This is a genomic window from Mesorhizobium sp. M6A.T.Ce.TU.016.01.1.1 (assembly GCF_003997065.1).
Classification (GTDB): domain Bacteria; phylum Pseudomonadota; class Alphaproteobacteria; order Rhizobiales; family Rhizobiaceae; genus Mesorhizobium; species Mesorhizobium mediterraneum.
In genome coordinates this window covers 166482-215838 of sequence record NZ_RZTJ01000010.1, presented here as the reverse complement: position 1 = coordinate 215838, position 49357 = coordinate 166482, and the positions used below count along the sequence as shown (strand labels likewise).

At 62.1% G+C, this 49357-nt stretch carries 40 protein-coding genes, 3 tRNA genes and 3 rRNA genes (1 of these 46 running past the window's edge); 27 read left to right on the top strand and 19 right to left on the bottom strand.

Annotated features, from left to right (window positions below):
* Positions 1 to 373: 373 nt before the first annotated feature.
* The 6 genes from EOC94_RS19925 (at position 374) to EOC94_RS19900 (ending at position 6208) form a co-directional block, all read left to right on the top strand.
* Positions 374 to 1859, top strand: a 16S ribosomal RNA gene (locus tag EOC94_RS19925).
* Positions 1860 to 2156: 297 nt separating this feature from the next.
* Positions 2157 to 2233, top strand: a tRNA-Ile gene (locus tag EOC94_RS19920).
* Between the two features lie 83 nt (positions 2234 to 2316).
* Positions 2317 to 2392: transfer RNA gene (locus EOC94_RS19915), tRNA-Ala, on the top strand.
* A gap of 417 nt (positions 2393 to 2809) precedes the next feature.
* Positions 2810 to 5618: ribosomal RNA gene (locus EOC94_RS19910) — 23S ribosomal RNA — on the top strand.
* Positions 5619 to 5789: 171 nt separating this feature from the next.
* Positions 5790 to 5904: ribosomal RNA gene (gene rrf, locus EOC94_RS19905) — 5S ribosomal RNA — on the top strand.
* The 16S, 23S and 5S rRNA genes sit together here with 3 tRNA genes alongside, the layout of an rRNA operon.
* Positions 5905 to 6131: 227 nt before the next feature.
* Positions 6132 to 6208: transfer RNA gene (locus EOC94_RS19900), tRNA-Met, on the top strand.
* A 266-nt stretch (positions 6209 to 6474) separates the two neighbouring features.
* Here EOC94_RS19900 and ftsZ read toward each other — a convergent pair.
* Together ftsZ and EOC94_RS19890 are read right to left on the bottom strand one after the other, a co-directional pair.
* The gene (gene ftsZ / locus EOC94_RS19895) at positions 6475 to 7482 is read right to left on the bottom strand and encodes a cell division protein FtsZ (RefSeq protein ID WP_095488178.1); all 1008 of its coding nucleotides are present in this window, start codon (positions 7480 to 7482) and stop codon (positions 6475 to 6477) included.
* Between the two features lie 247 nt (positions 7483 to 7729).
* Positions 7730 to 8515: an SDR family oxidoreductase gene (locus tag EOC94_RS19890; RefSeq protein ID WP_127292870.1), complete on the bottom strand. Its 786-nt coding sequence runs from the start codon at positions 8513 to 8515 to the stop codon at positions 7730 to 7732.
* 106 nt (positions 8516 to 8621) lie between these two features.
* On the opposite strand from EOC94_RS19890, the gene uxuA reads away from it, so the two are divergent.
* The 12 genes from uxuA (at position 8622) to EOC94_RS19830 (ending at position 22096) form a co-directional block, all read left to right on the top strand.
* Positions 8622 to 9806, top strand: coding sequence for a mannonate dehydratase (gene uxuA, locus EOC94_RS19885; protein WP_127292868.1), 1185 nt, complete (start codon positions 8622 to 8624; stop codon positions 9804 to 9806).
* 119 nt (positions 9807 to 9925) lie between these two features.
* Positions 9926 to 11074 (top strand): extracellular solute-binding protein, encoded by a 1149-nt coding sequence (locus tag EOC94_RS19880; RefSeq protein WP_127292865.1) that lies wholly within the window; start codon positions 9926 to 9928, stop codon positions 11072 to 11074.
* Positions 11074 to 11925: an IclR family transcriptional regulator gene (locus EOC94_RS19875; RefSeq protein WP_126104795.1), complete on the top strand. Its 852-nt coding sequence runs from the start codon at positions 11074 to 11076 to the stop codon at positions 11923 to 11925. Before EOC94_RS19880 ends, EOC94_RS19875 begins: the two co-directional genes overlap by 1 nt.
* 25 nt (positions 11926 to 11950) lie before the next feature.
* Positions 11951 to 12982 (top strand): sugar ABC transporter substrate-binding protein, encoded by a 1032-nt coding sequence (locus EOC94_RS19870; RefSeq protein ID WP_126104796.1) that lies wholly within the window; start codon positions 11951 to 11953, stop codon positions 12980 to 12982.
* Positions 12983 to 13121: 139 nt separating this feature from the next.
* Positions 13122 to 14105 (top strand): ABC transporter permease, encoded by a 984-nt coding sequence (locus EOC94_RS19865; RefSeq protein ID WP_127292863.1) that lies wholly within the window; start codon positions 13122 to 13124, stop codon positions 14103 to 14105.
* Positions 14095 to 15627, top strand: a complete 1533-nt coding sequence (locus tag EOC94_RS19860) for a sugar ABC transporter ATP-binding protein (RefSeq protein ID WP_127292860.1) — start codon at positions 14095 to 14097, stop codon at positions 15625 to 15627. Before EOC94_RS19865 ends, EOC94_RS19860 begins: the two co-directional genes overlap by 11 nt.
* Before the next feature lie 63 nt (positions 15628 to 15690).
* Positions 15691 to 16686, top strand: coding sequence for an ABC transporter permease (locus tag EOC94_RS19855; RefSeq protein ID WP_127292857.1), 996 nt, complete (start codon positions 15691 to 15693; stop codon positions 16684 to 16686).
* Between the two features lies 1 nt (position 16687).
* Positions 16688 to 17473, top strand: a complete 786-nt coding sequence (locus EOC94_RS19850; protein ID WP_127292855.1) for an SDR family oxidoreductase — start codon at positions 16688 to 16690, stop codon at positions 17471 to 17473.
* A gap of 22 nt (positions 17474 to 17495) precedes the next feature.
* Positions 17496 to 18701, top strand: a complete 1206-nt coding sequence (locus EOC94_RS19845) for a CaiB/BaiF CoA-transferase family protein (protein WP_095488193.1) — start codon at positions 17496 to 17498, stop codon at positions 18699 to 18701.
* A gap of 2 nt (positions 18702 to 18703) precedes the next feature.
* Positions 18704 to 19489: an enoyl-CoA hydratase/isomerase family protein gene (locus EOC94_RS19840; protein WP_127292852.1), complete on the top strand. Its 786-nt coding sequence runs from the start codon at positions 18704 to 18706 to the stop codon at positions 19487 to 19489.
* On the top strand, positions 19486 to 21252 hold the full coding sequence (locus tag EOC94_RS19835; protein ID WP_245465602.1) for a CoA-transferase: 1767 nt from the start codon (positions 19486 to 19488) through the stop codon (positions 21250 to 21252). Before EOC94_RS19840 ends, EOC94_RS19835 begins: the two co-directional genes overlap by 4 nt.
* A gap of 7 nt (positions 21253 to 21259) precedes the next feature.
* A complete protein-coding gene (locus EOC94_RS19830) occupies positions 21260 to 22096 on the top strand; it encodes an SMP-30/gluconolactonase/LRE family protein (RefSeq protein ID WP_127292849.1) in 837 nt (278 codons plus the stop codon).
* An 89-nt stretch (positions 22097 to 22185) separates the two neighbouring features.
* Here EOC94_RS19830 and EOC94_RS19825 read toward each other — a convergent pair whose 3' ends face one another.
* From EOC94_RS19825 to EOC94_RS19800, 6 genes are all read right to left on the bottom strand, one after another.
* Positions 22186 to 23079, bottom strand: coding sequence for a sugar phosphate isomerase/epimerase (locus tag EOC94_RS19825; RefSeq protein WP_127292846.1), 894 nt, complete (start codon positions 23077 to 23079; stop codon positions 22186 to 22188).
* A gap of 119 nt (positions 23080 to 23198) precedes the next feature.
* A complete protein-coding gene (locus EOC94_RS19820; RefSeq protein WP_127292843.1) occupies positions 23199 to 24137 on the bottom strand; it encodes an ABC transporter substrate-binding protein in 939 nt (312 codons plus the stop codon).
* Between the two features lie 77 nt (positions 24138 to 24214).
* Complete coding sequence (locus EOC94_RS19815; RefSeq protein WP_127292840.1) at positions 24215 to 25213, bottom strand: ribose ABC transporter permease; 999 nt, start codon at positions 25211 to 25213, stop codon at positions 24215 to 24217.
* A complete protein-coding gene (locus tag EOC94_RS19810; protein WP_127292838.1) occupies positions 25210 to 26754 on the bottom strand; it encodes a sugar ABC transporter ATP-binding protein in 1545 nt (514 codons plus the stop codon). Before EOC94_RS19810 ends, EOC94_RS19815 begins: the two co-directional genes overlap by 4 nt.
* Positions 26751 to 28130: a carbohydrate kinase gene (locus EOC94_RS19805; RefSeq protein ID WP_127292835.1), complete on the bottom strand. Its 1380-nt coding sequence runs from the start codon at positions 28128 to 28130 to the stop codon at positions 26751 to 26753. Before EOC94_RS19805 ends, EOC94_RS19810 begins: the two co-directional genes overlap by 4 nt.
* Positions 28127 to 28909 (bottom strand): DeoR/GlpR family DNA-binding transcription regulator, encoded by a 783-nt coding sequence (locus tag EOC94_RS19800; RefSeq protein ID WP_127292832.1) that lies wholly within the window; start codon positions 28907 to 28909, stop codon positions 28127 to 28129. The genes EOC94_RS19805 and EOC94_RS19800 overlap by 4 nt, the downstream gene beginning before the upstream one ends.
* 179 nt (positions 28910 to 29088) lie before the next feature.
* Here EOC94_RS19800 and EOC94_RS19795 point away from each other — a divergent pair, with 179 nt between their 5' ends.
* The 4 genes from EOC94_RS19795 to ggt all read left to right on the top strand — a co-directional run bounded on the left by EOC94_RS19795 (position 29089) and on the right by ggt (position 33957).
* Positions 29089 to 30132, top strand: coding sequence for a class II aldolase/adducin family protein (locus tag EOC94_RS19795; protein WP_127292829.1), 1044 nt, complete (start codon positions 29089 to 29091; stop codon positions 30130 to 30132).
* A 1-nt stretch (position 30133) separates the two neighbouring features.
* Entirely contained in the window at positions 30134 to 31420 is a 1287-nt protein-coding gene (locus EOC94_RS19790) for an FGGY-family carbohydrate kinase (protein WP_127292826.1), read from the top strand.
* Positions 31417 to 32271: a TIGR01459 family HAD-type hydrolase gene (locus EOC94_RS19785; protein WP_127292823.1), complete on the top strand. Its 855-nt coding sequence runs from the start codon at positions 31417 to 31419 to the stop codon at positions 32269 to 32271. The genes EOC94_RS19790 and EOC94_RS19785 overlap by 4 nt, the downstream gene beginning before the upstream one ends.
* Before the next feature lie 99 nt (positions 32272 to 32370).
* On the top strand, positions 32371 to 33957 hold the full coding sequence (gene ggt / locus EOC94_RS19780) for a gamma-glutamyltransferase (RefSeq protein WP_127292819.1): 1587 nt from the start codon (positions 32371 to 32373) through the stop codon (positions 33955 to 33957).
* Here the strand turns inward: ggt and EOC94_RS19775 are convergent.
* The 5 genes from EOC94_RS19775 to EOC94_RS19750 form a co-directional block, all read right to left on the bottom strand.
* Entirely contained in the window at positions 33951 to 34757 is an 807-nt protein-coding gene (locus EOC94_RS19775) for an ATP-binding cassette domain-containing protein (protein ID WP_127292817.1), read from the bottom strand. The genes ggt and EOC94_RS19775 overlap by 7 nt on opposite strands.
* Positions 34754 to 35773 carry an ABC transporter ATP-binding protein gene (locus tag EOC94_RS19770; RefSeq protein WP_185928281.1) on the bottom strand — a complete coding sequence of 340 codons (1020 nt, stop codon included), beginning with the start codon at positions 35771 to 35773 and terminating at the stop codon, positions 34754 to 34756. Before EOC94_RS19770 ends, EOC94_RS19775 begins: the two co-directional genes overlap by 4 nt.
* On the bottom strand, positions 35770 to 36600 hold the full coding sequence (locus EOC94_RS19765; protein ID WP_127292814.1) for an ABC transporter permease: 831 nt from the start codon (positions 36598 to 36600) through the stop codon (positions 35770 to 35772). Before EOC94_RS19765 ends, EOC94_RS19770 begins: the two co-directional genes overlap by 4 nt.
* Positions 36597 to 37583 (bottom strand): ABC transporter permease, encoded by a 987-nt coding sequence (locus tag EOC94_RS19760; RefSeq protein ID WP_127292812.1) that lies wholly within the window; start codon positions 37581 to 37583, stop codon positions 36597 to 36599. Before EOC94_RS19760 ends, EOC94_RS19765 begins: the two co-directional genes overlap by 4 nt.
* 276 nt (positions 37584 to 37859) lie before the next feature.
* A complete protein-coding gene (locus EOC94_RS19750; protein ID WP_127292809.1) occupies positions 37860 to 39470 on the bottom strand; it encodes an ABC transporter substrate-binding protein in 1611 nt (536 codons plus the stop codon).
* Between the two features lie 375 nt (positions 39471 to 39845).
* Here EOC94_RS19750 and EOC94_RS19745 point away from each other — a divergent pair, with 375 nt between their 5' ends.
* Positions 39846 to 41036: a Xaa-Pro peptidase family protein gene (locus tag EOC94_RS19745; RefSeq protein ID WP_127292806.1), complete on the top strand. Its 1191-nt coding sequence runs from the start codon at positions 39846 to 39848 to the stop codon at positions 41034 to 41036.
* A gap of 115 nt (positions 41037 to 41151) precedes the next feature.
* Here the strand turns inward: EOC94_RS19745 and EOC94_RS19740 are convergent, their stop codons facing one another.
* The 6 genes from EOC94_RS19740 to EOC94_RS19715 form a co-directional block, all read right to left on the bottom strand.
* Positions 41152 to 41379, bottom strand: a complete 228-nt coding sequence (locus EOC94_RS19740) for a hypothetical protein (protein ID WP_127292803.1) — start codon at positions 41377 to 41379, stop codon at positions 41152 to 41154.
* A gap of 8 nt (positions 41380 to 41387) precedes the next feature.
* Positions 41388 to 41633 carry a hypothetical protein gene (locus EOC94_RS19735; protein ID WP_127292800.1) on the bottom strand — a complete coding sequence of 82 codons (246 nt, stop codon included), beginning with the start codon at positions 41631 to 41633 and terminating at the stop codon, positions 41388 to 41390.
* Between the two features lie 85 nt (positions 41634 to 41718).
* Positions 41719 to 42447, bottom strand: a complete 729-nt coding sequence (locus EOC94_RS19730; RefSeq protein WP_245465601.1) for a Crp/Fnr family transcriptional regulator — start codon at positions 42445 to 42447, stop codon at positions 41719 to 41721.
* Positions 42448 to 42613: 166 nt separating this feature from the next.
* Entirely contained in the window at positions 42614 to 43036 is a 423-nt protein-coding gene (locus EOC94_RS19725) for a cupin domain-containing protein (protein ID WP_127292797.1), read from the bottom strand.
* 4 nt (positions 43037 to 43040) lie between these two features.
* Positions 43041 to 43904, bottom strand: coding sequence for a phosphoenolpyruvate hydrolase family protein (locus EOC94_RS19720; RefSeq protein WP_127292794.1), 864 nt, complete (start codon positions 43902 to 43904; stop codon positions 43041 to 43043).
* 11 nt (positions 43905 to 43915) lie between these two features.
* Positions 43916 to 45112: a Tm-1-like ATP-binding domain-containing protein gene (locus tag EOC94_RS19715; RefSeq protein ID WP_127292791.1), complete on the bottom strand. Its 1197-nt coding sequence runs from the start codon at positions 45110 to 45112 to the stop codon at positions 43916 to 43918.
* Between the two features lie 296 nt (positions 45113 to 45408).
* Between EOC94_RS19715 and EOC94_RS19705 the strand changes: the two genes are divergently transcribed.
* The 4 genes from EOC94_RS19705 to EOC94_RS19690 form a co-directional block, all read left to right on the top strand.
* Entirely contained in the window at positions 45409 to 46089 is a 681-nt protein-coding gene (locus EOC94_RS19705) for a TetR/AcrR family transcriptional regulator (RefSeq protein ID WP_127292788.1), read from the top strand.
* A gap of 358 nt (positions 46090 to 46447) precedes the next feature.
* The gene (locus tag EOC94_RS19700; RefSeq protein WP_095488235.1) at positions 46448 to 47764 is read left to right on the top strand and encodes an ABC transporter substrate-binding protein; all 1317 of its coding nucleotides are present in this window, start codon (positions 46448 to 46450) and stop codon (positions 47762 to 47764) included.
* Positions 47765 to 47837: 73 nt separating this feature from the next.
* Positions 47838 to 48743 (top strand): sugar ABC transporter permease, encoded by a 906-nt coding sequence (locus tag EOC94_RS19695; RefSeq protein ID WP_029348308.1) that lies wholly within the window; start codon positions 47838 to 47840, stop codon positions 48741 to 48743.
* A 1-nt stretch (position 48744) separates the two neighbouring features.
* On the top strand, positions 48745 to 49357 hold the 5' portion of the coding sequence (locus EOC94_RS19690) for a carbohydrate ABC transporter permease (protein ID WP_095488237.1). It continues 347 nt past the right edge of the window; the window shows 613 of its 960 coding nt (coding positions 1–613); its start codon is at positions 48745 to 48747; its stop codon lies off the right edge, out of view.

Genomic DNA, 49357 nt, shown 5'->3' with positions numbered 1-49357 from the left:
GGGCGCCGACTATATACGCCTCACCAACGAGGGCGGCGCGCCGCTGGCGACGAAGAAGTTCGCTTCTAGATCTGCCCTCTGCGAAATTCAAGAGAGCCGCGTGAGCGACACTCGAACGGCCCCGAGCCACAAGCGCACGGGCCACGACACCGCGTCTGCGATGTCTGTTCTTTGACAATTGAATATTGAAGAAAGAGAAACGTGGGCGGCAGAGTCCTGCTGAGCCTTTCATCCCGCCAGGGATGGGAGGTTCGAACGAGACTTTGGCGGACACGTTTTGAGAGAATAAGTCTACCAAGGCACGCAAGTGTCTAGGTGTGAATGTTCTCGTCAATTCAAAGCGTGACCAGATAAAGCCAAATCAAAGTCTTCTAAACTTGAGAGTTTGATCCTGGCTCAGAACGAACGCTGGCGGCAGGCTTAACACATGCAAGTCGAGCGCCCCGCAAGGGGAGCGGCAGACGGGTGAGTAACGCGTGGGAATCTACCCATCTCTACGGAACAACTCCGGGAAACTGGAGCTAATACCGTATACGTCCTTCGGGAGAAAGATTTTATCGGAGATGGATGAGCCCGCGTTGGATTAGCTAGTTGGTGGGGTAATGGCCTACCAAGGCGACGATCCATAGCTGGTCTGAGAGGATGATCAGCCACATTGGGACTGAGACACGGCCCAAACTCCTACGGGAGGCAGCAGTGGGGAATATTGGACAATGGGCGCAAGCCTGATCCAGCCATGCCGCGTGAGTGATGAAGGCCCTAGGGTTGTAAAGCTCTTTCAACGGTGAAGATAATGACGGTAACCGTAGAAGAAGCCCCGGCTAACTTCGTGCCAGCAGCCGCGGTAATACGAAGGGGGCTAGCGTTGTTCGGAATTACTGGGCGTAAAGCGCACGTAGGCGGATATTTAAGTCAGGGGTGAAATCCCGGGGCTCAACCCCGGAACTGCCTTTGATACTGGGTATCTCGAGTCCGAGAGAGGTGAGTGGAATTCCGAGTGTAGAGGTGAAATTCGTAGATATTCGGAGGAACACCAGTGGCGAAGGCGGCTCACTGGCTCGGTACTGACGCTGAGGTGCGAAAGCGTGGGGAGCAAACAGGATTAGATACCCTGGTAGTCCACGCCGTAAACGATGGAAGCTAGCCGTTGGCAAGTTTACTTGTCGGTGGCGCAGCTAACGCATTAAGCTTCCCGCCTGGGGAGTACGGTCGCAAGATTAAAACTCAAAGGAATTGACGGGGGCCCGCACAAGCGGTGGAGCATGTGGTTTAATTCGAAGCAACGCGCAGAACCTTACCAGCCCTTGACATCCCGGTCGCGGTCTCCAGAGATGGAGACCTTCAGTTCGGCTGGACCGGTGACAGGTGCTGCATGGCTGTCGTCAGCTCGTGTCGTGAGATGTTGGGTTAAGTCCCGCAACGAGCGCAACCCTCGCCCTTAGTTGCCAGCATTCAGTTGGGCACTCTAAGGGGACTGCCGGTGATAAGCCGAGAGGAAGGTGGGGATGACGTCAAGTCCTCATGGCCCTTACGGGCTGGGCTACACACGTGCTACAATGGTGGTGACAGTGGGCAGCGAGACCGCGAGGTCGAGCTAATCTCCAAAAGCCATCTCAGTTCGGATTGCACTCTGCAACTCGAGTGCATGAAGTTGGAATCGCTAGTAATCGCGGATCAGCATGCCGCGGTGAATACGTTCCCGGGCCTTGTACACACCGCCCGTCACACCATGGGAGTTGGTTTTACCCGAAGGCGCTGTGCTAACCGCAAGGAGGCAGGCGACCACGGTAGGGTCAGCGACTGGGGTGAAGTCGTAACAAGGTAGCCGTAGGGGAACCTGCGGCTGGATCACCTCCTTTCTAAGGATAAACCTCAATGGAAACGCTTCTTCGTGAAGCCTCTGCCTTCTGGTTTACTTGGAACAAGACGGAAGAGAGTCACTCTTACCGTCGTGCATACCTTAAGCGGGTCTGCCGCCTTCGTTTCTCTTTCTTCGCGAATGACTTTGACTTGCGCTCGCGCGCCGCATCGCACCCTTTGGGTGCTGGCGCTCCGCGAGGGCGCGGCAGCAAGCCGCGATGGTCTGGCCGCGACGGCCGGTTGGCCTTGCGAGACTTGCGTCTCGTTGGCGAAAGCCGATTCATGGCGCAGTCTTAGGGCTTGTAGCTCAGTTGGTTAGAGCGCGCGCTTGATAAGCGTGAGGTCGGAGGTTCAAGTCCTCCCAGGCCCACCACTTCGCAATCCGCAAGGATTGTCGGATCTTCGCAATCCGCAAGGATTGTCGATCTCCTCGACACTTCGAAGAGGTGTTTATCAGGGGCCGTAGCTCAGCTGGGAGAGCGCCTGCTTTGCAAGCAGGATGTCGTCGGTTCGATCCCGTCCGGCTCCACCACTTCGCGCAATCCGCAGGATTGTCGCTTCTTCTCCGGGAGAAAAAGGGTGTCGAGTAGAGATGGGGACGGCCGAGAAAAAGTCATTCGTTTAAGAGTTTGCGGCGAGCTTCTTGGCTCTCCGCCTGTTCTGTATGACATCGTAAAGAGAAGATTTGTTCGAACTTCATAGCCCGCAAGGGGTGTGATTTGTCGCGGGAGACGCTCAATCTCCCGCATATGATGGGCTTGCCTAACCGCACCCTCGAACCGATCTCGAGAAGCTGGTCTTTTTGTGCCAATTCCATTGAAGCAGATCCTGCACAGGATCTGGTTCGAGCGACGATCTCTTTGAGATCGCGTTGAAGCAAAGATCCTTCGGGATTTAGCTGAAACGACGATCCCTTTGGGATCGCGTGGTGGGTATTGGCAATGAGAACGATCAAGTGTCTTAAGGGCAATTGGTGGATGCCTTGGCATGCACAGGCGATGAAGGACGTGATACGCTGCGATAAGCTACGGGGAGGTGCGAATACCCTTTGATCCGTAGATTTCCGAATGGGGAAACCCACCTAAGGTGCTTGGAAAATCAGAGTAGCAGGGCAACCTGCTGCTGTGGTTTCCAAGTATCGATAATAGGTAACTTACCCTGAATAAAATAGGGGTAAAGTGGCGAACGCGGGGAACTGAAACATCTAAGTACCCGTAGGAAAGGACATCAACCGAGACTCCGGCAGTAGTGGCGAGCGAACCCGGACCAGGCCAGTGGCGATGATGAGACAAGCGGAACCTTCTGGAAAGCAGGGCCATAGTGGGTGACAGCCCCGTACGCGTAATGCAAATCATCGTCCTCGAGTAAGGCGGGACACGTGAAATCCTGTCTGAAATTGGGGGGACCACCCTCCAAGCCTAAGTACTCGTGCATGACCGATAGCGAACTAGTACCGTGAGGGAAAGGTGAAAAGCACCCCGACAAGGGGAGTGAAAGAGTACCTGAAACCGATTGCCTACAAACAGTGGGAGTCCAAGGTTCGTCCTGGGTGACCACGTACCTTTTGTATAATGGGTCAGCGACTTAGTGTGACGAGCAAGCTTAAACCGCTAGGTGTAGGCGCAGCGAAAGCGAGTCTGAACAGGGCGTTCAGTTCGTCGCATTAGACCCGAAACCGAGTGATCTAGCCATGAGCAGGTTGAAGGTAAGGTAACACTTACTGGAGGACCGAACCCATAACTGTTGCAATAGTTCGGGATGACTTGTGGCTAGGGGTGAAAGGCCAATCAAACTCGGAAATAGCTGGTTCTCCGCGAAATCTATTTAGGTAGAGCGTCGACCGAATACCCCAGGGGGTAGAGCACTGGATGGGCTAGGGGTCCTCACCGGATTACCAAACCTAACCAAACTCCGAATACCTGGGAGTACTAGTCGGCAGACACACGGCGGGTGCTAACGTCCGTCGTGAAAAGGGAAACAACCCTGACCTACAGCTAAGGTCCCCAAGTTATGGCTAAGTGGGAAAGGATGTGAGGATCCCAAAACAACCAGGATGTTGGCTTAGAAGCAGCCATCATTTAAAGAAAGCGTAACAGCTCACTGGTCTAAATAAGGGTCTTTGCGCCGAAAATGTAACGGGGCTCAAGCCATACACCGAAGCTTAGGGTTCGTGAGCAATCACGAGCGGTAGCGGAGCGTTCTGTAAGCTGATGAAGCCATACCCGTGAGGGGTGGTGGAGGTATCAGAAGTGCGAATGCTGACATGAGTAACGTAAGGGGAGTGAGAGACTCCCCCGCCGAAAGTCCAAGGGTTCCTGCTTAAAGCTAATCTGAGCAGGGTTAGCCGGCCCCTAAGTCGAGGCAGAAATGCGTAGACGATGGGAACCACGTTAATATTCGTGGGCCTGGAGGAAGTGACGGATCATTGAGGTAGTCCAATCTTATCGGATTGAAAGGGCTGCTGCGTGGTTCCAGGAAATAGCTCCTCCTTATAGACCGTACCCGAAACCGACACTGGTGGACTGGTAGAGTATACCAAGGCGCTTGAGAGAACTATGCTGAAGGAACTCGGCAAATTGCACGCGTAACTTCGGAAGAAGCGTGACCCTTTTCCACGCAAGTGGAGGAGGGTGGCACAGACCAGGGGGTAGCGACTGTTTATCAAAAACACAGGGCTCTGCGAAGTCGCAAGACGACGTATAGGGTCTGACGCCTGCCCGGTGCTGGAAGGTTAAGAGGAGGGGTGCAAGCTCTGAATCGAAGCCCCAGTAAACGGCGGCCGTAACTATAACGGTCCTAAGGTAGCGAAATTCCTTGTCGGGTAAGTTCCGACCTGCACGAATGGCGTAACGACTTCCCCGCTGTCTCCAGCATAGACTCAGTGAAATTGAATTCCCCGTGAAGATGCGGGGTTCCTGCGGTTAGACGGAAAGACCCCGTGCACCTTTACTATAGCTTTACATTGGCATTCGTAGTGGCATGTGTAGGATAGGTGGTAGGCTTTGAAACCTGGGCGCCAGCTCAGGTGGAGCCACCCTTGAAATACCACCCTTATCACTATGGATGTCTAACCGCGGCCCGTTATCCGGGTCCGGGACAATGTATGGTGGGTAGTTTGACTGGGGCGGTCGCCTCCTAAAGAGTAACGGAGGCGCGCGATGGTGGGCTCAGAACGGTCGGAAATCGTTCGCTGAGTGCAATGGCATAAGCCTGCCTGACTGCGAGACTGACAAGTCGAGCAGAGACGAAAGTCGGTCATAGTGATCCGGTGGTCCCGCGTGGAAGGGCCATCGCTCAACGGATAAAAGGTACGCCGGGGATAACAGGCTGATGACCCCCAAGAGTCCATATCGACGGGGTTGTTTGGCACCTCGATGTCGACTCATCGCATCCTGGGGCTGGAGCAGGTCCCAAGGGTATGGCTGTTCGCCATTTAAAGCGGTACGTGAGTTGGGTTCAGAACGTCGTGAGACAGTTCGGTCCCTATCTGCCGTGGGTGTAGGAATATTGAAAGGATCTGTCCCTAGTACGAGAGGACCGGGATGGACGGATCTCTGGTGGACCTGTTGTGGCGCCAGCCGCATAGCAGGGTAGCTATATCCGGACGGGATAACCGCTGAAGGCATCTAAGCGGGAAACCCACCTTAAAACGAGTATTCCCTGAGAACCGTGGAAGACGACCACGTTGATAGGCCGGGTGTGGAAGAGCGGCAACGCTTGAAGCTTACCGGTACTAATAGTTCGATCGGCTTGATCGTTCTCATTCCTTATGCCCATCACCAGCGCAATCCTTTGGATCGCGCTGAGATGTGAGAGCACAACAAAGACCAGCGAACAGCTCAGAGAGAGCAGAAAATAGGGTTCCCTATTCGCTACTCACTATTGGCTATTCGCTCAAAAAGCTTCTCGAGCAACGTGCGCTTTGCCGACCTGGTGGTTATGGCGGAGCGGCTGCACCCGATCCCATTCCGAACTCGGCCGTGAAACGCTCCAGCGCTGATGGTACTTCGTCTCAAGACGCGGGAGAGTAGGTCGCTGCCAGGTCTGCAAAACGCACGTTGAAAAAATCTTCTCCTTACAAACAGGCCCGCCAATCGGGAGCCCGGGCCGCGCAAGCGGCCCTTTCATTTGGCGGAACTAACTAAGCGCTGACTTGTTTCAAAAGTTGACGCGGGGTGGAGCAGCACCCGTCCGCCCACAAAGGCCAAGGCCTTGAGGACGGACAAACCAACAAGTCCGGGCTGCCCGGCCGGCATTCGCCGTTAAGTTGACGCGGGGTGGAGCAGCCCGGTAGCTCGTCAGGCTCATAACCTGAAGGTCACAGGTTCAAATCCTGTCCCCGCAACCAAATCAAAAACGGCCCGCTTCACGCGGGCCGTTTTGCGTTTGGGGCCCGGCACGGTCGAGACCCTGTTCACGCGGCCGGCGCATGAGCGCTGAGCAGGCGTTCCAATTCAACGGTAGAGTCGCGCAGACAGAATCGACAATTTAACCCGCAGCTCATCCCGCAACAATTGCGGTTTGGGCAAGCCCGCCCGTCCGCCGTCCGTCGGCGGTCTCAGAGCTGCGGACCCTTAGTCGAAACCTGCCGCGGTGCTGCCATAAGGGCGTCGCTCAATTCACACGGTTTTCCGACCCCGCCATCAGCGGTATCTCAAGCCCTCGCCGCAATCCCGTCGCAACGACCGACACCCTGAATTTTCCTGCGAGCGCCTTGTCGAAAATGGCGCCGACGATGATATCGGCGTCGGCGTCGACCTCCTCGCGTATGCGGGTGGCAGCTTCGTCGACCTCGAACAGCGTCATATCAGTGCCGCCTGATATCGAGACAAGGACGCCCTTGGCGCCCATCATGGACGCTTCGTCGAGAAGCGGGTTTGCGATTGCCGCCTCGGCCGCCTTCCTGGCGCGGTCCTCCCCGGTGGCTTCGCCGGTGCCCATCATCGCGCGACCCATATCGCGCATCACCGACTTCACATCGGCGAAGTCGAGATTGATCAGCCCTTCCTTGACGATGAGATCGGTGATGCAGCCGACGCCCGCGTAGAGGACGCGGTCCGCCATGGCGAACGCGTCCGCGAACGTCGTCTTGGCATCGGCGATCCTGAAGAGGTTCTGGTTCGGGATGACGATGACGGTATCGGCGCTCTCGCGGAGCCGCTCGATGCCCTCATTGGCCGCATGCATTCGACGGTTCCCTTCGAACACGAACGGCTTGGTGACGACGGCCACCGTCAGTATTCCCGCGTTGCGCGCGGCCTGCGCTATGACCGGTGCCGCACCGGTTCCAGTTCCGCCTCCCATGCCTGCGGTCACGAAACACATATGCGTTCCCGCGAGATGGTCCATGATTTCGTCGATCGATTCCACGGCAGCGGCATGGCCAACTTCGGGCAGCGATCCTGCACCCAGGCCCTCCGTCACGTGAGCTCCCAATTGGATCAGCCGCGTTGCCTTCGACATGGTGAGCGCCTGAGCATCGGTGTTGGCAACGATAAATTCGGTGCCCTGCAAGCCTTCGGCGATCATGTTGTTGATGGCATTGCCGCCACCGCCGCCAACTCCGATGACGGATATTTTGGGCCTCATCTCGGAGATTACCGGCCTCGTTGCAGTGTTCATTTGCCGTCTCTCCCGTTGAATGCGCAAGCGCAGGGGTCGGTGGAAGGCTTGTTCCCGACGCACTGCAAGACTTTGGACAGTGAGCGAATCAGGACAGCCCAGCGTGCCTAAGGGAATCAGACGGTTGACTCGGCTGCAAGTGTACTATGCAAACTCGCGCATGTTACGCGCCATTGGTTCGCCGTCAGTGCTTCGAAAGTTGTCTGATGTCAGCGTCTCTGGGTAGGGCCGGGGCGATCTTCCTGTTCTACTTCACGCCGATGCCGGCCGTCAGGCCTCCGTCGATCCGGTAGTCCGCACCGGTGCAGAACCCGGCTTTCGACGAACACAGAAAGGCGATGAGTTCCGCCACTTCCTCCGGCTCGCCGATGCGTCCGATGGGGTGGGCTTCGCCGAAGCGCCTGTAGGCGGCCTCGACATCGGCATCGGTGCCATTCTCGCCGCGGGCCGCCTTTTCCAGGATTGGCGAGCGGATCGAGCCAGGGCTGACGGAATTGACGCGAATGCCGGAGCGTGCGTAGTCGAGCGCCAGAGAGCGCGTCAATGTGTGGATGGCACCCTTGGTCGTGGCATAGGCGGCGACGTTCTGCTGGCAGGCAAAGCCCTGCACCGAAGCCACGTTGACAATGGCGCCGCCGCCCCGCTTGATCATTTCCGGGATGCCGAAATGCGCGGTCAGGTAGATCGAGCCGACATTGACTGACATCGCCTGGTTCCAGGTGTCGAAATCGGTGCTGGTAGCGGTTCCATATGGATGGACCGCCGCGGAATTGACGATGATATCGAGGCCGCCGAACCGCTCGACACCGGCCGCGACCGCGTCGCGAACCTGATCCGGCACCGACACGTCGACGGCCATGACCAGCGCCCCGGCGCCGGATCTGTCCAGTTCCGCCGTCATCGCTGCGTTGGCCGCGCGGTCGATGCCGCAAGCGATGATCGCAGCACCCCCTGCCGCAAGACGTCGGGCGGTTGCCAGGCCGATCCCGGTCGTCCCCGTCACCAGAGCGATCTTGCCGTCGAAATCCTTCATTGCGGAAAACTCCTTCATTGGTCGTCGGAAGCCGGCTTTAGTTTGACTTCCATTGTGGCCCAACAATACCTTTCTGTTCTGTTTTTATCGCAAAGGGAAAGTCTCAATGGAACAGTGCTGGCGCTGGTATGGACCGGACGATCCGGTGACGCTCGATCATGTTAAGCAGGCAGCTGCGACAGGCGTGGTGACGGCCCTGCACGACGTATATGACGGGCGTGCCTGGCCGCTCGACAGCATTTTGGAGCGCAAGCGGATCATCGAGGCGGCAGGGCTGACCTGGTCGGTCGTCGAGAGCATTCCCGTTCACAACTCGATCAAGATCGGCTCGGCGGAACGGCTTCGCTATGTCGGCTTCTACAAGGACACGATCCGTGCGCTCGCCAAGGCCGGCATTTCGACGATCTGCTACAATTTCATGCCCGTGGTCGACTGGACCCGCACGGATCTGGCCTATCGGCTTCCGACAACGGGTTATGCGCTGCGTTTCGATGCGATCGATTTCGCCGCCTATGACCTGTTTGTGCTGAAGCGCAGGAATGCCGAGGCCGGCTACAGCGCCGCCCGTATCGCCGAGGCGGAATCGCGACTGAAGGAACTGAGCGACGAGCAGATCGACAGGATAGAGCGCAATCTCATTGCCGGCCTGCCGGCGACCGAGCGCAGCTATAATCGCGAAAGCTTTCGCGAGGCATTGGCGGAATATGACTCGATCGGGCCGAAGGAGTTGCGCGACAATCTTGCCTGGTTTTTGCGCGAGATCATTCCGGTGGCCGAGCAGGAGGGAGTGCGCATGTGCATCCATCCCGACGACCCGCCATTCTCGCTCTATGGCTTGCCACGGATCGTTTCGACCGCCGAGGACGCGCGTTTCATCCTTAACGCCGTCGACAGCCCGGCCAATGGGCTGACGTTCTGCACCGGCTCCTATGGCACGCGCGCCGACAACGACATTGTCGGCATGGTCAAGGAATTCGCCGACCGGATCCATTTCGTCCATCTGCGCAATGTAACCATCGAGGATGACGGCTCCTTCTATGAGGCCGAGCATCTGGAGGGCGGCACCGACATGGCGCATGTCATCCTCGCTTTGATGCAGGAAGAGACGCGCCGTCGCAGGGAAGGTCGCGCCGACTGGCGGATTCCGATGCGTCCCGATCATGGCCATCTGCTCGCCGACGATATCGGCAAGACCAGGATCAACCCCGGCTACTCATTGATCGGCCGCCTGAAGGGCCTCGCCGAGCTGCGTGGCATCATGCGCGCCGTGGAGCGTTTTGGGCTGGCCTGAGATCACCAAACAGGAGCCCAAACGTAGTTTTCCTATGTGAAAATGTCTTGCGCAGGTAAAAATACCTGCTAGTAATCCCCGATCGGGCTCGCGCCCGGTTCGGGAGGAATTTTTCAGGAATGACAAGGCTGCGCGGTCTGGCGTGGGATCATCGACGCTGCTGGGGTCCGCTCGACGCCAGCATCGAGACGTACTGCTCCGACAATCCCGGTCTGGAAATCGAATGGGACCGCCGCAGCCTCTACGAGTTCGGCGAGGGCGTGCTTGGTCCGGTGCTAGGCACCTACGATCTGATCGTATTCGATCATCCCTTTATCGGCGACATCGCCGACGGCGAGTTGATGGTGCCGTTCGACGGCTATTTGTCGGTGGAGCAGCGCCGCTTCTTCGAGCACGACTCGGTCGGCGCGTCCTGTCGATCCTATGCACGGAACGGCCGCCAGTGGGCACTGCCGATCGATGCCGCCTGCCAGGTCGCCTCCTATCGCCCGGATCTCCTGGAGCGCTACGCAGCGGTGCCCACTACTCATGAAGAGGTGCTGGAGCTTGGCCGTCGCGTGCGCAAGGACGGCAAGTGGCTTGGCCTGCCGTTCGTGCCGACGGACGCCATGTGCCTGCTCTTGACGCTCGGCCATCCGCAGGAGAACGGCGAGGAGTTCATTGCAAGGGACAAGGTCGAGCAGGCTGTCGCGCAGTTGCGCCAGCTTGCCGAGCTGTCGCATCCGAGTTCGTCGAAATGGAATCCGATCCGCTGCTATGACCACATGATCGCGCATGACGAGGTGGTCTATGTGCCGTTCGCCTTCGGCTATGTGAACTATGCCTCGAACGCCGACAGGCCGTATCTGCGTTTCGCCGACGTGCCGACCCCGCGATCCGCTGGCGCCTTGCTCGGTGGTGCCGGCATCGGGGTCAGCGCCCAATCGAAACACAGGCAGGCCGCCATCGACTACGCGCTTTTCCTGTGCTCGCCCGGCTACCAGCGCGGCGACTACGTGAAGTCAGGCGGACAGCCGGGATCGCTGGCGGCGTGGAAGGACGCCGAAGTCAACGATCTTTCCGGCAATTTCTTCAGCTCGACGCTTGCGACGATCGAAGCGTCCTACCTGCGCCCGACACATCCGGGCTTCATCACCTTTTTCCGCGAATGCGCTCCGCATGCGGCCGCTGCCATCGCCGGCGGCATGCCCGCGACCGAACTCGCGGATCGGCTGAACCGCCTCTACCGCGAGACCAGACGAGGCCAACCGGAACGGAGCGTCGCATAATGGCCGCCGACATAGCCCAGATCGTCGAAGAAGGCGAAAGCGGCCGCAACGGCTATCGCGTGCCGGCGGTGGAAAAGGCGCTCGACGTTCTCGAGTTCATGGCGTCCAGTGCCGAGCCGCTGACCCAGACCGAGATCGCCGCCGGCCTGGGGCGCTCCATCCATGAGATATACCGCATCCTACTTCTGCTGGAGAAGCGCGGCTACATCTTCCGGACGCAATCCGACCGCTTCCGCCTTTCGCTAAAGCTGTTCGAACTGGCGCATATGCATCCGCCGGTAAACCGGTTGGTCGAATGCGCGCTGCCAGTGATGCGCGAGCTCTCGGCCAATACCGATCAAAGCTGCCATCTGGTTGTTCGCGAAGGCGAGAGCGCGCTGGTGGTGTTGCAGATCGATTCGCCTTTGCCGATGCGCTACTCGGTCGCGCTCGGCTCGCATTTCCCGATCCTAGAAACGAGCTCCGGCGCAGTGCTGCTCGCACATTCGAACCAGGCCGAGCGCGATCGTATCGTCGAGCGGATTGTGGCTGCCGGCGAGGGGCAGGGCACGCGGGCGGAAATCGAAGCGCGGCTGAACGAGGTCGCAAGGCTCGGTTATGAGATGCGCCCCTCGCTGGCCGTCGAGGCCTGCACCAACGTCTCAATGCCGGTGCGCGATCACACCGGCGCGGTCATTGCCGCGCTCACCGTTCCGTTCCTGCCACAGAAAGCCGCGCGCTTCGATCGCGAAACCGTCTTCGAACGGACGAAAGCGGCAGCCGAGACGATATCGGCGGCGCTGGGCGCAGGTGAAATCATCGCTTCGTCACGTGCCGACCCGGAACGGCGGGACTATCCGTTCAGCAACTAAAAAGATGATAAATAGGGAGAAGAAGATGAATTGGTCCAAATCAATCCTGTTTGCCTCGGCGGCCGCGCTGGCCCTGAGCGCCGCTGCCGCGCAGGCCGAAAACATGCCGAAGCGCATCGGCTACGTCACCAACTACGCCACCCATGAGTGGTATCAGAATGTCATCAAGGGCATGCAGTCTCGCGCCAAGGAACTCGGCATCGAGCTCGAGGTGCAGGACGCCAATCTCGACATCGCCAAGCAGGTTTCTGCCGCGGAAGACTTCATGGCCAAGGGCGTCGACGTGCTGATTGTCACGCCTGTCAACGAAGAGGGCGTCGTGCCGCTGCTGCGCCAGGCGAAATCCAACGACGTCCCCGTCGTTCTGGAAGGCAATCCGGTCAAGGGCATGACGACCATGGTCGCGATCTGCGACTATGATACCGGCTACACGGCTGGCGTCGAAGCAGGCAAATACGCCAAGGAAAAGCTCGGCGGCAAAGCCCAGGTGATGAATGTCGGCCTGCCGCTCCTGTCTGCCACCGTCCTGCGTTCGCAAGGTTTCATGGACGGCCTGAAGACCATCATCCCTGACGCGGTCATGGTCCACGATCTCGACGGCGGCGGCAATCCTGACCGCGCGCTCGAAGTGTCTTCGGCGGCGCTTGCCAAGAACGCCGACATCAACATCATCTATGGCATCAACGATTCCTCGTCGCTGGGCGGCCTGCAGGCCTGGAAAGCGGCCGGCAAGTCGCAGGATAATTTGTTGACGGTCGGCACGGGTGGCGAAGGCCTTGCCTTCATCAATGCGATACAGAACGAGCCGTCCTACCGCATCGAAGCCGCGATGTTCCCGGAAAAGGAAGGCTACACCGCCATCGATGCCGCAGTGAAGCTGTTCAACGGCGAAGAGGTGCCCGAGCACATCGTCAGCCCGACCGCGCCGATGAACGGCGACGATTGGAAGAAGTACTACGATTACGACGGCACTGTCCGGACGATCAAATGGGATGCCGTCAACGCGCTTCAGCCGCCGGAAAAGTGCATGAAAACCTCCGCCGACCTGAAGAAGTAGGATCCCAAAATCGCCCTTCCCGCCGAGCGGGAAGGGCAGCGGATCGGATGCCGCCGACAAAACAGGTCAACCGCCCGGTTTAGGCGGCAGGTTTCCAATTGGCGACGGCACCCGATGCCGCCCCGGAAATGAAATGGAAATGAGCGAGCTTACGCAATCTTCCGCGCCAAGGCGTTTCATCGGCGGCCAGCTGCTGGGCAGCAGCCAGCTCGTGCTGGCGATTATTCTGGCCGTGCTCTGCATCGCCATCTCGATCGCAGCGCCACAGTTCTATTCGGAGGCCAATATCATCGCCATCCTGCGTCAATGCGCGCTGGTGCTGATCGTCGCCTCGGGCATGACCATGCTGATCATCACCGCTGAGGTCGATCTCTCGGTCGGGGCGTCGCTCGCCTTCGTCGGCTGTATCGGCATGGCGGTGCTCAACTCGACGCACAGCCTCGCGCTCGGCCTGCTGGCAGCGCTCGCCTTTGCCGGCGGGGTCGGCCTGTTCAACGGGTTGGTCGTCACTAGGCTGAAGGTGAACTCGCTGATCGCCACCATCGGCACGATGATGATGCTGCAGGGCGGCGTCTATCTGTTCACCCGCGAGGCGGTGCAGAACCACCACCGGCTCATCAGCTTCACTGATCTCGGTGCCGGCTACATCGGCGCGATCCCGCTGCCCGTCGTCATCGCAGTGGTCATCTTCGCCATCGCAGCCGTGACGCTGCGCTTCACCACGCTTGGCCGTTACCTCTACGCGGTCGGCGCCAATGAGCGTGCGGTTCGTCTTTCCGGTGTACGCTCGCAACGCCTGAAATTGTTCGCCTTCGTCGTCACCGGCCTGTGCGTCGGGGTTGCCGGCATGATCCTGTCGTCGCTGATGAATGCGGGCCAGCCGACCGCCGGACGCGGCTTCGAGCTGACGGTGATCGCCGCTGTCATCCTCGGCGGCACCAGCCTGCTCGGCGGGCACGGATCGCTGTTCGGCACGCTGCTCGGCGTTCTGGTGCTGAAGGTGATCGACAACGGCATCATCATCCTGGGCTGGAACCAGGACCTGCAGATGGTGGTGCCCGGCGTGGTCATCATTCTGGCAACCTGTCTCGACATCATCCGGAACAGAGCCAATGTCCGTTGATTTCCTTCACCCCGGCGAAGGCGCGGCCGTCGACACAAGCATGCCGGCGCTCGAGATGCGCGGCATCGACAAGCGCTTTCCGGGCGTGGTGGCGCTGGACAATGTCGACCTCACCCTGGAGCCCGGCAAGATCCACGCCTTGATGGGTGAGAACGGCGCCGGCAAGTCTACGCTCATCAAGATCATGGCCGGGGTCTACGACAAGGATGCCGGCACCATCCGCATGCGCGGACGCGAGCTCGACATCAAGTCGCCGCGCGACAGCCTGAAAGAGGGCATCAAGGTCGTGTTCCAGGAGATCGCGCTGATCTCCGAATTCACCGTCGCCGAGAACATCTTCCTCGAAGGTTATCCGACCGGCAAAGGCGGCTCGATCGACTGGAGGAAAATCCGCGCCGATTCCGCCGCGCTGTTCAACCGCATCGGCTTCAACGTCGATCCGGCGGCGCGAACGGGATCGCTGCCGGTCAGTCAGCAGCAGATGGTCGAGATCGCCCGCGCGCTCGCCCACGAAGCCCGCGTCGTGGTCATGGACGAGCCGACGTCCTCGCTGACGCCAAACGAGATTTCGCTGCTGTTCACCGTCATCCGCCGGCTGGCCGCGCTCGGCATCGCGGTGCTCTATGTCAGCCACAAGCTCGACGAGGTTTTCGAGATTGCCGACACCGTCACTGTTCTGCGCGACGGTCGGCACGTCTCGACCCGACCGATCGGCGAGCACACCAACGACACGCTGATCCAGGACATGATCGGCCGGCGCATCGAAAGCCTGTTTCCCCGCAAGCGCGGCGCGCCGGGCAGCAAGGTTGCCCTTTCCGTGCAAGGGCTCAGCACGGCGAAAAAGCTGAAGGACGTGTCCTTCGAGGCGCACGCCGGCGAAGTCCTCGGCTTCTTCGGCTTGATGGGAGCGGGCCGAACCGAGCTTGCCAAGGCGATTGTCGGCTTCGATCCGATCACCTCCGGCACGATTTCCGTCGACGGTCACCGCCTGCTGCCGCACGACACGCATACGGGTGTCCGGCTCGGCATCGGCCTGCTCACCGAAGACCGCAAGAGCGAAGGGCTGATGGGCGAATTGCCGGTTTACCAGAATGCCAGCCTCGCCTCGCTCGGCGCCTTCGCCCGTATGGGCTTCATCGACAAGGTCGGGGAACGCAAGGCGGTGCAGGACTATGTCGACCGCTTCCGCATCAAGACCCCCAGCCTGTTCCAGCAGATCAAGAATCTGTCCGGCGGCAATCAGCAGAAGGTGCTGATCTCGCGCTGGCTGATGCGGGGCCTGAAAGTGATCGTCGTCGACGAGCCGACCCGCGGTATCGATGTCGGCGCCAAGTCGGAGATCTTCGCGCTCATCGACCGGCTCGCCGGCGAAGGCCTGGCGGTCGTCATGATGACGTCGGAAATGCCTGAGCTGCTGGGCCTTTCCGACCGTGTCGCAGTGATGTGCGAAGGCCGGCTCACCGCGATCATGTCCCGCGACGACGCCACGCAGGAGAAAATCCTCAATGCAGCGATCGGATAAGACGATGACGCTTCGCGGCAGCATTCCCTGTCATCCGGCCGGCGCCTTCGAAGGGAGCAAGCGATGAGCCTGGCAAGCACTGACACCATGAAAGCCGGGCCGTCCATGCTGGCGCGACTCCTCGCGCGGCAGGAACTGGCGCTGCTCCTCTGCCTCATCCTGGTGATCGCATTCTTTTCCTTCACGGCCGAGAATTTCTTCTCCGTGCGCAACATGACCAACGTGCTCGGGCAGGCGTCCCTCGCGCTGACCGCCGGCATCGGCTGCGCCATCGTCTTCATGTCAGGCGAGGTCGACATTTCGATCGGGTCGCTGCTGGCGACCATCGCGCTGCCGCTGATCATCATCATGAACGACACGAACTCCCTGCTGCTCGGCATCAGTGGCGCGCTGTTGTTCGGGCTGATCATCGGTGTGGTGAATGGCTATCTCACCGCCTATGCCGGGATCAACTCGCTAATCGTGACGCTCGGCACGATGTTCATCATGCGCGGCGGCGTCTATCTCTATACCGGCCAGCGCGCGATCCCCGACGATGCCGCTCTCGACAGTTTCATTGCGCTGTCGGATGGCCGCCTGTTCAATGTCGTTCCCTATTCGGCGGTGATTGCGATCGTCCTGCTTGCCGCCTTCGCCTACATGATGCGCCACCGTCCGTTCGGACGGCAGATCTATGCCGTCGGCGGCAATCCGGAAGTGGCGCGGCTCGCCGGCTATGACGTGCGCCGCGTCAAGTTCATCTGCTTCATCATCAGCGCGATGCTGGCAACGGTTGCCGGCATTATTCTCGCGGCTCGCGTCGGCTCGGCGCAGCATACGGCCGGACTGAATTTCGAGTTCCAGGTCGTTGCCGCCACGGTGCTCGGCGGCGTCAGCCTTGCCGGCGGCATCGGCAGCCTGACCGGCATGGCGCTTGGCGTGCTGATCCTGCAGTTCCTGTCCAACGGGCTGCGCGGGCTCGGTCTGCCGACCGAGTGGCAGCTGGTCATCACCGGCATGATCATCATAGCCGCCGTCGCCCTTGACGAGGCGAAGCGCCGGCGTGCGAACGGAGGCTGACATGGCTCGCTTGCAGGGAAAGACCGCCGTCGTCACCGGCGCCGCCGACGGCATCGGCCATGCGATCTCGGAGGCGATGGCGAGAGAGGGGGCGCATGTCTTTCTGAGCGACATCGCCGACGAACAGGGCGAAAGTTTCGCTGCGGATTTGCGCATCGCCGGCCACCGTGCCGACTACCTGCATTGCGACGTGTCGAAGGAGGCCGACATCGCCAACCTCATCGACACGGCCGTCAAGAAGGCCGGACGTCTCGACGTGCTGGTCAACAACGCCGCCATCGCCATCGGCGGCATGCCGGTGCATGAGATGACCGACGAGCAATGGCATCGGCTGATCGCGGTCAACCTGACCAGCGTCTTTCGCGGCTGCAAATACGCTCTGCCGCATATGATCGCGCAGAAATCGGGTTCGATCATCAATATGGCCTCGGCGCAGGGGCATATCGGGCTCGACGGCTGGACCGCCTATGCCGGGGCCAAGGGCGCGGTGATGGCGATGACGCGCCAGATGGCGGTCGAGTTCGGCCCGCTCAACATCCGCGTCAACTCGATCTCGCCAGGCACCATCAACACGCCGATGAACGACAAGCTGATCAAGGAGATCGGTGGCAATCTCGCCAAGGCCTGGGTCAAGATGCATCCGCTCGGCCGCATCGGCAAGCCCTCCGAAGTGGCCGAAGCCGCTGTCTATCTGGCTTCGGATGCCGCCGGCTTCACCACCGGAACCGACCTGCGCGTCGATGGCGGGCTCACCGCCGCGCCGCGATATGTCCCCGACCTGCTTTGAAAAACACGAAACGAGACATGAAATGAACAAGGCCCTCGAAGGCGTCCGCATCCTCGATTTCAGCCATCTGCTGCAGGGGCCATTCGCCACGCAGTTGCTAGGCGACATGGGCGCCGACGTCATCAAGATCGAGCGCGCCGGCGCTGGCGACATGTTCCGCAGCATGACCTTCTTCGCCAAATGGGTCGGCGGTTCCGAGAGCCCGAACTTCCTCGCCTGGAACCGCAACAAGCGCTCCATCGCGCTCAATCTGAAGAGCCGTAAGGTGCACGCCATCGTCATGGACATGGCCAAGAAGGCCGACGTGGTGGTGCAGAATTTTCGCCCCGGCGTACTGGCCAAGCTCGGTTATGGCTACGAGGACTTCAAGGCAGTCAATCCCGGCATCATCTATTGTTCGGGCTCCGGCTATGGCGAGGAAGGCCCTTATGTCGAGCGCCCCGGCCAGGACATGCTGATCCAGGGGCTGTCCGGTCTGATCTCCAACACCGGCCGCGGTGACCAGGCTCCTGTTCCGGCCGGCGCCGGCCTCGCCGACCAGATCGGCGCGATGAACATGGTCTACGGCATATTGTCGGCGCTCTACTATCGCGAGAAAACCGGCAAGGGCCAGAAGATCGAGGTCAATCTGCTGGCCGGGATGCTCGCGCATCTCAATCAGGAATATGTCGCCGTGCTCAATCTCGGCGAGGATTTCGTGCGCCCGAATTCCGGTATCGGCCATCCCGGAATGCAGGCTCCGTTCGGCATCTACGAAGCGAAGGACGGCGGCCATGTGTCGATCGCCATGAGCCCGTTCAAGACGCTGTATGAGACATTGGAGGCGCCGCAGCTTGCCGTCTACGACGATCTGAAGACGCTGTTCGACAAGCGCGACGAGGTGTTCGAGAAGGTCAACGCCGAGACCAGAAAGTTTGCGACGCAAGACCTGCTGGCGCGGCTGCTTGCAGTCGATATCTGGTGCGCCGAGGTGAAGGATATCCGCCGCGCTGCCGAGGATCCGCAGGTCAAGCACATGGGCATGATCACCAGTTACGATCATCCGCGCGGCGGCAAGGTGAGGGTGGTCGCGCCGGCGGTCAAAATGAGCGAGACGCCCGCAACCATCGAACGGCCCGCCCCGCTGGTCGGCCAGCATGGTCGCGAGATCCTGGCCGAGTTCGGCCTCTCCAAAGACGAGATTGCAGCACTTGAGGCGTCCGGCGACATGACCGTGGACGCTACCTGACGATGGCCGCCTACCAGACACTTACCGTAGAAGTCTCGGGTCGCGTCGCGGTCGTCACCTTTCGGCGCGCCGACCAGCTCAATGCCATGAACCGGCTGATGCAAGGCGAGATCACCGGCGCCTTCGAGGCGCTGTCCGGGGATGACGGTGTCGGTGCGATTGTGGTGACCGGCGAGGGGCGCGGCTTCATGGCCGGCGCCGACATCAAGGAATATGCTGGCCAGACGGCTGCCGAGTTCGATGCCTTCCAGGCCGCCGGCACGCGCATGTATGCGGCGATCGAGAACAATCGCAAGCCGGTGATCGCCGCGGTCAATGGCTTTGCGCTGGGTGGCGGCATGGAACTGGTGCTGTGCTGCGACATCGTCATCGCCAACCAGTTCGCGAAGCTCGGCCTGCCGGAGATCAAGCTGGGTCTGATCCCCGGCGGCGGCGGCACACAGCGCAGCGTCCAAAAACTCGGCCGCAACCGCGCCAATCTCCTGCTGATGACCGGCGCCATCGTGCCGGCTTCCGAATTCATCGCGGCTGGACTGGTCAACGAAGTCGTCGACGTGGAAAGGCTGATGCCGCGGGCGCTGGAAATCGCCGAGATGATCGCCGCCGAACCGGCTACCGCGGTTGAGGGACTGAAAGCGCTGACAGCGCATGCCGTATCGGGCGACCTGGCCAAAGGCTTTGCCATGGAACGCGATATTCTGGGCGGGCTTTATCGCAGCGAGACCGGCCAGCGGCGGGTGAAGGCGTTCGCCGAGAAAAGCGCGGCGCGGACGAAGGCTGCGCAATGATATCCCTGGTCAAGCCGAACCGGCCGCGCTTCACCGATGTCGAGGGGCTGGCCGCGATGGTCGGCAGCGGCGACGCCTTCGGTGTCGGCGGCCACCATTTCGCCCGGCTGCCGATCGCCTTGCTGCGCGCCATCGCCCGCTCGGGCGTTAGGGATTTGCGCTATGTCTGTTGGGCCGGAGGGCTGCCGCTCGAACTGCTTCTCGAAGCGGATGCAGTAGCGGAAATCGACCTCTGCTTTTCCAGCCTGGATATTTTCGGCCTTCCGCCGCGTTTCCGCGCGGCTGCCGAGACGAATGCCGTGCCGGTTCGCGACTGGACGGCGCTGGCGATGATCCAGGCATTGCGGGCGGCGCAGCAGAACCTGCCGTCAATGGCGTTCCAGCTTCCGCAGGGGTCGGACATGCTCGTGCGTGTGCCGGGCGCGCTCGCCGCGCCCGATCCCATTGCCAGGACTGAGACCGGGTTCATCCCGCCACTGCGGCTCGATACGTTCGTCGTCCACGCCCAGCGCGCCGACGAGAGCGGCAATGTCCAGATCATCGGGCCGCGGGCGCTGGACTTTGCCATGGCGGGCGCGGCGCGGCAGGTGCTGGTCACGGTCGAGGAGATTGTCCCTGTCGGGGCGCTGCGGCATGATGGGCGCCAGAGCATTCTCACCCGCAATCAGGTTTCGGCCATAGCGCTGGCGCCGGGCGGCGCCTATCCGGCCTCGTGCCTGCCGTTCTATGTGACCGATTATCAAGCGTTGTCGGGGGCGTTCGCGGCCAGGGAGACATCTTTGGCGAACAGCCTGGGCGTGCCTTCCGAAGGCGTGCCGAGGCGGGTTCAAGACGCTGCGAAAGTCCGCGCTGAAACAGTCCTCGCAATGCCCGAGCTCGCGCAGGGCGAAAAGAAGGCGTCCATCGACGAGATCATCGCTGCCCGTATCGCCGCCGAACTCGACAACGACAGCTTTGCCAGTGCCGGCGCGGTGTCGCCGCTGGCCAATGTCGCCTACCGGCTGGCAAAGGCGACGCACGCGCCTGACATGATCATCGCGACGATGAGTTGCGGCCATCTCGATATCGCGCCGAGCCCGATGATCCTGTCGCTGATCGAAAGCCTCGATTGCGAGACGGCGGTGGCGCATGCCGGTGGCGACGACACCTACTCGACCTACTATCAGGCCGGTGCGGTGACCCATGAGATCGTCGGCGCCGCGCAAGTCGATCGACGCGGTCGCGTCAACACCATCGCGCTGCGCAAGCGCGACGGCGGCCTAATCCGGCTGCCTGGGCAGGGCGGCATGGCCGACGTCGCCAACATGCACCGTGACTATCTGCTCTACGTTCCCCGCCATTCGGTGCAGTCGCTGGTAGAGGACGTCGAGATCGCCAGTTCGGCGCGCGGCCTGCTCACCCAGAATGAACGCGAGCCGATGGGCTATCGGACCGGCGAGGCGCTGGTGTTCACCGATCTTTGCGTGTTTCGGCTCGACCGGTCGAGCCGGGAATTGATCGTCATCGAAACCATGCCTGGCATCACGCAGCAGCAGATCCGTGATGCCACCGGCTTTCCCGTGACATTCGATGCCGACTGCCGGCAAATTTCGCTCCCCTCGAACGACACACTTGGTGTCCTGCGAAACCGGATCGATCCCCTCGGCCTGCGCCGCCTGGAATTCGTCAGCGCCAAGGAGCGGGGGGCACTGATCGCCGAGATTCTTGCCGCCGACCGCATCATGGTCGAGCGCTGCATCGCCGCGCAGACCGCAGGAGGCTGAAGCTCCCATGGCAAAGCCGTTGCTTGAAATGGCCGCCGCCCGGGTCTTCTTCGACGGTATCTTCACCAGTCCGCGCGTCGCCCATCCGGAGGGCGTGGCCGTCCACCGCGACGGGTCCATCTGGTGCGGCACCGAAACCGGCGACCTCTTGCGGCTGGCCGCCGATGGCGGCTCGGTCGAACGCATGGGTGGCACGGAAGGTTTTCTGCTTGGTATTGCCTTCGACAGCGCGGGCGACTGTTTTGCCTGCGATTTGAAGTATTCGGCGATCTTTCGCTGGAATGCCGGGACGGGTCTTATGGAACGCTTCGCCTCGGCTGGTATCCGCGTGCCGAATTATCCGATCGTCGACGAGACACGAGGCTGGCTCTATGTTTCGGACAGCGTTGGCGAAGACAACCGCTCTGGCATCTTCCGCTACGACCTCAAGACGGGCGACGGCGGCCTGTGGTGTCGCGAAACCATGGCCTTTGCCAATGGCATGGCGATGGCACCGGATGGCAGCGGGCTTTATGTCGTGGAAAGCAATGCGGCGTGCATCAGCTATGTGCCGATCCTGGCTGACGGCGCGGCAGGGGCCCGGCGTGTCGTCGTCGAAGGCGTGCACAATGTCCCTGACGGGTTGGCTTTTGCGCCCGACGGCTCGCTTTTCATTTCATGTTACGAGCCAAGCCGGATCTATCGCTGGCGCCAGGACAGAGGCCTCGAAGTGCTGATAGAGGATCCGGCTGCGACGACGCTCGCCCACCCCACCAACATCGCCTTCAAAGGCAAAAAACTCTACACCGCCAATTTGGGTCGATGGCATATTACCGAGATCGACCTGGCCACAATTCAAAACTAGATTTTGTTTGAGCATCGGATTTTCCCAAAACCGGTACCCACTTTGGGTCCGATGCTCGAGCCACGCCTGATTGATGAGGCCGGGTGGTGCTAAGGTCGATGGCTTGATGAAACAAGCTCGGCTTTGCGCCGTGCCGTCTCCAGCCCGATGGCGATGAAGCGGCGCGCATGCCGCGCCAGCTCCATGTTGTCGGTCCATAGATTGCGCCAGATGGCAGTTTTCTTCGAAAGGTTCTCGTCAACGATCTCCGACGAGAAGGATTCGAAACTGAGATCATCGCTATAGCCGATTGCGGTCAGCGCATCGAAGATCGCGGCAAAGTCGATGTTGCCGGTGCCGAGGAAGCCGCGATGGCTCTCGCCTATATGGACATAGCCGATCTTCTTCGCGGCGTGGCGGATGGCCAGTCCGACATCGGCCTCCTCGATGTTCATATGGAAAGTGTCGAGATGCAGGAAGATATTGTCTGAGCCGGTGTCTTCGATAAAGGCCAGCCCTTGCGCCGCGGTGTTGAGCAGATTGCTCTCGAAGCGATTGACGATCTCGAGGTTGAGCGTGACGCCGGCGGCCTTGGCGGTCTCCGCGACCTTAGCGAGTGTTCCGGCGCTGCGGTTCCATTGATCGCGCGTCGGCGCCTGCGCCTGCAATCCATGGCTGGTGCTGAGGATGCCGGCGACCTTCTGACCACCCAGATCGCGAGTAAGCGCGATCGTATCCTTGAGGATTTCGACGCCGTGCGCGGCAACCGTCTTGTCGGCGCTCGAAATGTCACCGTCGGCCGGCAGCCCGATGCTGATCGCCACGCCGAGATCGAGGCCGGCGATGCGCTTGGCCAGCCCGTCAATGTCGACATTGGCAGGATCGAGATAGGAGAATTCGATCAGGTCGAAGCCGGCCTCCCTGGTGTTGGCCAGCGTCCGTTCGAGGTCGCCTTGCGCCGAGCTTGCCGACCAGACGAAAGAATGGATTCCAATGCGCGACATGATCGTCTCCTGCTGGTCGAGAGCATCGGACCCAAAAGTGAAAACCGGTTTTGGGAAAATCCGATGCTCAAACAAAAACGGTGCGGCCGGTCATCCCGGCCGCACCAGCCTTGGGAGGCTTAGCGGGCTGCGGTCCAGCCCATGTAGTCCTTCAGGTTCTCGGCCGTGATCAGCTGCGGGTCGAGCAGCACCGTCGCCTCGGCCGGCTTTTTGCCGGCAAGCACTTCAGCCGCCATCTGCAGCGATTGGCCAGCCATCACATAGGGGTCCTGCGAGGCCGAGGCCTTGATCATCGACGTGCCGGAAGAGAGTTCCTTCTCGATATCAGGCGCGCCGTCGACCGCGGTGAAGATGAACTCCGAGCGATTGAGCTGCTTGGCCGCAAGCTGGGCGCCGATCGCCGTCGGATCGTTGATGGCGAACACCGCGTCGATTTTGTCGAAACGTGTCAGCAGCGACTGGAACACCTTCAGGCCGCCGTCGCGCGAGCCTTCGGCATTCTGGTCGTCGGAGAGGATCTTGATATCCGGGTGCTTCGCGAGAACGTCCTTGCAGCCCTTGACCCGCTCCAGGATCGACGACGATGCCGGGCCATTCAGGATAACATAGTCGCCCTTGCCGCCGGTATGGTCGACCAGATATTGGCAGGCCGCTTCGCCGGCTTTGACGTTGTTGGTCATCACGGTGACGTCGGCGTCCGGCGCCGAAACGTCGAACGCGGCAACCACGATGCCCGCCGCCTGCGCCTTCTTGACCGCCGGTGCGATCGCCTTGGCATCGACGGCGTTGAGCATGATCACGTCGACCCCGGCAGCGATGAACGAGTCGACCTGAGAGACCTGCTTGTTGAGGTCGTAGTCGGCCGACACCGACGTCACCTCGACATTCGGGTTGATCTTCTTGGCCGCGTCTTCGATGCCCTTGATGGTGGCGACGAAGAACGGGTTGCCGAGCAGGCCGACCGAGATGCCGACCTTGTTCAAATCCTTGGCCGAAGCCGGTGCGATGGCGACGGCCGCGAGGGCAACGCCGCAGAGCAGTTTAGCGATGGTCTTCATTCTTTCCTCCTGATGCCCCGCGCCTCTCACGGTGCGTTACATGAAACCGGGTCGTTGACGCCGGCGACTAAGGTCAATCACGTTCTTGCTCCTGCCTGGAGCCTGTAGCGGTCGAGGGCGACCGCCACGATGATGACCAATCCCTTGATGATGTACTGCCAGATGTCCGAAACACCGGCCAATATGAGCCCGTTGGAGAGCACCGCGATGATCAGGCCGCCGATCAGCGTGCCCCAGATCGAGCCGACGCCGCCGACGAAGCTGGTGCCGCCGAGAATGACCGCGGCGATGGCGTCGAGTTCGTAGGACTGCCCAAGCTGCAGCCCGTTGGCGGCGTAGAGCCGGGCCGCCGACATGGCGCCGCCAACGCCGGCCAGAAGGCCGGAAACGCCATAGACGAAGAGCAGCACCAGCGGCACCTTGATGCCGGTGAGACGGGCGGCCTCGGCATTGCCGCCGACGGCATAGATCCAGGTGCCGAGCACGGTGCGTTTGAGCACCAGCCACGACAGCACCACGACCGACAGAGCGATGATGACCAGCCAGGGGATGCCGAACAGCGAACCGTTGCCGATGAAGTCGAACGGCAGGTCCGAGTTGAACACCGTGGTGTCCTGGCCGAGCAGGCGGGCGACACCGCGCACAGCTGTGAGGGAACCCAGCGTGACGATGAAGGGCGGCAGCTTGATGTAGGCGACGAGCAGCCCGTTGATGATGCCGAAGCCGAGGCCGACCAGAATGGCCGCCGGCACGCCGAGCATGCCCCATTCCGGCACCAGCGACACCATCACCGCCACCATCGCGGAGGCGGCAAGGATGGCGCCGACGGATAAATCGATGCCGCCGGTCAGGATGACGAAGGTCATGCCGGCCGCAAGCACGATGTTGATCGACGACTGCTGGGTGACGATCAACAGGTTGGTCTCGGTCAGGAAGCGCGGGTTCATGAACTGGAAGCCGGCCGCCAAAAGGATCAGGACCGGCAGCATGCCAAGCGCGGCGAAGGCGGTGCGCAGCCGCCGGTTCTTGCCGACAGCCTGGTCGCCCGCGCTTATCTCGGTTGCCTTGTCGGTCATCGCTTGGCCGCCCCCGTTGCAAGTTCCATGATTGCTTCCTGACTGAGCGGCTGGCCTTCGGATGCCGTCACCTCGCCTGCTATGGTGCCGTCGCGCATCACCAGCACGCGGTCGGCGACGCCGATCACCTCCGGCAGTTCGCTGGAGATCATCAGGATGGCGATGCCCTTCTTGGCGAGATCGTCGATCAGCCGGTAGATTTCCGACTTCGCCCCGACATCGACGCCGCGGGTCGGCTCGTCGAGGATGAGGACCCGCGGCTCGGTTTCGAGCAGGCGGGCGAGCAGCACCTTCTGCTGGTTGCCACCCGACAGCGAGCCGGCATTGGCCTGCACCGACCTGGTCCGGATGGAGAGGTCGGAAACGGCCTTGGCGGCGCGCCTTTCGGCCGTCGCAAAGTCGCGCAAGCCTCCAACCTGCGCGTCTCTTGCGAGCACGCCCATGCTGATATTGTCGGAAATCGACATGTCGAGGAACAGGCCGAGTTCCTTGCGGTCTTCGGTGAGATAGGCAATGCCGGCATCCAGCGCCTCGCGCGGCGAGCCGATGGCTATCGGCTTGCCGTCGAGTTCCAGCGTGCCTGATGTGTGCCTATCGGCGCCGAAGATCAGCCGTGCGAGCTCGGTGCGGCCCGAGCCGACCAGGCCCGCCAGCGCCAGCACTTCGCCCTTGTGCAGGTCGAAGGAGCAGTTCTTCAAAAGATTGCCGTCCGACATACCCTGCACCGATAGCGCGATCGCGCGCTTGCTGTCCGGCGGGCGGTGATCCTTCTTGTAGAAGGCGGACAGGTCACGGCCGACCATCATCGAGACGAGACGCGAGGCGTTCAGATCGGCGCGCTCGAGCGTGCCGACATAGCCGCTGTCGCGCAGCACGCTGACGCGGTCGGCAAGCTGGTAGACCTCTTCCATGCGGTGGCTGATGTAGATGATGGCGATGCCTTGCGACTTCAGCGTTGCAATGACCTCGAACAGCCTGTCTGTCTCGCGCGAGGTCAGCGACGTCGTCGGCTCGTCCATGACGATGATGCGCGCGCTGGTCGACAGGGCGCGGGCGATCTCGACCATCTGGCGCTCGCCGAGCGACAGGCTGGAGACAAGGGCGCGCGCCGAGAAGGAGACGCCGAGCCGCGCGATGATCTCGTTGGCGCGCCGATTGCACTGGTCGCGGTCGACGATGCCGAACCGTCTCGGCTCGTTGCCGAGGAAGATGTTCTGCGCGACCGTCAGGTTGGGCGCCAGCGACAGCTCCTGATAGATGACGGCAATGCCGTTGGCGCGCGCCTTGATCGGGTCGCCGGTGGCGACCGGTATGCCGTCGATCAGGATGTCGCCGCCGGTATCGGGCCGGTAGGCGCCGGACAGCACCTTCATCAGCGTCGACTTGCCGGCGCCGTTTTCGCCCATCAGCGCGTGCAGTTCGCCGGCGTGGACGGTCAGCGACACATCCTGTAAGGCGCGGATCGGACCGAACGTCTTCGAGATATGCCGCATCTCCAGCACCGGCTGGCTCACTGTTTCGATCCGGGCCGCGGCGGTCATCGTGCACCTCCCGCTGCAGCATCAGCGACGCCTCGGTCGGTGGCGAGACTACGCCAGCTGTCGCGATAGCCGGCAAGCCCGGCGAAGCTTGAAGCACGGACAGGCTCCGGCGCCTCGGCGGCGAACTCGCGTCCAACACTCTCGAACGCAAGAGCCGCCGCTCCGGTGGCGCTGCCCTCCGGCGTGGCGCCCTGCATGAAGGCCTGGCCGGGACGCAGCTGCGCCAGCAGGCTGGCGAGCAGGCCACCACTGTTCAGCCCGCCATCGACGATCACGGTGTTGTTCGAATGGATCAGGTCGAGACACAGATCGACCATTAGCGCGACATAGAGCAGCGCCACGGCCGCGCGCTCCTCCGCGTTGGGTGCGCGCCCGACCAGTTCGCCGGGATGGCCAGGCATCGGCCCACCTGGCGCGAAGCTGGGCAGCGCCATGATGCCGGCGTCGATCACCTGCTGTAGCGTGGAGCGGTCGATTGCGCCTTGCCAGCCGGCGCTGATCGTCGCGAATTCACGCCCGCCCATGAAGCGGATGGTGGGCACCGGGCCACCATCGACATCGACATTGACCAGCATGTCGCGGTCGCGATCGAGCGCGTCGAGTGGGCAGTCCGGGTTGAGCACGATGACCCAGGTGCCGGTCGAGACGACAGTGACCGGGCCAAGCTCCTGCCGGCGATAGGCATACAGTGCCGCATTGCTGTCATGGACACCGTTGTGGATGGCGATCGGCCACGCCGCCTCGCCGAAGCGCTGCTCGCCGATGACCGCGCCGGCACGCTCGAAGTCGGGCATCTGGCCGCGCCATCCCTCTGCGTCGACCAGCGAGGAGAAATCGCGCTTGCGCGGCGCCCACAGATGCGAGTGACAGCCCAGATACGACACTTCCGAGACCGCCCGGCCGCCAAAGCGCCAGCTCCAGTACTGCGGATAGCCGAGGATCGACTTTGCCGCAGCGAACGCGCCGGGCTGCACTGCCTTCAGCCACAGCATGTGGCGGCCATAGTTGAAGCCGAGCGGCAGATGCGGCGAGAAGGTCTCGGCAAAATCCGGAATGCGGCGATCGATCTGCGCGGCAATCTCAGCCGGCGGTTCCTGCTCGTAGTCGAGGATCGGATGCGTCAGCGCCGCATCGTCAACCAACGCAAAGGTGCAGCCATGGCCCGAAACCATCAAGCCCTCTATGCCATGATTGTCGACCGCGTCGTCGACGGCGCGAGCCGCCCAATCGTGAAGCGCTGTCTCGTCGAGCACGCTGAAGCCGCCTTTGCGCGTCCAGCTCGGCTGGGTCCGGCGCTCGTCGAGAATCTGCCCGTCCTGGCCGAAGACGAATAGCTTCGAGTTGGTCTTGCCGAAGTCGAGGACAGCCACCTTCATTGGATGGCTCCCGAGGCAGAGGCGATCCGCACCATGACGCCGGCGTCTTCCAGCATGCGCGCGTCAGCGTCGGACAGGCCGTCATCGGTGACCAGAGTGCCGATGCGGGACAAAGGCAGCGCGACGTTGCGCGCGTGGATCGACAGTTTGCGGCTGTCGGCCAGCACCACGATCTGGTCGGCGCATAGGCTGAGTTCGACGATGGAGCGGACCAGCAGCGGATGCGATTCCAGCAGGCCCTCCTGGCCGATGCCTTGCGCGCCAAGAAAAAACTTCGACGCATAGAACGGCACGGCCTGAGTGAGCGAATGGATGATGCCCGGCTCGCGATGAAGCTCACCCCCGGCAACGGTCAGGCTGCAATGGCCGTGGTCGCTCAGATAGGCCACGAGCGGCATCGAGTTGGTATAGAGCCGGATGTTGCGGTCGGCGAGCTTGGCCCCGAGATGGAAACAGGTCGAACCGCCATGCACGATGACGGCGTCGCCATCGCGCACCATGGTCGCGGCGAGAGCGGCGATCTGCCGCTTGGCCTCGACCGCGAGATCGCGGTTCTCGTCATAGGGCCTGGCATAGGCGACGCCCGCCTGCGAGGCGCCATCGAGCGCCGAGATGCCGCCGTAGACCTTCCGTGCTTCACCGGCCTCATCGATCTTGTCGATGTCGCGCCGCACCGTCGCAGCCGACACGCCGAGCCGCTCCTGCAGCTCGCGCACCGAGGCGAAGGGGCGATCCCGCAACAACTCGACGATCTGACGCTGGCGGCCGGAGTCGCTCAACGGATACCCTCCCGAAATGCCATTTTGCCACGGCAATTGGTGCAACTTACTCAAGGTGTATCAGATTGCAAGCTCGATTTGACGAGATAAGATCACTATTGACGTAACTTACTCGCATCTGCGATACCAGCGTCACCATCCAAAGCCGTGGCCACGCGGCCGGTTTGTGGAGGAATTCGATGGCAAACTATGCGGATGCGCAGGAATTGGCTGCTTTGCGGTCGCTTTCGGCCAGCATCGGGCGCGACCCGCATTTGACCCAGGCCGCGGGCGGCAACACTTCGCTGAAGGCTGGCGACACACTCTGGATCAAGGCTTCCGGTACTTGGTTGAAGAATGCGCTCGCCGAGGACATCATGGTTCCCGTAGCGATCCCCCCGCTGCTTAGGGCTGTCGAGCAGCGCGACCCGGCCGCCGATCAGCCACAAGGTTTCGCCATCGAGGCGCTCAATGCCCGCAAGCTGCGTCCCTCGATCGAGACCACGGTTCATGCGCTGATGCCGCAGCGCGTCGTTCTGCATGTCCACTGCGTCGACACCATTTCGCTTGCTGTGCAGGCCGACTGCGAGGCTCAAATCGCTAAGCGCCTGGATGGCATCGAATGGGCGTATGTTGCCTATCGCCGGCCGGGCCTGCCGCTTGCCCAGGGCATTGCCGAGCGCCTTCGGCCTGGGGTCGATGTGCTGATCCTTGCCAATCACGGCCTGGTCGTCGCAGCCGAGACCGTCGCTGGAGCCGAGGCGCTGCTGCGTCGCGTCACAGGGCTGCTGGCGCGGCCGCCGCGCGAGGTGGCGGAGCCAAACGTTGCCGCATTGACGGCGCTCATCGGACGCACCGGTTACAGGTTGCCGGCGGATATCGAAGCGCATGCGGCCGCGATCGATCCGGAAAGCTGCCGCATGGCGTCGGGAGGCAGCCTCTATCCCGATCACGTCATCTTTCTCGGCCAGGGTTCGGTCGTGGCGAGACCTGGCGAGGATGTGAAGCGTGTCACCGAACGGTGCGGCACGGCACCCGCGGCAATCCTGTTTCCCGGGCTTGGCGTGCTGATGCGCGGCGACGCCAGTGCCGGCGCCGACGCCATGCAACGCTGCCTCGCCGACGTGACGGCGCGGGTCGACGTCGCGGCGAAGCTGAACTATCTGACCGCCGCGGAGAATGATGAACTGATCAACTGGGACGCCGAGCAGTATCGCCAGAAACTCAATGCCGCCGGCGGCTGACATGGCGCGTTCAATCGACCAGCTTTCGATCGGCATCGATATCGGCACATCAGGTGCGCGCGCCGTCGCTATGCGGCCGGACTTTTCGATAGCCGCGCGTTCCGCCGTTCCACTCGACAGATTTGGCCAGGATGCCCGCGACCCCTCGGTGTGGTGGTCAGCGGTCGGTGCGGCGCTGACGGAACTGCTTTCAGGCATCGATCGCGCGGCGGTCCGGTCGATTGCCGTCGACGGCACTTCGGGCACGTTGCTGCCGGTCGACGGCGCCGGGCGGCCGCTGGTCGAGCCGCTGATGTACAATGACAAGGTCGAAGACGACGCCATTCTGGCGGTGATCGCGCGCGAGGCGCCGGCAGCGAGCGCAGCACTTGGGGCGACGTCCGGTCTCGCCAAGGCGCTCTGGTTCCAGCGCCTGCCCGGCGTCGCCGCGGTGCTGCATCAGGCCGACTGGATCGCGGCACAGTTCTCCGGCCGCTTCGATATCAGCGACGAGAACAATGCTCTGAAAACCGGCTACGACGTCGAGGCCCGCCGCTGGCCGGACTGGATCGCGGCGACCGGCATGTGCATGGAATTCCTGCCTCGCGTCGTCAAGCCGGGCGATGTCACGGGAACGCTCACCGCGCGTGCGGCGGACCTGTTCGGCCTGGAGCGTGACGTGGCCGTGGTCGCCGGGACGACGGATGGCTGTGCGTCGTTCCTGGCGACGGGTGCTGCGGCAGTTGGCGACGGCGTCACCGCGCTGGGGTCCTCGCTGACCATCAAGATCCTCTCCGACCGGCCGATCTCGGCGCCGCAGTTCGGCATCTATAGTCACCGGTTGGGAGATGCCTATCTGGCGGGTGGTGCGTCGAATTCGGGGGGCAAGGTGCTGGCGCAGCATTTTCCCCTCGCGCGCATCATCGAGCTGAGCGCGGCGATCGACCCCACGACGGAGACCGGCCTCAACTATTATCCGCTTCCGGCGGTCGGCGAACGCTTTCCGATCGCCGATCCTGCTCTGCCGCCACGCCTGACGCCGCGGCCTGCGGACGACGCCGACTATCTGAAAGCGATGCTGGAGGGCATTGCCGGGATCGAGGCGCTCGGCTATCGCCGGCTTGCCGAGCTCGGCGCCCCGCGACTGACGTCGGTCAGAAGCGTCGGCGGCGGTGCGGCAAATCCTGCCTGGACCGCGATCCGGCAGCGCAAGCTGGGCGTCGGTTTCCTGCCGGCGCTTTCGGACGAGGCGGCCGCCGGCACGGCGCGGCTGGCGCTGATGGGCGCAATCGAAGCGGGGCTTTTGTGAGCACGAAAACAGTTGAGCATCTAGACGGCATCGGCGCGCTGGTTGAGCGCTATCAGGTGTTCCTGCTCGATCAGTTCGGCGTGCTGCACGATGGCACCAATCCTTATCCGGGCGCCGTGGAGGCATTGTCGGCGCTGAAGCGCGCAGGCAAGACGATTGTGCTGGTCTCGAACTCGGGCAGGCGGGCACGGCCCAACGAGGCCCGCTTGCTGAAGCTCGGCTTCGAACCAGGAAGCTGGGATCAATTTGTCTCTTCCGGCGAGATCGCGTGGCGGTCGTTTCATGAAATGGCGGCATCTGGAAAGCTGCGTCCAAACACCAAGTGCTTGCTGATCAGCAGGGAAGGCGACCGCTCGGCGATTGAAGGTCTGTCTTTCGCGTTGACCAGCGACGGCGACGATGCCGAGCTGGTGCTGATCGCCGCCAGCGAGGGCGATCGCTACGATCTCGAGCATTATCGCAGACTTTTTGAACCGGCAGCAATGCGGCAGGTGCCATGCTTCTGCACCAACCCCGACAAGATCATGCTGACGGCAGTAGGCCCCCGCTTTGGCGCCGGCCAGCTTGCGGTCCTCTACGAGAGCCTCGGCGGCAGCGTCACCCGCATCGGCAAGCCCTACGCGCCGATCTTCGATGCCGCGCTGGCGCTGGCGGGCAACCCGGACCGAAGCACCGTGGTCTGTGTCGGAGACAGCGTCGAACACGATATCGCCGGTGGAATTGGCGCCGGCGTGGCGACTGCGCTGGTCTTATCAGGAATATTGGCGGACACCCGCGACCTGACCGACCTTTTCGATGGGCTGAACGCATACCCGGATTACACCACCGATTTTTTCAAATTTGCCGATTGAGGACGGTAATTTCCCCGGGTGATCACTGCCTCCTGGTCGTGCTACTTTCGAGGGCACAACTCTTGGCGCCATCGCTAGTTCGGAGGTTATTGATCCTGCATGCGTGATTTTCAGCTCCCCGGACGGTCGCCGGTTCGTGCGACGGAAGCGATGGCCGCGACATCACACCCGCTGGCCACGCTGGCGGCGGTCGAGATGCTGCGGTCCGGCGGCAATGCGATGGATGCAGCCGTTTGCGCGGCTGCGGTGCAGGCAGTCGTTGAGCCACAATCGACTGGTATCGGCGGCGACTGTTTCGTCCTCTACTGTCCCAACGGCCAAGGTGAGGTTCTGGCCTTCAACGGCTCCGGCCGCGCACCGGCCGCGGCAGAGGCGCAATGGTATCTGGACAGGGGGCATGACGCGCTGCCCGAGTCCGGTCCGCACGCGGTCACCGTGCCGGGCGCCATCGATGCCTGGTGCCGACTGCTCGAGGATCACGGCAGAAAGGGCATAGACGCCGCGCTGGCGCCGGCCATACGTTACGCCGAGCAGGGCTATGTCGTCCAAGACCGCGTCGCCTTCGACTGGGCTGACAGTGCTGCCTTGCTGGCCGCCGACGAACATGCCGCGCGGATTTTTCTGCCGGATGGAAAGGCGCCGCTGGCCGGCGAGCTGCACCGACAGCCGCAACTGGCCGACACCTTGCGCATCGTGTCGCGCCGCGGTCGTGCCGGCTTCTATGAAGGCGAGGTTGCCGACGACTTGGTGTCGCGTCTGCGTGCTCTCGGTGGGCTGCATGCGCTCGAGGATTTTGCGGCGACGAAGGGCGACTATGTCAGGCCGGTCGGCACGTCCTACCGGGGCTACGATATCCATCAGATGCCGCCGAACAACCAGGGGCTGACGGCACTGATCATGCTGAATGTGCTGTCGGGCTTTTCGCTCGGCTCGCTGGAACCGAACGGCGCCGAGCGCTTTCACCTCGAGATCGAGGCGGGGCGGCTTGCCTATCAGGACCGCGACAATTTCATCGGCGACCAGAACCAGGTCCATGTCCCCGTGCAGCAGTTGTTGTCCAGATCCCATGCGGACCAGCTTCGCGCCGAGATCGATCCGGCGCGCGCGATGACGCATCTGCCTCGGCTTGAGCTTCAGCCGAGCGATACCGTCTACATCTCGGTGGTCGACCGCGACCGTAATGCGGTCAGCTTCATCAACTCGACTTTTCATTCGTTCGGCAGCGGGTTGGTTGGCCCAAAAACCGGGGTCGTGCTGCAGAACCGCGGCAGCAGCTTCTGCCTGGCGGCGGACCACCCAAACTGCATCGCACCGGGTAAACGCCCGATGCACACCATCATGCCAGGCATGGTGACAGCCAAGGGCCGGGCGGTCATGCCGTTCGGCGTGATGGGCGGCGGCTACCAGCCGTTCGGCCATGTCCACCTGCTCACCAACATGATTGATTTCGGCATGGACCCGCAGGAGGCGCTGGATGCGCCACGAGTGTTTTACAGACAGAACACTGTGGAGGCGGAGCGCGGGGTTCCGGGCGAGGCGATCACCGGCCTACGCGAACGAGGCCACCAGTTGTCCATCGCGACCGAGCCGCATGGCGGCGGTCAGTTGGTGCTGATCGACTGGGACAAGGGGACGCTTACCGGCGCGTCCGATCCACGCAAGGATGGTTGCGCGCTCGGTTACTGACGACCGGCCGCGTCTGAGCCTTTGCTGGTCCTGTTCAGTTTTGGCGCTGCCGCCACCAGCGCCTTGCCGATCGCCGACTGCGGCGCGTCGATGACGGCACGGGCGTCGCCGCTCTCGGCGGTGCGGCCGGCGTCGAGGATGACGACACGATGGGCGATGGCGCTGATAACGCCGAGATCATGCGAAATGAACAGATAGGCGATCCGTTCCTCGCGTTGCAGATCGAGCAGCAATTGCAGGATCTGTCGGCGCACGGATACGTCGAGCGCAGACACTGCTTCGTCGAGCACGATCAGCGTCGGCTTTGTCGCGATGGCGCGGGCAATCGCGACGCGCTGGCGCTGGCCGCCTGAAATCTCGTGGATGCCGCGGCCGGCGAGATCAGCGCTCAGGCCGACGCGCTCCAGCAAAGCGGCGATGCGGCGCGGGCGCTCCTTTCGAGAGGCGATGCCATGGATGCGCAGGGGGTCGTCGAGCACGCGTGCGACGCTGGCGCGCGGGTTGAAGGCGGCAAGCGGGTCCTGAAACATCATTTGCATATGCACGCGCCGGGCGCGCAAGGAAGCGCCGTTCAGGGACAGGAAATCGCCGCCTTCGAACTCGATGCGGCCGGCGTCCGGTTCGATCAGCCGCAGCAGCAGCCGCGCGATCGTCGACTTGCCGCTGCCGGAAGGCCCGGCCAGCGCCAGCGTCTCGCCGGGCTCGATGTCGAAGGAAACGTCATCGACGGCGGCAATCGTCTTGCCGCCGCGACGATATCGTTTGGTCAGGCCGGAAACGGCCAGCAATGGACTGCTCACCTCGACGCTCCTGCCCGCTCCAACAACGGTTCGGCGTCGAGGCCGAGATGAGCGTCGAGCAGCGCTCTTGTGTAGGCGTGGCGCGGGCTAGCGATGATCTGCGCCGTCGCGCCGAGCTCGACCAGCTCGCCGTGCCGGAATACGGTGATGCGCTCGGCCAGCTCGGCGGCCAGCGCGATGTCGTGGCTGACGAACAGCAGCGTCATGCCGTCCTCCGCTACCAATTGTCGGATCAGGGCGACAATCTCGGCCTGCACGATGGTGTCGAGCGCGCTGGTCGCCTCATCGGCGATCAGCAGTTCCGGACCGGCCGCGATTGCGGCGGCGATCGCCACGCGCTGCTTCTGGCCACCGGAAAGCTGGTGCGGAAAGGCGCGCAAAGCGGCGTCTGTATCGGGCAGCCGGACGCGTTCAAGCAGGGTTTTTGCCCTGGCATAGGATTGCGACCAAGTAAGACCGAGATGCGCATGCGCGACTTCCGCGATCTGCTCGCCGACCGCCATCACCGGATCGAGGCTGGCCGACGGGTCCTGGAAGACGAAGCCGATGTCGCGGCCACCGAGGGGGGTGTGGGTGGGTTTGGCGACGGATTTTTGAGCTTTGCGTTCCATGAGGCCCCCCTCTGTCCTGCCGGACATCTCCCCCTCAAGGGGGGAGATTAGCAGTTTCGCTGTTGGGTCCCTTCCTGCAACCTTGGAGATCGGCGAAGGCGGAGATGAGAGCGCAATCTCCCCCCTTGAGGGGGAGATGTCCGGCAGGACAGAGGGGGGTGCCTTGGCGCCCCAGGATGACGGCGATGGCAAAGACCAATCGATACGGCCTTCAACTCTCGATGATCCCGGCAGCAGCCCGGCAATGGCCAGCGCCAGCGTGCTCTTGCCCGAGCCGCTCTCGCCGATGATGGCGAGGCGCTCGCCGGCGGCGACATCGAAGCTGATATGGTTCAGCGCCGCCACCTCGGTGCCATCGCGGCGGTAGGTCACCGTCAGATCGCGGATCGAAAGCAGTGCCGTCACGACAGGCTCCTTCTCACCGCTGTCGTCTCGACGACGCCTTCGCCGGCGAGATAGACACCGAGCACGGTCAGCACGAGCGCTACACCGGGAATGATCGACAAAAAGGGCGCGGTGCGCAGCACGGCGCGGCCTTCGGCGATCATGCCGCCCCAGGTCACGCGGTTTGGGTCGCCGAGACCGAGAAACGAAAGGGCCGCCTCTGTGAGGATCGCGGCGGCGACGATCACCGACGACAATGCCAGTACCGGCGGCAATGCGTTGGGCAGTACTTCGCGAAAGGCGATCTCCAGCGGATGCATGCCGATGACGCGGGCGCCGGCAACAAAATCGCGCTCGCGGATCGACAGCACTTCTGCACGGGCGACACGTGCCGGTCCGGTCCAGGCGCCGAGCGCTATCGCCGCGATGACGACACCGAGCGATGGGCCGACGACGCTGACGAAGGCCAGCGCCAGCAGGAAGCTCGGCACGGTCTGGAAGGCGTCGGTGATGCGCATCAGCACTTCGTCGACGAGGCCGCTGGCAAATCCGGCCAGCGTGCCGACTATCGCGCCGACGGCAAGGGCTGCGGCTGCCGCCGCCAGCCCGACCGCCAGCGATGTACGGGCTCCGTGGAAAAGTTCGGCCAGCACATCGCGGCCGAGCCGGTCGGTGCCGAGCGGCAGCGACCAGTCCTGAAAGGGCGGTAGCAATGCCGGCCCGGCAATCGCCTGCGGATCGCCGGGAAAGAACAGCGACGCTAACAGCGCCATGGCGACCAGCGCCGCCAGGATGGTCGCGCCAGCGACCGCTTCCGGCGTGCGGAAGAAACGGCGAAGCGGGCTCACGCACCGGCCTCGCTGGCGCCGACGCGCGGGTCGAGGAAGGCGTAAGCGATGTCAACGAGAAGATTGATGACGATAACCAGAACGGCGCTGGTGAGAATAATGCCGAGCAGCAGCGGCGTGTCTCGCGCAGCCACCGCTTCCTGCGCCAGCCGGCCAAGGCCGGGCACGGAAAAGACGCTTTCGATGACGACGCTGCCGCCCAGCATCTGTGCCGATTGCAGGCCGAGCATGGTGACCAGCGGCAACAGCGCGTTGCGGGCGATGTGAGCGAGCACGATGCGGCGGCGGGACAGCCCTTTGGCGCGAGCGGCGAGGACAAAATCCTGCCGCCAGACCTCGGCCATGCCGGCGCGCATCATACGCAGGTAGAGCGCCAGATAGATGAAGCCGAGTGCGGACACCGGCAGGACGAGATGGCTGGCGATATCCACCGCGCGGTCGAGGCCGGTCTTGCCCGACGCGAGGCTCTCGATGCCGCCGATCGGAAACCAGCGCAGGTCGACGGCAAAGACGATGATCAGCACCAGCCCGAGCCAGAAGCCGGGAACGGCATAGAGCGCGAGTGAGCCGATCGACAGGAAGCGGTCGCGAAAACTGCCGGGCCTGGCGCCGGCATAGATGCCGAGCGCCGAGCCGAGGCCGAAGGAGAGCGCGGTGGCACTGCCCATCAAAAGCAGCGTGTTGGGCAGGCGTTCGAGGATCACCTCGCGGATCGGTCGCGAAAAGGTCACTGACTGGCCAAGGTCGAGATGCAGCAGCGCCCAGAAGTAGTTCGCCAGCCGCGTCAGCGCCGACTGGTCGAGGCCCCAGCGATGGCGCAGCAATTCGATCATGCCGGCGTCGCCGCCGGTCGAGGCGATATAGGCGTCGACGGCGTCACCGGGCGCGGCTTCCAGCAAAAGGAAAGTGCCGATGACGACAATCAGCAACACGAAGATGCTGCCGACGAGGCGACGGCGAAGGAGGGTAAGGGTGCGGGTCATGGCGGCGCCGGCTGCTTGGCGATGTGCCGATCCTGGGATGCGCAGTGCCTAGGCGCCCCCCTTTGTCCTACCGGACATCTCCCCCTCAAGGGGGGAGATCGGCCGTCACTCGCCGTAGCGCCAATCGCAAACATCGCTAAGGGAAGGGCCGGCATCAAAGCAAGCCAATCTCCCCCCTTGAGGGGGAGATGTCCGGCAGGACAGAGGGGGGTATCGTCGAGCACGGACATTACCAACTTCACCTACTGGCGAAGGTCAATCTCAATTAACCGCAGCTCACCGCTCCAGCCAGGTGTCCGCCCAGTTCGACACCGCCCAGCGCGGGTTGTTGGCGACATTCCCCACCGTGTCTCTGATAACGCTGATGAAGCTCCATTCGGCGACGTTGATCAGCGGCAGGTCGGCTGCGACCTTTTTCTGAAACTCCCTGTAAAGCTCCGTCCGCGCGGCGGTATCAAGCGTCTCGGATGCCTTGGCGATGAGGGCGTCGAGCTCGTCGTTCTTGTAGCCGCCCTGGTTGGAGAACGGCACGCCGTCGGGCATGCCGCTCTGCACCAGGATGGTGGTCGAGATCGCCGGGTCGCCGCGGAACACCGGCGGCCCGACCGCGAGGTCGAAGGCGTGGTCGGTGTAGACGGCCTTGATGTGCGCGGCCGAGTCGTTGTTGACCAGCTGGGCGTCAATGCCGATGGCGGCGAGCGCCTGGCGCAGATAGTCGCCGAACTGCTTGGTTTCGTTGAAGTAGGGTGCCGGCAACAGTTTCAGCGAGAAGCGCTTGCCGTCGTCGCCTTTGCTGTAACCGGCTTCGTCGAGCAGGGCGTTAGCCTTGGCCACGTCGAAGGCATAGGTCGGCACATCGGCCGTATAGAATTGCGGATCGTTCTTCGGCACCGGGCCGGTGGCTGTCGCGGCGTAGCCGAGGAACACCGTCTTGACGACGAAATCCTTGTCGATGGCGTGGGCGATTGCCTGGCGCACCTTCAGGTCGGCCAGCTCCTTGCGGCGATGGTTGATCTCGACGACGAGCTGATAGGTCAGCCCCTCATAACCCTTGGTGATCACCTTAAGTCCAGGCACTTTGGAGATGCGGTCGAGATCGGCCAAAGGCACCGCGGAAAAGGCGGCGAGCTGGATTTCTTCCGCCTCAAGCGCACTTGCCGCCGAAGTGCGGTCGGGCAGCACCTGGTAGATGATCTCGTCGAGATGAGGCTGGTCTTTGCCCCAATAGTCGGCATTCTTCTCCAGCCGGTAATATTCGCCGGGTTTGTGTTCGGCGAATTTGAACGGGCCGGTGCCTACAGGCGCATTGTTGGCCGGGTTCTCTTCGATCTTTCCGGTCTCGTAGATGTGCTTCGGCACCACGCTGCTCAGAGCCGGCAAGGCGTTGCGGATCAGCTGGAACGGTGTCGGCTTGGCGAATTTGAACACAGCCGTCAGTTCGTCGGGCGTATCGACCGCCTCCAGATACTTGAACACGGTGCGGCCGAGATTCTGCAGCGGCTTCCAGATCTGCAGCGCCGAGAAGGCGACGTCGGCGGAGGTGAAGGGTTTGCCGTCATGCCATTTGACGCCTTCGCGCAATTTGAACGTCACCGACAGGCCGTCGGCGGCGCCCTCCCAGCTTGTCGCCAGGCGCGGGTCGAGCCCGTCCTTGCCGTCGAAGGATGCCTCGGCCAGCGTTTCCACGACCTTGCTCGAAATGAAGAACACGCCGTTGGAAGCGACGATCGCCGGGTTGAGGTTGCGCGGCTCGGAATCGGCGGCGACCACCAGCCGTCCGCCTTTCTTCGGCGTCTGCGCCAGACCGATGGTCGGCAGCGCCGTCGAAGCCAGAAGCAATGCCGAACCGGCAAGCATGGAGCGTCTGGAAATCGTGACATCTGACATGATAGAACTCCGTCCCTCTCAGCCACCCGGCCGGGTGGGCCAATACCCTCGGACGCCAGACGGCATCCTTGCAAGGCTGATTATGAGCCTTGCCGAGGGTTTCGCCAGAGAGGGAATTGGCGCATCCTGGCGTGGCTTTGAAAATTTCGTCTGCTGGACCAGTTACAGGGAAGCGGTTCAATCCGAGCTTATCTGGTAGGACCAGATTAGGTTAAGCATCGCGACATACGACGTCGAAGTGTGCCGAAACGGGCGTTTCACCTATTCTGGCTGGACCAGACTGGGCAAAATAGTGCAGATTTGACCGACAGCCAGAGTATCGTGACCAAGACAGCCGGCGATGCGACCGGCCACGGAATTCAGGGAGAGAGAAAGATGAACGTCGCCCCGGGCAAGAACGCCGTCAGCACCATTCCGTTCGATCATGCCAGGGTCGATCGGCTGATGGAGGAGGCCGGCATCGATGTGCTGCTCGCCACCTCCAAGCACAACATCCAATATCTGCTTGGCGGCTACAAGTTCATCTTCTTCGCCGCAATGGATGCGATCGGCCACAGCCGCTATCTGCCTGTTGTCGTCTACGAGAAGGGTGGGCCTGAGCATGCCGCCTATATCGGCAACCGCATGGAAGGCGGCGAGCACCAGAACCATCCATTCTGGACGCCGACGCTGCACGCTGCCTGCTGGGGCACGCTCGACGCCGCCAACCTTGCCGTCGAACACCTGACGAAAATCGGCAAGGGCGATGCCCGCATCGGCATCGAGCCGGCTTTCCTGCCGTCGGATGCCTACACGCTGATCCGCAAGGCGCTGCCGGACGCCAAGCTGATCGACGCGACTGATATGCTGGAGCGGATGCGGGCGATCAAAACCGAAGCGGAGCTGGAAAAGCTGCGCATCGCCTCCGAACTGATCACCGATTCCATGCTGGCGACCATTGCCTGGGCACGCGAAGGCACGACCAAGACCGAGATCATCGAGCAGCTGCGGCGCGAGGAGACCAATCGCGGCGCGCATTTCGAATATTGCCTGCTGACGCTCGGCTCCAGCCACAACCGCGCCGGCTCTTCACAGGCGTGGAAGAAGGGCGAGGTGATGTCGATCGATTCCGGCGGCAACTATCACGGCTATATCGGCGACCTCTGCCGCATGGGCATTCTGGGTGAGCCGGACGCCGAACTGGAGGATCTTTTAGCCGAGGTCGAGACGGTGCAGCAGGCCGCCTTTTCCAAGGTCAGGGCGGGCACTCTTGGTGGCGATATGATCTCCTATGCCGAGGGCGTGCTGAAGAAATCCAAGGTCGCGCCGTACACCGATTTCTTTGCCCACGGCATGGGGCTGATCACGCATGAAGCGCCATTCCTGATGACCAACCATCCGGTGACATATGAAGGCACCTATGCCGAAAAGCCACTGGAGAAAAACATGGTGCTCTCGGTTGAGACGACGATGCTCCACCCGACGCGCGGCTTCATCAAGCTCGAGGACACGGTCGCGGTTACTGAGACCGGCTACGTCATGTTCGGTGATCGGGGCAGGGGTTGGAACAGGGGTGGGGTGGCTTAAAGCGCGCTTGCGATCAAACCCAGTCACTCTGGACGACCAAGTTCGACCCGAGAAGAACTTGCCAACGTTGTTCCTGGAAACACGGCGCGAAATCGTCGGTGCCTCGACAGGCCTCTCAGCGCTCTGCCGCGTCGAAATCAATCGCAAATCCTGCGTCGATCGCGCTTCGCGCAATGAGATAGCCAAGCTCCCAATCCGTGAGTTCGCAAAGCGGAAACATTCTCCTCACGGAGTGGTTAACCTCGGATATCGAAATGCTCGGCCTGCCGATGTTGTCGATCAGGTATCGGACGATCGCTTGGCGAACGTCCGATAAGGTAGGCGTCTGCGCCAGCGCGGGCATCTCCGGCCCTACGAGTGGAGCCGTGGTTCTGCGCCAACGGCCGTTGTTACGTCGAAAGCGACGGGCACACCGTGAGCGATGCATGCCTCCGCCAGCATCTCCTCCAACTCGTGGTCAGTGGCCTTGCAAGCGGGCATGAGTGTTCGGATGGCGCGGATTGCCTGTGCGATCGAAAGGAAGCGGGCCTTGCCTCTGGAAAGGACATAGGCCTCGGCCGCCCTTTCAACCGTGACGGTGTGAAAAGTGTTGGTCATCAAGATTCCCTCCCTGAAACCCGTTACCAACATGATTTACGGCCAACATGCAGCGGCCTTCAAGATTATGTCTGGAAGCGGACAATCAGGCGGGCGCCAGGCCGAAATAGCGCTGCTCCTCCTCGCCGTACGCACCATGTGTGAGATCTATCATTCCGGCGCGGTCGACAATGGTGATCTCGCCGCGCTTGGCGTGAACCAGCCCCCGATATTCAAGCATTTGGAGGGCTGTGGTAACGCCGGGACGTCGAGCGCCAAGCATGGTCGCCAGAAATTCATGCGTCAGGTAGATCTTATTTCCTTCACCGCGGTCGTGGACCATCAGCAACCAGCGGGCGAGCCGCTCCTCGATCTTCGAATGGCCGTTGACCAGTGCCGTCCGGGACGACTGGACAAGGAACGCGTGGGCATAGCGCAGCAGTGACTCGTGAAGGGTCTGGCTTTCTGCAATCACGGAGCGAAGATTTTCAACCGGCAGGCTCCAGCCATTGCCGGCGACCTGGATATAGGTTTCATTGGGAGACCTGTCTTGGCCGAGAATGACCGCAATCCCGGTCATGCCGTCGTTGCCGATGATACCGACTTCGCTTTGTCGCCCTCCGGCCATGGTGGCGACCACCGAAGCGATACCCATCTCTGGAAAATACACATGCTCGATCGGCTGATATGGGACTTCCAGCCGAGCTTTGATGCCCAGTTCGACGTGACGCATTGCCGGCTGCAAAAGCGCGAAATCCTCTGAGGAGAGGGCTTTCAATATCTGGTTGCGAAAAAGGGATTGGGGCATGGCTCTCTCCCTGACGGGCAAGAGCACGTACCCTCTTACTGTCGGCTGCATCCGAAGCAAATTGGCGGCCGATGTGACAGCATAGGCCGTCAATACGTGATTGGCAAAGCTTCGCCGGCGCTGAAGCTGGGGCGCGACGGTTTGCCGGCAAACCGGTGAGAGGTACTCGAACTGCCACCGGCGAACAGTGCTATCAATGACTCCCGCCCGGCGGCAGCAGCCGGAAATCCGGCAGGTCACGCAGCGCCAGTTCCGGCCCGGCCGGCGAATAGACGACGAACAGCTGCATCGGCCCGTCGCCGGTGTTCAGCGTCGAATGGAAGCGGCTTTCCGGCACATAGATGGTGCAGCCGGGCCCGACCTTCGCGACAACCGGATTACCGTTCTCGTCTTCGACCATCTGCTCGCCATTGCCCGAGATGACGAAGATGATCTCTTCCGCACCTGGATGATTATGCCGCGTGTGGCCCTTGCCGGAGGGCAGGTCGACGACGCCGCCTGAAAAGCGCGTCGCGCCGTTCACCTCGGGCGCCACCGTCAGCGAGAGCTTGCCCCAGTCGAAGCCGAAGGCGCTGACATCCTTCGGATAGACAAACACCTTGCTCTGGTCGGTCATCGTCTCATCCCTTCTTTTTTTTCGCAGTCGTTTTGGCACCAAGCGTCACGGCCTTGAAATCCGCGGTCTGCCTGGCGATCGCCGCTTCCGCCGGCAGCCGCTCCATGGAGCTCGCGCCATAGAAGCCATGCAGGCCCTTGCACCGTTCGAGGATGTACCGGGCGTCGTCGGGCATCGAGATCGGGCCGCCATGGCAAAGCAGGATGACATCCTTGCGCACGACACGCGCCGCTTCAGCGATGGCGTCGATCTCCGTCACGCAATCGTCGAGCGACTTGGCCGACGTCGCACCGATCGAGCCGCCGGTGGTCACCCCCATATGGGCGACGACGATGTCGGCGCCGGCCTTGGTCATGGCGCGCGCCTCGTCGGGGTTGAACACATAGGGCGTGGTCAGGAGGTCGAGCTCGTGTGCCGCGGCGATCATGTCGACCTCGAGCCCGAAGCCCATGCCGGTTTCCTCAAAACTCTGCCGCATCTGGCCGTCGAACAGGCCGATGGTCGGAAAGTTCTGCACGCCGGAGAAGCCCATTGTTTTCAGCTCGGCCAGCAGCAGCGGCATGATGACGAAGGGATCGGTGCCGTTGACGCCGGCCAGCACCGGCGTCTTCTTGACCACCGGCAGCACCTCGTAGGCCATCTCCTTGACGATCTCGTTGGCGTTGCCATAGGCGAGCAGGCCGGCGGCCGAGCCGCGCCCGGCCATGCGGTAGCGGCCGGAGTTATAGATGATGATCAGGTCGATTCCGCCAGCCTCTTCGGCCTTGGCCGACAGGCCGGTGCCGGCGCCGCCGCCGACGATCGGCACGCCGGCGGCAATCATCTTGCGGAACTTTTCCAGGATTTTCTTGCGCGGTATGGCGGCCATGTTTTCTTCTCTCACTGTCCGGCGATGTCGAGAAAGGCCGCTGTTGCCGCCTTGGCGAATTCGGAGTCGTTGATGTGCAGCGGCAGGCGCGTCACGCGTCGCGTGTTATCAGGCACGATCGTGCGCTCAATGGCCTCGAAGAGTGCTGCATCGGCTTCAGGGTCGAAAAAGGCGCCGCCTTCGATGTCGAGCGCCGAGACGCCCTTTTCGGGAATGAGGAACCGGACCGGTCCCTGACAGAGGCTCAGCCTTGCGCCGATCCATTCGCCGATCTTGCGGCTTTCGTCAGGTGTCGTGCGCATCAGCGTCACGTTCGGATTGTGCTCGTAAAACAGCCGCCCGCTATAGCGTTCCGGAATGGTCGGCGGCGCCCAGAAATTCACCATGTCGAGCGCGCCGACCGAGCCGACATAGGGCAGTTTCGTGCGGGCGATCGCGCCGAAGCGGTCTTCGGTTGCAGGCAGCACGCCGCCGAACAAGAGGTCGCAGACCTCGGTCGTGGTAATGTCGATGACGCCGGACAGCAAGCCGCTGTCGGCCAGCTTTTCCATGGTGCGGCCGCCGGTGCCGGTGGCGTGGAAGACCAGGCAGTCATAGGTCGAGCGAAGCTGCTCGGCGATGGACGTCACGCATGGCGTGGTGACGCCGAACATGGTGAGCCCGATCGACGGCTTGCCGTCGGGCGGCGCCGCCGGTTTTGCAGCCATGCCCGATATCGCCTGGGCGGCATTGTGCAGCACGACACGAGAAAGCCGGTTCAGGCCGGCCATGTCGGTCACCGACGGCATCATGACGATGTCGGAGACATCGACGTAAGGCGCGGTGTCGCCCGAGGCGAGCGTCGAGACCATGATTTTCGGCAGGCCGAGCGGCAGAGCGCGCATGCCTGATGTGATGATTGCAGTGCCGCCGCCACCGCCGATGCCGATCACACCTGATATATCGGTGCGCGATTGGATAAACCGGGTGAAGGCGATGGCCATTGCCGCGACCGCGGTGCCGCGGTCGTCGATGCCCAACACGGCACTGCTGCCACCGGGATGGTGGCCGGCGACCTCTTCGGCCGGGACATCGACCGGCACGGTGGCATCGCGCGTTCCGACATCGACACGGGCGACAGCAGCACCGGTGGCAGCGACCGCATCGGCCAGAAAAGCTAGTTCCTCACCCTTGGTGTCGGCGGTGCCCACCACATAGACGCGCTTCATGGGCGTGCCTCCCTGGGGGCTGGCTGAACGGTGGCCGCGTTCAGTACATGAGAACGGAGTGCTCTACGGCGCCCCCCTCTGTCCTGCCGGATATCTCCCCCGCTTGGGGGGAGATCGGCAGTTCGCTCGATCGGCGCCTTCCATGCGATTTTGGAGATTGGCGAAGGTGCAGATGACAGCCAATCTCCCCCCTCGTGGGGGAGATGTCCGGCAGGACAGAGGGGGGCGCCGTAGGGCTTCAACGTAACCAGAGGGATGGCCATTGCAATTTTTTGAGACGCGCGTATCGTATTGACATGAATGTCTCACGTCAACAAGCGGCAGTGTCCGAGGACGCCGGCTCTGCCGCGCGCGGACCACGGGCGCGCACAAGGCGGTTGATGCTGGAGACGGCGACAAGGCTGATGCAGGCGGGCGCCACGCCCTCGGTCAGCGAGGTCGCCGAAGCGGCGGAAGTCTCGCGCGCCACCGCCTATCGGTATTTTCCAAGCCAGGCGGCGCTGGTGCAGGCGGTGGTCAACGAAGGGCTCGGGCCGATCCTCACCTGGAAATCAGCCTCGACCGATCCCGAGCGCCGGGTGGTCGAACTGTTCGACACGGCCATGCCGCGCATCGAGGCCTTCGAGGCAACCTTCAAGGCGGCGCTGAAGCTGTCGCTCGACCAGTGGGCGCGGCGGCAGGCCGGCACACTGGGCGGCGAGCCGGCGTTTACGCGCGGCCATCGCGTCGATCTGCTCAAGGACGCGATCGCGCCGCTCAAGGACAGGCTGCCGCCACGCGAATTCAAGCGCCTGGCCCAGGCCCTGTCGCTGATCTTCGGCGTTGAAGTGCTCATTGTGCTGAAGGATATATGGGGGCTGGACAGCCGCAAGAGGATGTCGGTAGCACAATGGGCAGCCGGCGCCCTGGTACGAGCTGCAGTGGTGGAATCGATGGCCAACGAAGACAGAAGCGCGCCGGCGATAGCCACGAAATAGTATCGATCTGGTTCGACCAGATTGGGATGTCAAGTACCGACAATAATCGTAGCGCCGTAGCCAAAACAAGGCTCTTGCGTATCAAGGAGCAGGAAAATTTAAGAAAAACAGGCAGATGTTGCTAGAATCCGCTTGTCTGAGGGCCTGCCATCGTCCAAGAAAGAGCTTGACGTGCGCCGGAAATTGGTAATACCAGATCAGAACAATAAAGCGGATTAAATGTGAGGGCTGCGAGCCATTTCTGGCTGGGCGAGGAGGCTCAAAACCGGAACGCTGCCGTCACGGGAGGAACTACCAGGGTCGGCCTCGCCGCCGGCTCGCATGATACGGTAGAATGCGCACAAGGGAGGAAATCATTATGCGCAAGACAATGACCAGTATGCTTGCTGGTATCGGCTTAGTGCTCGCCTGCGGAACGTCCGTCTACGCGCAGGATAAGGAACTCACCATATTCTGGGCTGAATGGGATCCGGCGAACTATTTGCAGGAACTCGTCAACCTTTACGAGGCCGAAAGCGGCGTGAAGGTCACGGTCGAAACCACGCCTTGGCCCGACTTCCAGACCAAGGCGTTCACCGAGTTCAACGCCAAGGGCAGCGCCTACGACATGGTGGTCGGCGACTCCCAGTGGATCGGCGCCGCCTCTGAGGCCGGCCACTATGTCGACCTCACCGACTTCTTCAACAAGCACAATCTGAAGGAAGTGATGGCGCCGGCGACGGTGAAATACTACGCCGAATATCCGTCCAACTCCGGCAAATACTGGTCGATCCCGGCCGAGGGCGACGCGGTCGGCTGGTCCTATCGCAAGGACTGGTTCGAGGATCCGAAGGAGATGGAGGCCTTCAAGGCCAAGTACGGCTACGATCTCGGCATACCGAAGGACTGGAAGCAGCTGCGCGACATCGCCGAATTCTTCCACCGTCCCGACGAGAAGCGCTACGGCGTCGCCATCTATACCGATAACTCGTATGACGCTCTGGTGATGGGCGTCGAGAATGCCATCTTCTCCTTCGGCGGCGAACTTGGCGACTATGCCAGTTACAAGGTCGACGGGATCATCAACTCCGAGCAGAACGTCAAGGCGCTCGAGGCTTACAAGGAGCTCTACTCCTTCACTCCTCCTGGTTGGGCCAAGAGCTTCTTCATCGAGGACAACCAGGCGATCACCGAAAACCTGGCGGCGATGAGCATGAACTATTTCGCCTTCTTCCCGGCGCTCATCAACGAAGCCTCGAACCCGAATGCAAAGGCCACCGGCTTCTTCGCCAACCCTCCAGGACCGAACGGCGACCAGTTCGCCGCGCTCGGCGGCCAGGGCATCTCCGTCATCTCCTATTCCCAGAATCAGGAAGAGGCGATGAAGTTCCTGGAATGGTTCATCAAGGAAGATACGCAGAAGAAATGGGCGGAACTCGGCGGTTACACGGCAAGCGCCAAGGTGCTCGAGTCGCCTGAATTCCAAAACGCCACGCCTTACAACAAGGCCTTCTACGAAACCATGTTCAAGGTGAAGGACTTCTGGGCGACGCCGGAATATGCCGAGCTGCTCATCCAGATGAACCAACGCGTCTATCCGTACATCACCGGCAATCAGGGCACGGCCAAGGAAGTGCTCGATTCGCTCGCCGCGGATTGGAACGCGACGTTCAAGAAATACAACCGCGTGAAGTAAACGGCATTAACGCTCGGAGGGGGCGGTAGCCTGCCCCTTCCGTTTTCTTTTCCGGACAAGGAAGGAACGGGCCTTGGCCACTGCAGTCATGACCACCCTGGATCCCAACTCGCGCTCCGCCGCCCGCGGCATGAGCGATCTCACGATCCGCAATCTCTTCATCATTCCGACGATCGTTTTCCTGATCGTCTTCAACATCTTTCCGCTGATCTATTCGCTCGGCTATTCGTTCACCGACTTTCGCGCATCGAGCCCGGCGGCGGCCAATTTCGTCGGACTGCAGAATTACCGCGAGCTGCTCAACGACCCGTTCATCTGGTCGAATTTCGCCATCACCGCCAAATATGTCATCGTCTCCGTCGTCGGCCAGGTCATCGTCGGCTTCGGCGTGGCGTTGCTGCTCAACCGCGATATCCCGTTGAAGGGCCTGCTGACGACCCTGCTGCTGTTGCCAATGATGCTGTCGATGGCTGTCGTCGGCCTGTTCTGGAAGCTGCTCTACGATCCGTCCTTCGGCATCATCAACTATACGCTCGGCCTCGGCTCCTTCGAGTGGCTGTCCAACCCCGACATGGCGCTCTACGCGGTTGCCATCACCGACATCTGGATGTGGTCACCCTTCGTGATGCTGCTGTCGCTCGCCGGCCTGTCGGCAGTGCCGAAGCACCTCTACGAGGCGGCGGCGATCGACCGCGCCGGCTCGTTCTACACCTTCTTTCGCATCACGCTGCCCTTGGTCGCGCCGATCCTGATGATCGCGATCATCTTTCGCACCATGGAGGCGTTCAAGACCTTCGATCTCGCCTACATCCTGACCAGCCAGCCAACCACCGAGGTGATCTCGATCCGGCTCTACAAGATGGCGTTCCAGGAGTGGCAGACCGGGCGCTCCTGCGCGCTAGCCTACATCGTGCTGATCATGATCCTGGCTATCACCAACATCTACGTCAAATACCTGAACAAGGTGAAGGAGCGCTAGAATGGCCGCTGTCACCACCTCTACCGAGCGTTCGCTCAACAAGCTCGCCATCGTCGGTGTGCTGATCATCACGATGATCTTCCTGGCGCCGATCTACTGGATAGCCTCGACGGCCTTCAAGCCGCGCAACCTTGCCACCACCATTCCGCCGACGGTGATGTTCCAGCCTGAGATATCACCCTTCGTAAAGCTCTTCACCAAGCGGTCGCAGTTGCGCACTGCGCCGACGCCGGAACAATACGCCGCCGCCCCGTGGTGGGAGCGGCTGGTGTTTGACGGCGGCGAGAAGGTGGTGCGCTCGGGCAGGGGCGAGGTGCAGTGGTCCGGTTATCCGAGCCGCTTCATGAACTCGCTGATCGTCGCCATCACCTCGACGATCCTGGCCGTCGGCATGGGCACCTTCACGGCTTACGGGTTCTCGCGCTTCAAGATAAAGGGGGAACAGGACCTGCTCTTCTTCATCCTGTCGACGCGCATGCTGCCGCCGGTGGTGGTGGCGATCCCGATGTTCCTGATGTACCGGGTCGTCGGCCTCAACGACACGCATTGGGGCCTGATCATCCTCTACACCGCCTTCAACCTCAGCTTCTCTGTATGGCTGATGAAGGGGTTCA

Excerpts from the sequence above, each read along its gene's own strand:
- ftsZ (WP_095488178.1), bottom strand. The coding sequence starts at position 7,482 with ATGAACACTGCAACGAGGCCGGTAATCTCCGAGATGAGGCCCAAAATA.
- EOC94_RS19890 (WP_127292870.1), bottom strand. The coding sequence starts at position 8,515 with ATGAAGGATTTCGACGGCAAGATCGCTCTGGTGACGGGGACGACCGGG.
- uxuA (WP_127292868.1), top strand. The coding sequence starts at position 8,622 with ATGGAACAGTGCTGGCGCTGGTATGGACCGGACGATCCGGTGACGCTC.
- EOC94_RS19880 (WP_127292865.1), top strand. The coding sequence starts at position 9,926 with ATGACAAGGCTGCGCGGTCTGGCGTGGGATCATCGACGCTGCTGGGGT.
- EOC94_RS19875 (WP_126104795.1), top strand. The coding sequence starts at position 11,074 with ATGGCCGCCGACATAGCCCAGATCGTCGAAGAAGGCGAAAGCGGCCGC.
- EOC94_RS19870 (WP_126104796.1), top strand. The coding sequence starts at position 11,951 with ATGAATTGGTCCAAATCAATCCTGTTTGCCTCGGCGGCCGCGCTGGCC.
- EOC94_RS19865 (WP_127292863.1), top strand. The coding sequence starts at position 13,122 with ATGAGCGAGCTTACGCAATCTTCCGCGCCAAGGCGTTTCATCGGCGGC.
- EOC94_RS19860 (WP_127292860.1), top strand. The coding sequence starts at position 14,095 with ATGTCCGTTGATTTCCTTCACCCCGGCGAAGGCGCGGCCGTCGACACA.
- EOC94_RS19855 (WP_127292857.1), top strand. The coding sequence starts at position 15,691 with ATGAGCCTGGCAAGCACTGACACCATGAAAGCCGGGCCGTCCATGCTG.
- EOC94_RS19850 (WP_127292855.1), top strand. The coding sequence starts at position 16,688 with ATGGCTCGCTTGCAGGGAAAGACCGCCGTCGTCACCGGCGCCGCCGAC.
- EOC94_RS19845 (WP_095488193.1), top strand. The coding sequence starts at position 17,496 with ATGAACAAGGCCCTCGAAGGCGTCCGCATCCTCGATTTCAGCCATCTG.
- EOC94_RS19840 (WP_127292852.1), top strand. The coding sequence starts at position 18,704 with ATGGCCGCCTACCAGACACTTACCGTAGAAGTCTCGGGTCGCGTCGCG.
- EOC94_RS19835 (WP_245465602.1), top strand. The coding sequence starts at position 19,486 with ATGATATCCCTGGTCAAGCCGAACCGGCCGCGCTTCACCGATGTCGAG.
- EOC94_RS19830 (WP_127292849.1), top strand. The coding sequence starts at position 21,260 with ATGGCAAAGCCGTTGCTTGAAATGGCCGCCGCCCGGGTCTTCTTCGAC.
- EOC94_RS19825 (WP_127292846.1), bottom strand. The coding sequence starts at position 23,079 with ATGTCGCGCATTGGAATCCATTCTTTCGTCTGGTCGGCAAGCTCGGCG.
- EOC94_RS19820 (WP_127292843.1), bottom strand. The coding sequence starts at position 24,137 with ATGAAGACCATCGCTAAACTGCTCTGCGGCGTTGCCCTCGCGGCCGTC.
- EOC94_RS19815 (WP_127292840.1), bottom strand. The coding sequence starts at position 25,213 with ATGACCGACAAGGCAACCGAGATAAGCGCGGGCGACCAGGCTGTCGGC.
- EOC94_RS19810 (WP_127292838.1), bottom strand. The coding sequence starts at position 26,754 with ATGACCGCCGCGGCCCGGATCGAAACAGTGAGCCAGCCGGTGCTGGAG.
- EOC94_RS19805 (WP_127292835.1), bottom strand. The coding sequence starts at position 28,130 with ATGAAGGTGGCTGTCCTCGACTTCGGCAAGACCAACTCGAAGCTATTC.
- EOC94_RS19795 (WP_127292829.1), top strand. The coding sequence starts at position 29,089 with ATGGCAAACTATGCGGATGCGCAGGAATTGGCTGCTTTGCGGTCGCTT.
- EOC94_RS19790 (WP_127292826.1), top strand. The coding sequence starts at position 30,134 with ATGGCGCGTTCAATCGACCAGCTTTCGATCGGCATCGATATCGGCACA.
- ggt (WP_127292819.1), top strand. The coding sequence starts at position 32,371 with ATGCGTGATTTTCAGCTCCCCGGACGGTCGCCGGTTCGTGCGACGGAA.
- EOC94_RS19760 (WP_127292812.1), bottom strand. The coding sequence starts at position 37,583 with ATGACCCGCACCCTTACCCTCCTTCGCCGTCGCCTCGTCGGCAGCATC.
- EOC94_RS19750 (WP_127292809.1), bottom strand. The coding sequence starts at position 39,470 with ATGTCAGATGTCACGATTTCCAGACGCTCCATGCTTGCCGGTTCGGCA.
- EOC94_RS19745 (WP_127292806.1), top strand. The coding sequence starts at position 39,846 with ATGAACGTCGCCCCGGGCAAGAACGCCGTCAGCACCATTCCGTTCGAT.
- EOC94_RS19740 (WP_127292803.1), bottom strand. The coding sequence starts at position 41,379 with ATGCCCGCGCTGGCGCAGACGCCTACCTTATCGGACGTTCGCCAAGCG.
- EOC94_RS19735 (WP_127292800.1), bottom strand. The coding sequence starts at position 41,633 with ATGACCAACACTTTTCACACCGTCACGGTTGAAAGGGCGGCCGAGGCC.
- EOC94_RS19725 (WP_127292797.1), bottom strand. The coding sequence starts at position 43,036 with ATGACCGACCAGAGCAAGGTGTTTGTCTATCCGAAGGATGTCAGCGCC.
- EOC94_RS19720 (WP_127292794.1), bottom strand. The coding sequence starts at position 43,904 with ATGGCCGCCATACCGCGCAAGAAAATCCTGGAAAAGTTCCGCAAGATG.
- EOC94_RS19715 (WP_127292791.1), bottom strand. The coding sequence starts at position 45,112 with ATGAAGCGCGTCTATGTGGTGGGCACCGCCGACACCAAGGGTGAGGAA.
- EOC94_RS19705 (WP_127292788.1), top strand. The coding sequence starts at position 45,409 with ATGAATGTCTCACGTCAACAAGCGGCAGTGTCCGAGGACGCCGGCTCT.
- EOC94_RS19700 (WP_095488235.1), top strand. The coding sequence starts at position 46,448 with ATGCGCAAGACAATGACCAGTATGCTTGCTGGTATCGGCTTAGTGCTC.